Consider the following 55,832-nt stretch of genomic DNA (forward strand, 5'->3'; position numbering starts at 1 on the left):
GCGTGCTGGTAGACCATCATTGCGGCTGGCGAAGCGTGGCCTGCTCGGCGCATGAGCTCTGCCGTCGTGGCACCTGCGCGCGCAGCCAGGGTGAGGCCCGTGTGCCGCAAGTGGTGAAACTTCAAGTCCGGGCGTCCTGCAGCCTCACGCGCGGGATGCCAGTAGCGGTACCAAGTCTTGTACGGCATTTGGCGGTTGTCGTTCCCCGGGAAGAGGAGTGCATCGCGTCCCGGGCCCACATGGTCTGCCATGTGCTCAGCAAGTTCAGGCAGAACGTGTGGAGGCAGTGCGACGGCACGGCGACCGGCTGACGTCTTGGGAGGTCCGACTTCCGGGCTGCCGTTCGGCCACCCGACCGCGCGCTCGACCCGAACCGTGCCCGCGCCGAGATCGACGTCCCGGCGCCGCAGTTCGGCGAGTTCGCCGTACCGAAGGGCCCCCCATGCTGCGAGGGTCACCATGGCGCCCAGCCGATCGGGGAGGGCAGCGCGTATCGCGTCAAGCTCGGCCAAGGTGGCGATGGTCGGTTCGGGAGCACGCCGCCTCGTCCCTGCGTCGGTGACCTCGCACGGATTCGCATGGAGCTTCCGCTCGTGAACCGCGGAGCCGAGGATCGTGCGAAGTAGGGCGTACGCGTGAGCTCGTCGAGTAGGAGCGTCGGGCTTGAGGGAGTAGTACCAGTCCTCGACGTCCTCGGGGCTGACCTCGGCTAGGTAGAGCTCACCGAAGGTCGGGTACACGAGCCCGTTCAGCAGGCGTCGGTAGAGCGCCAGAGTCGACGGTCGGAGTGGTGCGCCCTTCACCGTGCGCCGAGTGAGCCAGCGTTCGCTGTACTCGCGGACCGTTTCTGGTCGTTGCGCAGGTCGCCCGCGCGACCATTCGCCGCGTTCAATGCGGATGCGTTGCGCCGAGAGCCATGCCTCGGCGTCGAGCTTAGAGGTGTACGTGGTGTCGGCCGTGTGGCGAGCCCCGTCTGGGCCGGCGTAGGACGCTTGCCAGCGGCCGGAGGGGAGCTTGCGAACAGCGCCCCAGCTCCTGCGTTCGCGTCGCGTGACCATGGCTTCTCCGTCGTGCAACTTCCGTGCAATAACATTGTACGCTTCTGGCTCCTGTTGTCCGCTGCTGACCTGTGACCATTCGCGCAATATCGTCAGCTGAACAGGTAAAACGGCTCGTTAACCTGAGATTCGGGCGCTGCGCGTGCGAGAGGTTCGAATCCTCTGGGCGGAGCCGCGCGTCCCGGGACGATGCGCGCAATTGAGCACTCCTCCACATTGACAATAAGCGGCCCGACGATGCTTCCTTAAGACGGGGCTCGGACGAGTGCCGCCCCGGGTGGAGCAACCCCATGACCTCAGACGTCGGAGAGCCGATCTATGGCAACACCTCGCGTCTTGCCCGATACGGGATCACGGTCGAGGAGTACAGAGGCCTGTGGTTCCGTCAAGGGGGCCGCTGTGGGGTCTGTCGACGTCAGTTCACGAAGCCCCCGTCAGTGGATCATGACCACCTCACTGGGCGCGTCCGAGGGCTTCTTTGCAAGTCGTGCAATGGAGCGATCGCCAATTTCGGTCGCTACGACTTCGGAGGGCGATTTGCAGCGGCGGCGGCACGCGTCCGTGCCAACGCGGACCTGGAGCAACGGTCGAGCGACGGAGACCCGACGCGCGCTCCCGGTGGTTCTAGCGGCACGCGGAACACGCAAGGTTCTACTTGAGTCTCGATGCGCCAACGACAGGTCCGACGACGCCAGCGGTCAGCGCGCGTCCCGGGACGATGCGCGCGCATCAGGGCGTTCACCGAACGCTAGACTTGGCGAGTCCAGCCTTCATGCCCCCTGACCGGGGTGCGCCACGTGTGAGGAGATCCGGTGACCCCGACCCCACCCGCAGCCGTGATGATCCTGGCCGCAGGGGCGGGTACCCGTATGAGGTCCGCCACGCCCAAGGTGCTGCACCAGATCGCCGGCCGCTCGCTCGTCGCGCACGCGCTGGCCGCCGCCGCCGAGCTCGACCCGGGACGCACCGTCGTGGTCGTCCGCCACGAGCGCGAGGCCGTCGCGTCCCACATCACCGACGTCGCGCCGCACGCGCTGATCGCCGACCAGGACGCCGTGCCGGGCACCGGCAGCGCCGTCCGCTGCGGGCTGTCGACCCTCGACGCCACCACCGTCGCCGCGGCCGTGGCCGCCGGCGCGATCGGCGACCGCGCGGTCCTCGACAACCAGGTCCAGGGCTCGGTCGTGGTCACCAGCGGCGACGTGCCGCTGGTCGACGGCGCGCTGCTCGGCTCGCTCGTCGCGGCGCACGAGGAGCAGGGCAACGCCGTCACCGTGCTCACCGCGGAGGTGCCCGACGCGACCGGCTACGGGCGCATCGTCCGCGACACCGACGGCGCCGTGCTGCGCATCGTCGAGCACAAGGACGCCCCCGCCGAGGTCCGCGCCATCCGCGAGATCAACGCCGGCATCTACGTCTTCGACGCCGCGGGCCTGCGCGACGCGCTCGCGCACCTCACCACCGACAACGCCCAGGGCGAGCTGTACCTCACCGACGTGCTCGCGCTCGCCCGCGAGGCCGGCGGCCGCGTGGGCGCGCTCGTCGCCCCGGACGCCTCCGCCGTCGAGGGCGTCAACGACCGCGTCCAGCTCGCCGCGGCCGGCGCGGCCCTCAACCGCCGCATCGTCGACGGCTGGATGCGCGCGGGCGTGACCGTCGTCGACCCGGCCACCACGTGGATCGACGCGGATGTCGAGCTCGAGGCGGACGCGACCGTCCTGCCCGGCACCCAGCTCCACGGCGCGACCTACGTCGCCGCCGGCGCCACCGTCGGCCCCGACACCACGCTCACCGACGTCGAGGTGGGCGAGGGCGCCACCGTCACGCGCGTGCACGGCTCGCTGGCGAAGATCGGCCCCGGCGCGACCGTGGGCCCGTTCACCTTCCTCCGTCCCGGCACGGTGCTCGGCAAGAAGGGCAAGATCGGCGCCTTCGTCGAGACCAAGAACGCGACCATCGGCGCGCACTCGAAGGTGCCGCACCTCAGCTACGTGGGGGACGCCACCGTCGGCGAGCACTCCAACGTGGGCGCGGGCTCCATCTTCGTGAACTACGACGGCGTGACGAAGTCGACCTCGCACGTGGGCGACCACGTGCGCATCGGCTCGGACAACACGCTGATCGCGCCGGTCGAGATCGGCGACGGTGCCTACACGGGCGCCGGCGCGATCATCCGTCACGATGTCCCCGCGGGAGCGCTCGCGCTCAACGCGGTCTCGCAGCAGGTCGTGGAGGGGTGGGTCGAGCGTCGTCGCCCGGGCACGCCGTCCGCCGCCGCCGCACGCGCTGCACAGGACGCAGACGACTCCCGCGGACTATCGTCGGGGGCACAGGAGGAGCGAGCGGCCGCGGCCGCCGACCACAAGGGAGAAGCATGAATGCCGTGATCTCGAACCCGAGCGAGCGCCGCCTGGTCCTCGCGGGCGGCCGGGCGCACCCGGAGCTCGCGGAGGCGGTCGCGAAGAACCTCGGGATCGACCTCCTGCCGACCACCGCGTACACCTTCGCCAACGGCGAGCTGTACGTGCGCTTCGGGGAGTCGGTGCGCGGCGCCGACGCGTTCGTCCTCCAGTCGCACGCGGCGCCCATCAACGAGGCGATCATGGAGCAGCTCATCATGGTCGACGCGATGAAGCGCGCCTCGGCCAAGCGCATCACCGTGATCATCCCCAGCTACGGCTACGCCCGTCAGGACAAGAAGCACAAGGGCCGCGAGCCGATCTCGGCGCGCCTCATGGCTGACCTGTTCAAGACCGCCGGCGCGGACCGCGTCATGTCGGTGGACCTGCACACGGCGCAGATCCAGGGCTTCTTCGACGGCCCCGTCGACCACCTGTGGGCGATGCCGATGCTCGCGGACTACGTCAAGAGCCGCACCTCGCCGGGCAACCTCACCATCGTGTCGCCGGACGCCGGCCGCGTGCGCCTCGCCGACCAGTGGTCCGACCACCTCGGCGCCCCGCTCGCGATCATCCACAAGCGCCGCGACCCCTCGGTCCCCAACCAGGTCAAGGTCCACGAGCTCGTCGGTGAGGTCCAGGGCCGCACCTGTGTGCTCGTCGACGACATGATCGACACCGGCGGCACCATCGTGCAGGCCGCCGAGGCGTTGTTCGAGAACGGCGCGAAGGACGTCATCGTCGCCTCGACGCACGGCCTGCTCTCGGGCCCGGCCGTCGACCGCCTCTCGAAGTCGGGCGTCTCCGAGGTCGTCATCACGGACACGCTGCCCATCTCCGAGGAGAAGCAGTTCGACAAGCTCACGATCCTCTCGATCGCTCCGCTCATCGCGCGCGCGGTCCGCGAGGTCTTCGACGACGGCTCGGTGACGTCGCTCTTCGACGGCGCCGTCTGAGCCTTCACGCTTCACGCGGACGGGGCCCGCGCATCATGACGATGCGCGGGCCCCGTCTCGCGTGTCAGCAGGCCACGCGCACCGAGGCGCGGCCGTCGACGACCACCCACCACCCGTAGCCGTCCGCGGCCGGGGTGCCGAGCATCATGCGCTGCTCGCGATAGTCCTCGAAGGAGTGCACCCCAGCATCCGCGAGCCATCCCAGCGTGTTGGTGGCGGCGAAGTCGTAGAACGCGTGCGCGAGGTCGTTGTCCGACGTCGGCGTGTACCAGGGGAGGCCATGCGAGCCCTCGACCGGGATCCACTCGGCGGGGTCTGCCCGGGTGTCGAGCGAGGCGTACTCCATGACGTTCGCGCACCCCTGGTCCAACATGTCGCGATAGACGCGCCCGTCCGCCGCCGGCTCGTCGGTGCCGAGCGGATCGAGCACGATCTCGACGCCGAAGCCGAACGGGTACTCGAGGAAGTAGTTCACGTTCTCGACGCGGTCCGCCACGACGAGACCGAGCTCGAGGCCGGCCACCACGCGCGGGTCCGCCGGATGCGCTGCAGCGTCCTGCGCGTAGTAGGTGCCGTGGGAATCGTCCCATCGGCTGGCTCGGCGGACGACGCTGATCGCGCCGTAGGTCGCGACGGGCGTGTACTCGGGACCCTCGAAGCCGTCGGCGAGACCGGCGACCGACGTACCGCGCTCCCTCGGGTCGATCGTGAGTCCATCGGGTCCGGTCAAGGTCGCGGGAAGCGACAACGAGTCGTAGTAGCGCTCCGATGCGGGAAGCCCCGTGGCGGTGTCCCCGCTGGGTGCGGGGTCGCTGGGCAGCGGCGAGCTCAGCTCCCTCGCCGCCCCGTCGGGAGCGACCTCGACGATCGACAGCGGGGTCAGGAAGCCGCTGGGCACCAGGATCCGAGAACCGTCGCGGTCGCCGACATGCCACCACTGGTCGACGGGGAAGTACGGGTCGACGCCTGTCGGCGCCTCGACCTCGACGGGCTCGTCGAGCCACACCTCGCCGGTGGCGGGGTGCTCGGCGCGGTACAGCGCCTCCTCGTCGCTCATGCCCGGGTTGCGACCCTCGTAGCTGACGGGCTCGGGCGAGGGGGTGAACGATGCGCTGGGTGTCGGTGTCGGTGACGGCGTCGCGCTGGCGCTCGGGCTCGCCGAGGCCGACGGCGTCGCCGCCGGCGCGGGCGAGCCCGACGTGATCGCCCACGCGGTCACGCCCAGCGCGACGACGGCCGCTGCAGCCGCCGCCGCGATGAGCACGGCTCGCTTGCGCGAACCGCCCGGCTCGGGTCCGGTCGCCGTCGTCTCGTCCGTCGCCTCGTCATTCATCGGTTCCCCCATCTCCGGCGCAGTGCCGTCCGTCTCAGCAACCCTGGCGGATCGAGCCCTCGGACCGGATCGTCACCCACCACCCGTAGCCGTCGGCGGCCGGGGTGCCGAGCATCACGCGCTCGGCCAGGTAGTCATCGAAGCTCCGCACGCCGATCTCGTCGAGGCGCGCGCCGCCCTCGGCCTCGGCGAGGTCGTAGAAGGCGCGCGCGAGCTCGTTCCCACGAGTCGGAACGTACCAGGGAGTTCCGTCCGAACCGCCGACCTCGACCCAGTCGGCGGGATCGGCCTGCGTGTCCAACGCGCCGTACTCGTGCACCGTGCTGCACGCGAGGTCGTGCAGGTCCACGTAGCGGTAGTCCTCGCTCCGCAGCCGGTCGGTGTCGAGCGGGTCGAGCGAGATCTCGGTGCCGACGCCGAACGGGTACTCGAGGAAGTAGTTGACGTTCTCGGTGCGGTCGATGGCGACCTCGTCGACCGTGCGAGCCGCGACCACCGCGGGGCTCTGCGCGTCGTAGTCGTCGAACTGGGAGAAGAACGATGCGTACGAGTACTCCCACGTCTCGCTCCTGCGCACCACGCGGCTGCCTCCGAAGGCCGTGACCTGCTCGTACCCGGGCCCCTCGAAGCCGCCGTCGAACGCCAGGACGAACGAGCCGCGGTCGCGCGGATCCATGGCGAGGCCGTCGGGACCGGTGAACGTCGCCGGCAACGCCATCGAGTCGTAGTAGACGTTCGACGCGGGCAGCCCCGTCCGGGTGGCGCCGCTGGGAGCGGGATCGCTCGGCAGCGGGGCCGCCACCTCGGTCACGGTGCCGTCGTAGGCGACCTCCACGATCGCGAGGTCCAGGTAGGCGCCGGTAGGCACGAGGATGGCGGCGTCCTCACGGTCGCCGACGTGCCACCACTGATCGGCGCCGTACCCGGAGACCCCGGCCGGCGCCTTGACCTCGATCGGCTCGGGGAGCCAGACCTCGCCGGTGGCCGGGTGCTCCGCGCGGTAGAAGGCCTCGCCGTCGGTCATGTCGGGGTTGCGGCCCTCGTACGAGATCGGCGCGGGCTCCGCGGTGACGGACGCGGACGGCGTGGGCGTGGGCGAGGGCGAGACGGACATGGACGGCGAGGGCGCGACAGCGGGTGCGATGTCGGGCTCGCTGGGGGTGAGGAGGAGCCACGCGCCGGCGGCGAGCACGGTCGCGGTCGCGAGCGAGCTGGAGCCCATGACGATGGCGCGCCCGCGTCGGTGGACCTTGACGGAGCGCACGGCGGCGGTCTCGTCGAACTCGTCGGCGTGGCGCAGGGAGGCGGCCAGCTCGTGGTGACGCTGGTGGAGGATGTCGCGCAGCTCGGTCATCGTGCGCTCCTCTCGGTCATGGGGCTGGTCTCGGTCTCGACGTCCTTGAGGTCGGTGCCGAGGTAGGCGTTCATCGTCTTGAGGCCGTCGGACACGTACCGCTTCACGGCACCTTCGGACAGGCCCAGGGTGTGGGCCGTCTCGCGTACCGAGAGGTCCTCGAGGTGTCGCAGCACCACGCAGGCCCGCACCCGGGGCGGCAGCTGGGCCAGCGCATCGTCCACCGTGTGGGAGGCGACGATGCGGTCGGCGGGGTCGGGCAGGATCTCGCCGGCGGCGTAGCGGCGCATCCGCTCGCGGTCGGCCTTGTCCTTGCGCAGCGAGTCGATGTACTTGGTGGCGATCGCGCGGCGGACGTACTGCTCGGCCTGGGCGAGGCTGTCGAAGCGGCGGTTCTTGGAGAACACGGCGACGACGGCGTCCTGAACGAGGTCGTCCGCGAGCGAGGGGCCGGCGAGCATCGTGGCGAACGCGAGCAGCCGGCCCATGCGCTGGCTCGCGAGGTCGTGGAGCATCGGCTCCCACGTGACGGTCATCGTCCTGTACCCCCAGTCATGACCCCAGAACGGAGCCACGCCCCGATCGGTTGGGCGCGAGTCTGCCAGGGGCGCGCCGCATCGGCCCTATCCAGGCACGATGGTGTGCGCGAAGTCACACGCGCGGGGCGCGGGGACGATGCGTCAGCGGGCTGCGGGGACCTCGTCCGTGGGGGCGTCGGCGGGCGCCGGCTCGCGCGCGGGCATCCACGTCCACGCGATGAGCGCGCACGTCGCGCCGACCACGAGGCCGGCGAGCACGTCCGTCGGGTGGTGCATGCCGCGGTAGACGCGGCTGAGCGCGACCGCGACCGGCATGGCCGCGCAGATGACGATCACCGTCACGCGCAGGACGCCGTTGCGGATGCGCGTCGCCAGCAGCGCGAACGACAGGTAGACGCTCGTCGAGGCGCCGGTGTGGCCGCTCGGGAAGCTCGCGGTCGGGGGAGCGTGGTCGAGCTGGTCGACGTCGGGACGGTCGCGCCCCACCACCATCGAGCTGGTGAGGAACACGATCGCCTCGAGCGACAGCGCGACCAGCGGCACGATCGCGAGCCACCACTGGCGCGAGGTCCACCAGACGATGGCCGAGACCACGATCGCGGTGGCGATCACGACCATGGTCGAGGCGGCGCCCGACACATAGGTCGTCACGGTGTCGAGCGCGGGGACGCGCAGCTCGACGAAGCGCTCGTTGATCCCGTTCTCCGGGATCTCGGCGAGGAGGAGGCCGATCCCGACCACGGCGACCCACAGGATCGCGGCCGGAAGCAGCACGCGGCGCGCGAGCGCGCCGGGGACGTCTCGAGGTGCGGGCGGCGTCGCGCCCGGTCCGCTGACCACGTCACATCCTCGCGTAACGGGCGCGGGCGAACGAGTACAGGCCGTACGCGGCGAAGCCGAGGCCCACCAGCACCACGACCACGGGCCCGCCCGGCGCGCCGAGCAGCCACTCGACGGCGCCGTCGACGCCCTTGGCCTTGTCGGGGTTCGCGGCGACCGCCGCGGACACGAACAGGAGTCCCACGACGCCGAGCGCGACGCCCTTCGCGATGTAGCCCACGGTGCCGAGGCCCTTCACGCCCGTGCCGAGGTGCTCATGGCCGGGCAGGGCCCGCAGGTCCTCGAGGAACTTCTGACGCGCGCCCTTGACCACGTGATAGACGGCTCCGGCGATGATGCCGAGGCCCACGGCGCCCACGAGCAGCCGTCCGGCGGGCGCCTGCATGAGCGTGCCGGCGAAGCCCTGCGCCTGCTGGTCCCCGTTCTTGCCCGACGAGCCCATCGCCACGGACGCGGCGGTGAAGGCCAGCGCGGCGTACATCACCGCCTTGCCTCCCGCCTTGGCGCGGTCCTTCGCGTCCTCGCTCGAGCGGAGCGCGTCGGCGGCCTGCCACAGGCCGAGCGCGAGGAACGCTGCGGCGGCGGCCCACAGGATCACCGCGCCGAGCGGGTTGTGGCCGAGGCTCGCGAGCGCGTGGCTCTGGTCGGCCTCCGCGTTCGCCCCGAACCCGATCTTGACGATCAGGAAGCCGAGGACGATGTGGAGGACGCCGGAGACGGCGTAGCCGGCACGGGCCGCCTTCTCCCAGATGTCGCCTGAGGTGCCGGAGCGGGGACTGCTCGTCGCGGAGGTAGACATGCCAGGCACAACCGCGCCCGACCTGTCCGCATTCCTCGGCTGGCGCATCGTCCCCCCGGCCAGGTATAGTTGTCCGGTTCCTCGGCGAGGGAGGCCCTCGGGCTCTCCGTGATCGACGCGGCAGATGCGAGATGCCCTGCCTTGCCGTGGCCCCATCTGACGTCAGAGGAGAATCGAATGTCCGACCAGCTCACGCTCGCCGCCGAGAAGCGCACCGAGTTCGGCAAGGGCTACGCCCGCCGCGCCCGTGCCGCCGGCAAGATCCCCGCCGTGCTCTACGGCCACGGCACCGACCCGGTCCACGTGCTGCTCCCGGGCCACGAGACCATGATGGCGCTCAAGCACTCGAACGCCCTCCTCACGATCGAGCTCGACGGCTCGTCGGAGCTCGCGATCGCCAAGGACGTGCAGGTCGAGCCCGTGCGCCGCCTCATCGAGCACGTCGACCTCCTCCTCGTGAAGAAGGGCGAGAAGATCACCGTGGACGTGCCCGTGCACGTCACCGGCGAGTCCTTCGCGGGCACCATCCACGTCGTCGAGCACGCGTCGCTGCAGCTCGAGGCGGAGGCCACCCACCTCCCCGAGTCGGTCGAGGTCTCGATCGAGGGTCTCGAGGAGGGCGCGGTCGTCCACGCCAAGGACGTCGTCCTCCCCAAGGGCGCCTCGCTCGTGACCGACGGTGACGCCACCGTCGTCACGATCTCGGTGCCGCGTGGCGCCGGTGCCGAGGAGGAGGCGGCCGAGGAGGCCCCCGCCGCCGAGGCCACCGAGACCGCCGCGGAGTAATCTCACACCGATGCTCGCCCGGCTCGCCCGACTGTGGGCGGGCCGGGCGTCGTCGTCTTACGAGCACACGGAGGAGGAGCTGGTGACGAGCCTGGTCATCGGCCTGGGCAACCCGGGCCCCGAGTACGCGGAGACGCGCCACAACGTCGGCCAGATGGTGATCGACGAGCTCGCGCGCCGCGGCGCATCGTCCCTCTCCGTCTCCAAGAAGACCCACACCCGCAACGCGACGGTGCGGCTCGCGGGCGGTCCCGTGGTCATCGGCTGCCCGATGTCCTACATGAACGTCTCCGGCGGGCCCACGTCGTCGCTCGCGAAGTACCACTCGGTGTCGCCCACCGACGTGATCGTGATCCACGACGAGCTCGACATCCCCTTCGGCACCGTGAAGATCAAGCGCGGCGGCGGCTCCGCGGGCCACAACGGCCTCAAGGACGTCACGAAGGCGCTCGGCACGCCCGACTACGTGCGGGTGCGCGTCGGCATCGGCCGCCCGCCGGGCCGCATGGAGGCGGCGACGTTCGTGCTCAAGCCGTTCTCCGCGGCCGAGCGCAAGGAGCTGCCGTTCCTCGTGGACGATGCGGCGGACGCCGTCGAGGCGATCCTCGAGCACGGCGTCGAGGCCGCCCAGATGAGGTTCCACACGAAGGGCTGAGCCCGTCGGGCTCCTCAGTCGACGAGGTGCGCGCCCAGATGGTGGGCCAGGTCCGGCCCGAGCTCCATGGCCTGCTGCATCGACAGGGTCACGCCGCGTAGGCCCGCGGCCTCGACCACCCGGCCCAGCGACGTGCGCGACACGTCGAAGCCGTCGACCTCGGCGCGCGACGGCACCAGCTCCTCGATCGAGCCGCCCACGATCGAGACCTCCTTGAGGCGGCTCCCGGCGAGGTCGAGCAGGCCGATCTGCGAGTCCACGATCTCGAGGCGGCGCACCTTGGCGTCGCGCAGCGACAGCACGTCGATCCGTGAGGCCGCGATGCGGTGCACCGAGACGTCGGCGCCGTCCATGAGCAGCGCGCCGATGCGCACCCCCTCGACGCGGCCGGAGAACACCCGCGCGCCCGGCAGCGCGAGCGTCGCGAACGAGGATCCCAGCAGCGTGGTGCCGGTGACGCGCAGGTTCGGCAGCCTGCACTCGCCGCCCTGACAGTCGCTGAACATGCACTCGAGCAGCTCCACCGAATGCGCCTCGAGGTCGCCCAGGAGCCCGCCGTCGAGGTGCCGCTGCTCGAGCACGGCGCCCGACACGATCTCCTCGGCCTGCATCGGCTCCAGCGCCTGCGTGTCCACGTTCCCCACTCTACGGAAAGTCCAGGTCCGTGCATCGTCCCCGGTGGCGACGGGACTTCCTCGACAGCCCTGCCGGGCGGGTGGCTACTATCGAGGTGACGCGGCCGTCCCCCCTCATGAAACATCCAGCGGGGCGAACGCGTTCGACCGGGTGCACGGCATCCGACCGAACCCGAGCTGGAGGGAGACCCCGTGACCCCCGAGACCGCCCCCTGGCGCCTGCCCCAGGTGCCCGACGCGAGCTTCGCCGCCGCACTGTTCGACCTGGACGGCGTGCTGACGCCCACCGCGGACGTGCACATGGACGCGTGGAGGCGGATGTTCACGGACTACTTCGAGGCGCACGGGATCACCCCGGCGTACACGGACGCCGACTACTTCCAGCACGTCGACGGCAAGCCCCGCTACGACGGCGTGCGGTCCTGTCTCGCGTCGCGCGGCGTGACCCTCCCCGAGGGCACGCCGGACGATGCGCCGGGCACCGAGACGATCTGCGGCGTGGGCAACACCAAGAACGAGGCCTTCGCGGCGATCCTGCGCGACGAGGGTGTGACGCCGTACCCGGGCTCGGTCGCGCTGATGGACCACCTCGAGAGCATCGGGTGCGCGATGGCGGTCGTGTCGAGCTCGCGCAACGCGCCGGCGGTGCTCGAGGCCGCCGGGCTGGCCCACCGCTTCGAGATCGTCGTGAGCGGCCAGGTGGCCGCCGACCACGGCATCGCGGGCAAGCCCGCGCCCGACACCTACCTCTATGCCGCGGAGCTGCTGGGCGTGCCGAAGGAGAGCGCGGTGGTCGTCGAGGACGCCATGTCGGGCGTCCAGGCCGGCAAGGCGGGGGAGTTCGGGCTCGTGGTCGGGGTCGACCGCGGCGCCGGGGCCGACGAGCTGCTCGAGGGCGGCGCGGACATCGTGGTCGAGGACCTGAAGGAGCTGGTGCAGGCATGAAGGTGGCGCAGCGCGCGCTCGGCGACACGACCGCGCCCGACTATGTGGACCGGCTGAGGTTCCCCGCGGACCCGTGGCGGCTCGTCGAGACCGAGTTCGGCTCGGAGGACATGGGCACCACGGAGACGCTGTTCTCGCTCGGCAACGGCTACCTGGGCCTGCGCGGCAACATCGAGGAGGGGCACGATGCGTACGCGCACGGCGCCTTCATCAACGGCTTCCACGAGACGTGGCGCATCCGTCACGCCGAGGAGGCGTACGGCTTCGCGCGCACCGGCCAGACCATCGTCAACGTGCCGGACCCCAAGATCATCCGTCTCTACGTCGACGACGAGCCGCTGCTGCTGTCCGTCGCGGACCTGCCCGAGTACTCGCGCACCCTCGACATGCGCACCGGCGTGCTCACGCGCGACCTGCTGTGGCGGACGCCGGCCGGCAACCGCGTCCGCGTCCGCTCGCGCCGCATGGTGTCGTTCCAGCAGCGCCACCTCGCGATCATGCAGTTCGAGGTGACGCTGCTCGACAAGGAGGCGCCCATCGCGGTGTCGTCGCAGCTGCTCAACCGTCAGGCGGGCGCGGACGAGTACCGGTCGTCGCCGGGCGGCGGCGTGGGCTTCGACCCGCGCAAGTCGGAGGCCTTCAACGAGCGCGTCCTCGAGCCGCGGCTGCACCGCTCGCACGGCGACCACCTCATGCTCGGCTACCAGTGCGTGAACTCGGGCATGACGCTCGCGGTCGCGATGGAGCACACGTACGACTTCGACGGCGACGTGCAGACCGAGACCGAGATCCAGCCGGACTACGCGAAGCAGGTGTTCCGCTTCCACGCGCAGCCGGGGCGCACGTTCAGCCTCACCAAGGTCGTGACCTATCACACGTCCCGCGTGGTGCCCGCGCGCGAGCTCGGCGACCGCTGCCACCGCACGCTGTCGCGCGTGCGCAACGAGACCGTCGAGAAGCAGTTCGCGGACCAGGAGGAGTGGCTCGCGGACTTCTGGAGGCGCTCGGACGTCGAGGTCGACGGCGACGACCGCGTCCAGCAGGCGATCCGCTGGAACCTCTTCCAGCTGGCTCAGGCCGCCGCGCGCGGCGACGGCCAGGGCGTCGCGGCCAAGGGCGTGACGGGCTCCGGCTACAGCGGTCACTACTTCTGGGACACCGAGATCTACGTGGTGCCCTTCTTCGTCTACACGTCGCCGGGGATCGCGCGCAACGCGCTGCGGTACCGCTTCCGGATGCTGCCGAAGGCGATCGAGCGCGCGGGCGAGCTGGCTCAGCACGGGGCGCTGTTCCCGTGGCGCACCATCAACGGCGAGGAGGCCTCCGCGTACTACGCGGCCGGCACCGCGCAATATCACATCGACGCGGACATCTCCTTCGCGATCGACAAGTACGTCAAGGCCACGGGCGACGACGAGTTCCTCGCGCGCGAGGGCATCGACATCCTCGTGCAGACCGCGCGCATGTGGGCGGACCTGGGCTTCTGGCGCAACATCAAGGGCGACGGCTCGAGCTTCCGGATCCATGGCGTCACCGGCCCGGACGAGTACACGACCGTGGTGAACGACAACCTCTACACGAACGTCATGGCGCGCTTCAACCTGCGCGCCGCGGCGGCGGCGGTGCGCAAGCTCGCCTCGATGTGGCCCGACCAGTACCGCAAGATGGTCGCGCGACTCAACCTCGAGGACGCCGAGGTCATCGAGTGGGAGTCCGCCGCCGAGTCGATGGCGATCCTGTGGGACGAGGACCTGGGCATCCACCCGCAGGACGCGCTGTTCCACGAGCGCGAGCTGTGGGACCTCGAGAACACGCCGCCCGAGCAGCGCCCGCTGCTGCTCCACTTCCACCCGCTGGTGATCTACCGCTTCCAGGTGCTCAAGCAGGCCGACGTGGTGCTCGCGCTGTTCCTCCAGGGCGACCAGTTCTCCGCGGAGGAGAAGAAGGCCGACTTCGACTACTACGACCCCATCACGACCGGCGACTCGACGCTGTCGGGCGTGGTGCAGTCGATCATGGCGGCCGAGGTCGGGTACCACGAGCTCGCGCTGCGCTACTTCTGGGACGGCCTGTTCGTCGACATCGCGGACCTGCACTCGAACACCGCGGACGGCGTCCACGTCGCGTCCGCGGGCGGCGTCTGGTCGGCGCTCGTGCACGGCTTCGGCGGCATGCGCGACTACGGCGGCGTGCTGTCCTTCGACCCCCGCCTGCCGGCGTCGTGGCCCGAGATGCGCTTCCGCCTCACGCAGAAGGGCACCCGCCTGCTGGTGGCGCTGCGTCCCGACGAGATCGCCTTCACCGTCGAGGAGGGGCAGGGCCTCACCGTGATGGTGCGCGGCGAGCGCGTCAGCGTGCTGCGAGGCGAGGACGTCACGGTGCCGCTCGCCGACCAGGGACCGCGCATCGACGGCGCCCCCGACGCCTCGGCCTTCCACGGCACGATGCGCTCGGACGGCTCGGTCGTCACGGCGTCGCTGCCCGCGGTGGTCGACGGCGACAGCGAGATCGACTGACGGGTCCGCGCCGCCCTGTGGACAACTGTCCGGATTGTCCGGTTCGTTGTCTGAGGGCGGTGGTGGACTTGTCACATGGCCGAGACGACCGCCACCGATCCCCTCGAGGGGCTGCGTGCGCGGGCGGAGGCCGCCGCTGACCTGACGGACTGGGACGCGGTCGCGCTGATGCGGGACGCCGTGGCGCGCAGGCGTGAGCATGACCTGGTGATCGCGCAGGTCGCCGCGGACCTCGGTGCCCGGTCGCCCGCCGGTCCCGGCGGGATGGCGCGCCGGCGCGGGTTCAAGGGCGTCGACCAGCTGATCGCGGCCGAGACGGGCGGCACCGTCGCGGAGGCCGAGCGGCTGAGGATCCTCGGCACTGCGCTGTTCGGGCGGCCGGACGATGCGCCGGGTGGCGCGAGCGTCCTGCCGCACCTGGCGTGGGCGGCGCGGGAGCGCCGGCTGTCCGCGGACGCGTTCGTGCTGCTGCGCTCCGTGCTGATGACGCACCCGGACGCGCGTGATGCGGATGGCCTGCCGGTGTCGGACGCGGTCAGGGCGACGCCGTTGGGCCGGGTGCCGCTGGCGCGGGTCGAGCGGATGGCGGTGGACAAGGCGGTGACGGTGCCGCTGCGCTCGATCCGGTCGCTCGTGGCGCAGTTCGAGGCAGGGCTGACGCCGCCGGTGGTGGCGGAGGAGCGGTACGAGGAGCAGTTCCAGATGCGCCAGGCGTCCACGCGCGAGGAGGCCGACGGCATGATCCGCCTCACCGCGCTCCTGGACCCGATGACCGCCGCCCCGCTGCTGGCTGCGCTGGACGGGTATCTGAAGAAGGCGTTCAGGTCCGCGCGGGACGCGGACGAGGTGGACGCGCGCACGCCGTCGCAGTTGCGCGCCGACGCCCTGGGGTGGCTCGGCCGGCATGCCAATGGCTGCCGGAAGCCGCACGACGCCGTCAAGACCACGGTGTCGATCCGCATGACCCTGGCGGACCTGACGGGCGGCGACGGGTACGGGTCGGTGGACGGGCTGGACAAGCCCGTGCCCGTGGGCGTGCTGCGCCGGCACGCGGCGGACGCCCAGATCGTGCCTACGATCCTGGGCATGGGCTCGGAGATCCTCGACCACGGGCGTGCCCAGCGGCTGTTCACCGCGGCGCAGCGGCGCGCGATCGCCGAGCGGGACCGCGGCTGCGCGTACTGCGGCGCCCCGCCCAGCCATTGCGACGTCCACCACGTCACCGAGTTCCAGTACGGCGGGCTCACCGACGTCCGCGACGGGCTCATGTTGTGCGTCGCCTGTCACCACTGGTTCCACCGCGAGCGGTGGGGCCTGAGGTGGCGCGAGGACGGCCCCGAATTCGTCCCGTCGGCGTCCTACGGACCCGAAAGGAAGCCCCGGCCGGGCTACCGCCGCCAGGTCACCTTCACCGAGCAGGACATGGCCGCTCTCGGCCGGGACGGGCCCCCGTAGTCAGCGGTGGGTGATGCGCGCGAGGAACTCGCGCGTCTCGGGGTGCTGCGGGTCGCCGAAGATCTGCTCCGGCGTGCCCACCTCGAGGGGGCGGCCGCCGTGCATGAAGACGATGCGGTCGGCTACCGAGCGCGCGAACGACATCTCGTGCGTGGCCATGAGCATGGTCGAGCCCTGCGCCTTGAGGTCCCGGACCAGGTCGAGCACCTCGCCCACGAGCATGGGGTCGAGGGCCGAGGTGATCTCGTCGAGCAGGAGCAGCTCGGGATCGGTGAGGATCGCGCGCACGATCGCCACGCGCTGCTGCTGGCCGCCCGACAGGCGGTCGGGGTAGTCCTCGACCTTCTCGCCGAGGCCGAACTTCTCGAGCAGGCCCACCGCGCGGTCGCGCGCCACGTCCGCGGGGGTGCCGTGGACCTTCCGAGCCGCGAGCGTGACGTTGTCGATCACGCGCATGTGCGGGAACAGGTTGAAGTGCTGGAACACCACGCCGATGCGGGCGCGCACCTTGTCGACGTCCACCGCGGGGTCGGTGATGTCGTCGCCGCTGAGCAGGATGCGGCCGTCGTCGACCCGCTCGATGAGGTTGATCGTGCGCATGAGGGTGGACTTGCCGGACCCGGAGGCGCCGATGACCACGACGACCTCGTGCTCGTCGACGTCGAGGTCGACGCCCTTGAGGACGTGGTTGTCGCCGAACAGCTTGTGGACGCCGTGGAGCTCGAGGACGCTCACACCGTGCCTCCGATCTGCTCGCGCTTGGCCATGCGGGCCGAGACGTGGTCGGTGAGGCGGATCATCGGGAAGCTCATCGCCACGAAGAGCAGACCCGCCACCACGTAGGGGGTGAAGTTGTAGGTGCTCGCGGTGGCGATCTGCGCCGCGCGCACCGCGTCGACGGCGCCGAGGACGGAGATGAGGCCCACGTCCTTCTGCATCGACACGAAGTCGTTCATGAGGGCGGGCACCACCTTGCGCAGCGCCTGCGGGATCACCACGAGGCGCAGCGTCTTGGCGTGCGACAGGCCCAGCGAGCGCGCCGCGATGCGCTGCGACGGGTGCACGGCCTCCATGCCGGCGCGCAGCACCTCGGCCACGTAGGCGGAGTAGCACAGCGTGATGCCGATGGTGCCGAGCACCGCGACGGAGATGCGGTTCTCGGGGTTGAGGGCCGGGATGCCGAAGCCCACGAGGTACAGCACGATGAGCACCGGCAGGCCGCGGAACAGGTCCGTGTAGCCGGTGGCGAGGGCGCGCAACGGGAACCACACGGGACCGCGCAGCGACCGCATGACCGCGAGGAGGGTGGCGACCACCGCGACGGCGATGGTCGCGAAGAACAGCACCCGGATGTTGAGCCAGAGGCCCTCGAGGATCTTGGGGAACGAGTCCTTGGCGACCTCGGGGTTGAAGAACGCCTGCTGGACGTCCGCCCAGCCCGGCGAGCTGAGGACGAGCCAACCCGCGATGGCCGCGAAGGCGACCGTCGAGACCAGCGCGATGAGGACCGAGCGGCGGGAGGCGCGCTTGCGCGTGAGGCGACGCTCCAGCTCGAGAGCGCTGGGCTCCCAGGCCTCCGTCGCGTCCGCCGCGCCTGCCGCGTCCGCCGCTCGGTCCGTCATCGTCCGCTTATCTCAGGATCGGGTTACTTGAGGACCGGGACGTCGACCGCGTCCGACAGCCACTCGGTCTCGATCGCGGCGAGCGTGCCGTCCTCGGTGAGCGCGTCGACCGCCGCGGTCACGGCCTCGGTGAGCGCCGAGCCCTTGGGGAGCACGAAGCCGAACTCGTCGCCGCCGGTGGCGTCCTCGAACTGGCCGAGGATCTTGCCGCCGTCGAGCTCGACCGCGGCGAGGTAGAAGGCCGAGGGGAGGTCGATGACGAACGCGTCGATCTGGCCCGAGTTGAGCGCGAGGACGGTGTCCTCGGACGAGTTGAAGACCGCGAGGTTCTGGTCGCCGAGCACCTCGGCGGCCACCGTGTAGGAGGTGGTGCCGGAGGGCACGCCCACCTTGAGGTCCGCGAGGTCCGCGACCGAGGCGGCGTCGGCGGCGGCCGAGCCCTCGACCGTCACGACCGCCTGGGTGGTCGTGTAGTACGGCGACGAGAAGTCGACCGCGTTCTTGCGCTCCTCGGTGATGGAGAACTGCTGGATGTTCATGTCCCAGTCCTTCGCGCCGGGCGCGATGGCCGAGTCGAAGCTCGAGCGGACCCACACGACGTCCTCGGCCGCGAAGCCCATCTGCTCGGCGACCGCGTACGCGACGGCGGCCTCGAAGCCCTCGCCGGACTCCGGCGCGTCGCCCACGACCCACGGCTCGTAGGCGGGCTCGCCGGTCGCGATGGTGAGCTTGCCCTCGGTGAGGGTCTCGAGCGCGACGGCGGTCTCGCTGGCCTCGGGGGCGGTCGACGCGGACTCGCTCGCCTCGGGCTCCGTCGAGGAGGAGCAGCCCGCCATCATCAGCGCGGAGAGGGCGGTCGTCGCGATCAGGCCGGCGCGCACACGGGTGCTGGTCATGGGTGCTCCTTGGAAGAAGAAAAGGGGGTTTCAGAGAACGGCCGACGGTAGCCGTGAGGCCACAGTGTAGCGGCGGCCCTCAGACAGCCCGTCTCATCAGGCGAGACGCCAGTCCGCGAAGTCGAAACCGGGCGACACCATGCAGCTCACGAGCACCTCCTGGTCGCCGCCGAGCCGCGCCGCCTGCCACGTGCCGGCGGGCACCAGGCACTGCGCGACCTGGCCCGCGGTGAGGTCGGGACCCAGGGTCACGGCGACCGCCGCATCGTCCGGCGCCTCGCCCTCCCCGCCGAGCCGCAGCTCGAGCGTGCCGGGGCCGTGCCACAGCCACAGCTCGTCGGACGTGACCACGTGCCACGCGCTCTCCTCGCCGGGGGTGAGGAGGTAGTGGATGCAGGTGGCGGCGGGGCGCGCGCCGCCCGGGGTCTCGACCGGGGTCTGCGACGTGTACGTGCGGCGGAACCAGCCGCCCTCGGGGTGCGGCTCGAGGCGCAGCAGCCGGGCGGTCGCGGGCGTCGCGGGGGCGTCGTTCATGGGGTGACTCCGGTGTGCTCGGTGAAGGTCGGGTGGGCCACGCGGACCTGCCCGGAGACGACCGTCGCCGCGGCCCGGCCGGCGCCGGCGGTGACCAGCGTGGCGAGGGTCTCCGCGACGCCGGTCACGGGGAGGTCGAAGAACGCGAGGTCGGCCCGCGCGCCCACGGCCAGGTAGCCGGTGCGGTCCGGGCCCACGTCGAGGCCCATCGCGTGCGCGCCGCCGAGGGTCGCGGCGGACAGCAGCCGCTCCGCGAGGTCGTCCTTGGAATAGCCCTGCGCGCGGGCGATCCGGTGCAGCTCGGCGACGTCGTCCAGGAGGTCGAGGCTGGGCGCGCTCGACAGCGAGTCGGTGCCGACCGCGATCGGGCTGCCCTCCTCGAGGTACGCGGCGACGGGCGGCTCGCCGAGGCCGATCACCGCGTTCGAGCGCGGGCACAGCGCCACCGACGTGCCGCGGGCGCGCAGGATCGCGCGGTCCTTCTCCGTCATGTAGACGCCGTGCGCGATGTGGCAGTCCGGCCCGAGCACGCCCAGGTGGTCCACGTAGTCCGTCGCGGACGTCCCGTAGCCCGCCTGCCGCAGCTCGTGGAGCGAGGCGAGGCCGCGCAGCTGCCACGGCTCGGTCGAGGCGTGCGCGAACTCGCGCTCGATCGCGGACTCGCCCAGGTGGATGTGGATGCGGCTGCCGCGCTCGCGGACGATGTCCGGGATCTCCAGCAGCGGCGCGATCTCGAGCGAGTACGGCGCGTGCGGCGACAGCCCGGTGCCGGGCGGGGAGGGGAGCGCGTCGAGCGCCGCCTCGACCTGGGCGCGGCCCCGCTCGACCCACTCCTCGTTGGTCCAGTCGATGACCTCCCAGTACGTGATGCCGTGCAGGCCCGCATCGTGGAGGGCGCGCATCGCCTCGAGGTCGGTGACGATGTCGGCGACCGCCGTGGTGCCGGCCTCGAGCATCATGCGGGCGCCGGCGGCGGAGTCCAGCGCCCAGTCGTGGGGTCGCGCGTAGACCGGGTTGAAGGCCGCGACCCAGTCGCGGAAGCCCTGGTAGCGGCCGCGCCCGACCTCGGCCATGCCGGTGTACTGCAGGTGCGTGTGCGCGTTGACGAGCCCCGGCGTGAGGACGCCCGGCCAGTGCACGTGGTGCGCGTCGAGGCCGCGCTCGGCGAGCGAGCCCGCCACCCAGCGGCGCTCGCCCACGTGGAGGATGCGCCCGTTCTGGACGGCGATCGCGCCGTCGACGATGGGCGGCGCCGTCACCGGGACGACGAGCGCGGCCGAGTACAGCGTGACGCCGGTCATCGCGCCCCCCGGTAGCGACGCGAGCGCCAGTCCGCGTCCGCGGGGGACGATGCGGCGGCGGAGTCGAGCGCGAGGCCCCGGGCGGTCGCGGCGACCTCCGCGACATGGGCCACGGCCTCGTCGGCGAGCGGGTGGACGCCGATGCCGGGGCGGGTCTCGACCAGGTGGCGGACCGCCGCGAGCTGGGTCGCGAAGGAGAGGTCCATGATCTCGATCGGGTTGCCCTCGGCGGCGGTCACGTTGATGCAGCCGCCGCGGTCGAGGATCAGCGTGCCGCGCTCGGTGTCGACGTCGAGGTGGGGGATCGGCGCCCCCGCGACCACCACGGGCGCGAGCGCGGCCTCGTCGAGGTCCACCTCGCCGGGCACGCCGCCGGCGACGGCGACGATCGTGCCGAGTGCGAGCAGCTCGCGCGTGACGGTGCCGGCGACCCCGGTGCACGAGATGACGAGCGCCCCCTGCGCGAGGTCCTCGGCGCGCCCCACCTCGTAGCCGTCGTGGACGGCGAGCAGCGCGCGCAGCGGGTCGAGCTCCGCGACGGTGACGTGCGCGCCGAGCGCGCGCAGGTGCGCCGCGACGCCCACGCCCACCGGGCCGTAGCCGATAGCCAGCACCGGCAGGTCGCGCACCGTCGCGTCGGCGTGCTCGATGAGGTCCGCGATCGCGAACACGCAGCTCTGGCCGGTGCCGTAGCGGTTGTCGAAGCCGGTCTTCGTGGCGGCGTCGTTGACGGCGACGACCGGGGTGCGGAGCGTGCCCTGCGCCGCCATGAGCCGCAGCGGCGTGAGGCCCGAGGTCGTCTCCTCGGTGACGCCGATCCACCGCTCGATCAGGTGCGGCGCCGCCTCGTGGGCGAGGCGCACCAGGTGCGAGCCGTCGTCCACGACCACGTCGAAGCCGCGCTCGAGCCACGCGAGGGCCGCCTCGCGCTCCGCGTCCCCGGACAGCGTCGGGTCCGCGTCGACCGGCACGCCGCGCGCGCGCAGCGCCGCCGCGACCTCGGGGTCGGTCTCGTCGGGGTGCGCGTAGACCGCGACCTCGGCGCCGGCGTCCTTGAGGAGCAGCGCGAGGTTCGCGGTCTTGGGCTCGAGCGTCATCGAGACGCCGATGCGGAGGCCGCGCACGGTGCCCGCCTCCGCGAGCTCCCCGGCGAGCGCCGTCGAGACGGGCATGTGGGTGCGCGCGAAGTCCAGGCGGCCGGCGGCGTCGCCGCGCGAGCCCAGCGGGCGTCCGCCCAGGGCCAGCGCCGCATCGTCCCCGCGGACGTCGATGTCGAGCACGTCGGGGCCGGTCGCGTCGTCCTCGACGAGGATCGCGCCGAGCGCGCGGGCCATGCCGGCGACGGCGATCGCGGTGTCGGTGTCCTCGGCCTCGGCGCTGACGCGCACCGGCCGTCCGGCGATGAGGAGGTTGGTCTCGCGGGCGAAGCGGCGGAGGATGCGCTCCGCGGTCGCGCGGGGGTCGATCATGGGGCAAAGTCTAGGAGTGCCGGCGCGGTCCCTCGCGGCACCATGGAGGCATCGCCGGGCGTCCGGGGGGTGACGATGCAGCATCACGGTGGTCCGTCGCACGACATGGTGCGCCTCGAGGCGGCCCGATTCCGCATGGGCAGCGACCGCTTCTACCCCGACGAGGGCCCCGCCCATGTCCGCGAGGTCGAGGCGTTCTGGATCGATCGGTACGCGGTGACGAACGGGCAGTTCGCGCGCTTCGTGGACGACACCGGGTACATCACCGTGGCGGAGCGCGAGCTCGATCCCGCGGAGTTCCCGGGAGCGGACCCCGACGACCTCGTGCCCGGCGCGATGGTCTTCACCCCGACGGCGGGCCCGGTCGACCTCCGGGACTGGCGGCAGTGGTGGCGCTGGGTTCCCGGCGCGCACTGGCGACAACCGGGAGGGGCGGGATCGTCCGTCGCGGCACGGCCCAGGCATCCGGTGGTGCACGTGGCCTACGCGGACGCCGCGGCCTATGCGGCATGGGCGGGGCTGCGGCTGCCGACCGAGGCGGAGCACGAGTACGCCGCGCGCGGCGGGATCGACGGCGCGGACTTCGCGTGGGGAGACGAGCCGTACCCGGGCGGGGTCCCGCAGGCGAACACCTGGATCGGTCGGTTCCCCTACGACAACCGCGGCGTGGGCGATGCCGCCCCGGTCGGCTCGTATCCGCCCAACCCCTACGGGCTGTACGACATGATCGGCAACGTCTGGGAGTGGACCTCGAGCGCCTACGCGCCGCGCCACAGCCTTCCCGAGGGTGGCGGCGTCGAGAGGGAGGGGCGGCGCGACCTGCTCGCGACGGCCCCCGGCGGCCCGGGACCGACGGGTCCGCTGCGGCGGGTGATCAAGGGCGGCTCCTACCTGTGCTCGCCCGACTACTGCCTGCGGTTCCGGCCCGCGGCGCGATCCCCGCAGGCGGAGGACGCCGGCATGTCCCACCTCGGTTTCAGGTGCGCGCGGACCGCCGCGGGCTGACTACTGCCGCGAGATCGCGACCCGCAGGCGCTCCTCGGGCGAGATGAAGTGGTCGTGGTCGTCGGTGCCGAGGTCGATCTGCACCCACACGACCTTCCCCCGGAACCGGCTGGTCTCGGCCGTGTAGTCGGGCGACACCGTGGTCCCGGACTCGTAGCCGACGTCGGTCGTCTCGTCGGCCGAGAAGATGATGGCCTGCGTCGCCTCGACACGGCCTGAGCCCACCGCCTCGCCGTCGTAGTAGAGCGTGACCGTGCCGCCCTTGCCGAGCCCACCCCCGTCGTAGGCGAACTCCATGCGCACCTGATGCGTGCCAGTCGGGATCGGATGCTCCGCGGCGGTCGTGAAGTGGTGGATGCCCAGCACGTTGTAGACGAACGTCGCGCGGCCGTCGTGGGCATAGAGCGTCCAGCCCCCGAAGCGGCCGCCCTGCGCGATGATCACGCCGGCGGCCCCGTCCTCGGGGACCTCCACCTCCGCGGTGACGGCGAAGGACTTGTTCTTGATGCTGACGACGCTGTTCTCCGAGAGGCGGCCCATGCCGGCGTACAGCAGCTGCGAGCTGCCATGCACGAGCGTCGGCCGACCCGCGAGCTCCGCGTTGAGCCGCTCGCCCGTCCGGTCGTCGATCGGGATCGCGTTGTACTTGGTCGCCTCGATCAGCCAGAGCCGCTGGAGCTCGCGCAGCTTGTCGGGATGCTCGGAGGCGAGGTTGTTCGCCTGGCTCCAGTCCGCTGAGCCGTTGTAGAGCTCCCAGACGTCGTCGTCGAGCTCGGGGACGTTCCCTCCCACCAGCTCCCACGGCGTGCGGTGCTTCGTGACCGCGCTCCACCCCTTGAAGTAGATCCCGCGGTTGCCGAACATCTCGAAGTACTGCAGGTCGTGCCTCTCGGCGGCGTCGGGGCCGTCGAAGGTGTAGACCATGCTCGTCCCCTCCATCGGCGACTGCAGCACGCCGTTGACCGAGGTCGGCTCGGGCAGCCCGGCGACCTCCAGGATCGTCGGTGCGATATCGATGCAGTGCGTGAACTGGGTCCGCAGGCCGCCCTTGTCGTGGATCCGAGCGGGCCAGTGCACGACCGCGCCGTTCCGGGTGCCGCCCCAGTGCGACGCGACCTGCTTGGTCCACTGCAGCGGCGAGTTCATCGCCCACGCCCACCCGACCGCGTAGTGGTTGTACGAGCTCGGTGAGCCGAACTCGTCCATCTTCGACCGCATGAACTCCGGGGTCTCGAGTCCCGCCATGCCGTTGAAGTTCGCCATCTCGTTGAACGCGCCGTTGAGGGTGCCCTCCGCGGAGGCTCCGTTGTCGCCGAGGATGTAGTAGATCAGCGTGTCGTCGAGGATGCCGAGGTCGGCGATGGCGTCGACGACGCGGCCCACGTGGAAGTCGGTGTGCTCCAGGAATCCCGCGTACACCTCCATCTCGCGCTCGAGCACGGGCTTGAGCTCCTCCGGCATGTCGTCCCAGGCCGGGATCTCGTCGTGGCGCGGGGTCAGCTGCGCGTCCGCCGGCACCACCCCGAGCTCCTTCTGGCGCGCGAACGTGCGCTCGCGCTGCACGTCCCAGCCGTCGGCGAACCGCCCGCGGTACCGGTCCGCCCACTCCTGCGGCACGTGGTGCGGCGCGTGGGTCGCACCGGGAGCGAGGTACGCGAAGAACGGGCGATCGGGCATGAGCGACTTCTGTGCGCGGATCCAGGCGATGGCCCGGTCGGCGAGGTCCTCGGTGAGGTGGTAGCCCTCCTCGGCGGTCGCCGGGGGGTCGACCGGCGTCGTGCCGTTGTAGAGCGCGGGGTCCCACTGGTTGTTCTCGCCGCCGATGAAGCCGTAGAAGGTCTCGAACCCGCCGCCTCCGGAGGGCCACCCGTCGAAGGGGCCCATCGGCGAGGACTGCCAGACCGGCACCTCGTGACACTTGCCGAACTGCGCGGTCGAGTACCCGTTCAGCTTGAGCGTCATCGGGAGGGGTGCCTTGGTGTTGGGGCGCAGCGAGCTCTGGCCCGGCGCCGACGTGGCGGTCTCGGTGATGCTGCCCATGCCGACCGAGTGGTGGTTGCGCCCGGTCAGCAGTGCTTGTCGTGTCGGCGCGCACAGCGCGGTGGTGTGGAACCGGTTGTAGCGGAGGCCACCGGCGGCGAGCCGTTCCGCGACCGGGGTCTCGCACGGCCCGCCGAACGCGCTCGCGGCACCGAACCCGACGTCGTCGAGGAGGACGATCAGCACGTTGGGCGCGCCCTCCGGTGGCAACAACGGGGCGATGGGTGGATACGCCGTGTCCGGGTCCTTGGCGTCGAATGTGGTGAGACCGTGTGCGGGACGGTCCGGGATCGGCAGCACTGCACGCGTGTGACGGTCGGCGCTCATGGCTCCCCCTCGAGGCGATGTCAACCTCTGTACCTTATCGGCAGAATGTCCGATCTCGCGCGCGATGATGGGAGGTCGCACCCCGTGCCTAGGATGGTTCCGCCGGATTTCCCGGTCGTTCGTCATGCCCTGGAGGCCCCCTCGTGAGCACCGTCCCTCCGCTGTCCACCGTCCTCGACGCGTGGGCCGATGCGCGCGTCGGGGAGGCCGCGCACGTGCATGCGCCGTCGGTGGCCGCCCCGCCGCTGCTGGCCCGCGCGGCGTCCCAGGACGGCGGCCCGGTCCTCGCGATCACCGCGACCGGCGGCGACGCCGAGAAGCTCGAGGCCGCCCTCTCCGCGTACCTCGACCCGCGCACCGTGGGCGTGTTCCCCAGCTGGGAGACCCTCCCGCACGAGCGCCTCAGCCCGCGCTCCGACACCGTGGCCCGCCGCCTCGCGACCCTGCGCCGCCTGGTCCACCCGGAGCGTGCCGCCGACGAGAGCGGCCTGCCGCCGCTGCGGATCGTGGTCGCCCCGCTGCGCGCGTTGCTGCAGCCGCTCGTGCCCGGCATCGCGGACCTCGAGCCCGTGCTGCTGCGGGTGGGGGACATGCGCGACCTCACCGACCTCACCGACGCGCTCGCGGCCGCCGCGTACACGCGCGTCGACATGGTCGAGCGGCGCGGCGAGTTCGCCGTCCGCGGCGGCATCGTCGACGTCTTCCCGCCCACCGAGCCGCACCCCGTCCGCGTCGAGTTCTTCGGCGACGAGGTCGAGTCGCTGCGCTCGTTCTCGGTCGCCGACCAGCGCTCGCTGCAGGCCGTCGACCGGCTGTGGGCGCCGCCGTGCCGCGAGCTGCTCCTCACCGAGGACGTGCGGACCCGCGCCGCGAGCCTCGTCGACCAGATCCCGTCCGCGTCCGACATGCTCACGCGCATCGCGGACGGCCACGCGGTCGAGGGCATGGAGTCCCTCATCCCCGCGCTGTGCACGCGACTCCAGCCCGTGACGGACGTGCTGCCCTCAGGCACGCGCATCGTCGCCCTCGAGCCCGAGCGCCTCGCGCGCCGCGCCGAGGACCTCCAGCGCACCGTCCAGGAGTTCCTCGCCGCCGCGTGGGTGAGCGCCGCCGCCGGCGCCGACTCGCCCCTCGAGGCCCAGGGCGCCTTCCTCTCCCTCGACGACGTCGAGGAGTCCGCCGCCGAGCGCGGCCTCGGCTGGACCAGCGTGGGCCCGTTCGGCGCGCACGATGCGGTCGAGCCGGGCATCGGCGAGGTCGAGGACCACCGCGGTCGCCTCCCCGCCGCGCTCGACGCGGTGCGCGCCCGCCTCGCCGACGGCTGGCGCGTCGTCATCGCCGCGGCCGGCATCGGCAGCGCCCACCGCATCGTCGAGCAGTGCGGCGAGCACGAGCTCGCCGCCCGCGTCGCCGCGCACGCGGACGATGCGGACGCCGGGGTGGTCGCCGTCCTCGCCGGCGTCGACGGCGGCGGCTTCCAGGTGCCCGAGGCGCGCCTCATGGTGCTGCACGAGAGCGACCTCACCGGCCGCTCCGTGTCCGCAGCCGGGCCCAAGGTCAAGGTGCCGAGCCGGCGCCGCACCGCGGTCGACCCGCTGCAGCTGCGCCCCGGCGACTTCGTGGTGCACTCGGCGCACGGCGTCGGGCGCTTCGTCGAGCTCACCAAGCGCACCGTGCGCGGCGTCGAGCGCGAGTACCTGGTCATCGAGTACGCGCCCTCGAAGCGCGGCGGACCGGGCGACCGCCTCTCCGTGCCCACCGACCAGCTCGACCTCATCACCAAGTACGTGGGCGGCGAGACGCCGTCGGTCAACAAGATGGGCGGCGCCGACTGGTCCAAGACCAAGGGCAAGGCGCGCAAGGCGGTCAAGGAGATCGCCGCCGAGCTCATCCGCCTCTACAGCGCGCGCATGGCGACCAAGGGACGCGAGTTCGGCCCGGACACCCCGTGGCAGCGCGAGCTCGAGGAGTCCTTCGCGTTCGTCGAGACGCCCGACCAGCTCAGCACCATCGACGAGGTCAAGGAGGACATGGAGAAGGGCGTGCCGATGGACCGCCTGGTGTGCGGCGACGTGGGCTTCGGCAAGACCGAGATCGCCGTCCGCGCCGCCTTCAAGGCCATCCAGGACGGCACCCAGGTCGCGGTGCTGTGCCCCACGACGCTGCTGGTCAAGCAGCACGTCGACACGTTCTCCGAGCGCTTCGCGCAGTTCCCGGTCAAGGTCGCGGCGCTGTCCCGCTTCCAGACGGACAAGGAGGCCAAGGAGATCATCCAGGGCCTGTCCGAGGGCACGATCGACCTCGTGGTCGGCACCCACCGCCTCATCACCGGCCAGGTGCGCTTCAAGAACCTCGGGCTTATCGTGATCGACGAGGAGCAGCGCTTCGGCGTCGAGCACAAGGAGACCCTCAAGGCGCTGCGCACCGACGTCGACGTGCTCGCGATGTCCGCGACGCCGATCCCGCGCACGCTCGAGATGGCCGTGACCGGGATCCGCGAGATGTCGACGCTCGCGACCCCGCCCGAGGAGCGCCACCCGATCCTCACCTACGTCGGTCCGCACGAGGACGCCCAGGTGACCGCCGCGATCCGCCGCGAGCTGCTGCGCGACGGCCAGGTCTTCTACATCCACAACTCGGTCAAGACGATCACGCGCGCAGCGCTCAAGCTCGGCGAGCTGGTGCCCGAGGCGCGCATCGCCGTCGCGCACGGCCAGATGAGCGAGAAGCAGCTCGAGCAGGTGATCGTCGACTACTACGACAAGAAGTACGACGTGCTCGTGTGCACGACGATCGTCGAGACCGGCCTGGACATCTCCAACGCCAACACCCTCATCGTCGAGCGCGCCGACATGTTCGGCCTGTCGCAGCTCCACCAGCTGCGCGGGCGCGTGGGCCGCGGCCGCGAGCGGGCGTACGCGTACTTCCTCTACCCGCCGGACCGCACGCTCACCGAGACCGCGCACGACCGCCTCCAGACCATCGCGGCCAACACGGACCTCGGCTCGGGCATGGCCGTCGCGATGAAGGACCTCGAGATCCGCGGCGCCGGCAACCTGCTGGGAGCCGAGCAGTCGGGCCACATCGAGGGCGTCGGCTTCGACCTCTACATCCGCATGGTCGGCGAGGCCGTCGCGGGCTTCCGCGGCGAGGAGGTCGAGGAGCGCGCCCCCATGACCGTCGACCTGCCGATCGACGCGCACATCCCCACCACCTACATCGAGCACGAGCGCCTGCGCCTCGAGGCGTACCGGAAGATCGCCGACGCGGACGCCGAGGAGCAGCTCGCCGCGATCGAGGAGGAGCTGGACGACCGCTACGGCACGATGCCCGAGCCGGTCGCGAACCTCCTCGCCGTTGCGCGGCTCCGGCTCGAGCTGCGCGCCGCGGGCATCCACGACGTGGTCGCGCAGGGCAGGCTCATCCGCTTCAGCCCGCTCGAGCTGCCCGACTCCGCCGCGATGCGCGTCACCCGCCTGTTCCCGGGCACGCTGATCAAGCCCGCGGTGCGCCAGGTGCTCGTGCCCGCGCCCATGACGGCGCGGATCGGCGGCCGGCCGGTCGAGGGGCTCGAGGTGCTCGACTGGGTGCGGACCGTCCTCCAGGCGACCCGCGCACCGGTGGCGGGTTGAGCGACATTAGGATGACGGGCATGACGTTCCGCCGACGCCTCGCCGTCCTCGCCGCATCGTCCCTTCTCCTCGCCGGCTGCGCCGTCCCCGGCCAGCCCGCCGCCCCGGGCGTCGCGCTCGAGCACGGCGACGAGACGGTGACGACGGCCGACCTCGACGCGCTCGCCGCGGCATGGGAGGACGACAGCGACGGCGCGATCCAGCCGAACCGCCAGGCGCTCGCCACCTCGACGCTGCTGGGCCCCGACCTCATCCAGCTCGCCGCGGACAACGACGCGGTGATCAACGAGGGCGTCGCGCGCACCTTCGCGACCGCGTGGCTCGAGTTCGCGGGGGTCGCGGACCCCGAGCCGAGCGACGCCGTGGTCGCGTCCGTCGAGAACGTGCTCGCGCTGTACGTCGCGGCCTACGCGGACACCAACGGCACGCTCCTGCGCGACGCCGTCGACGCGCTCCCCGACGACGTCGCGATCTCGCCGCGCCTGGGCGAGCTGTCCGCCGACGCGCTGGTCGCCTCCGCGCAGGCCGCGGTCGGCAACGCCGAGGTCCAGGGTCTGGGCAACTACTCGTTCACGGCCTTCCTCGACGTGTCCGGCTTCGAGGGCACCACCGCCTCCTGGGCGGCGCGTGACTGACGGCATCGTCCGCCTGGTGGAGGTGATGGATCGCCTCCGCTCCCCCGGGGGATGCGCCTGGGACGCCGAGCAGACCCACGAGTCGCTCGCGCCCTACGCCCTCGAGGAGGCCCACGAGCTCGTCGAGGCCATCGAGTCCGGCTCGCGCGCCCACCTGCGCGAGGAGCTCGGCGACGTGCTGCTCCAGGTCGTCTTCCACGCGCGCGTCGCGCAGGAGGACCCCGACGAGCCCTTCGACCTCGACGACGTCGCGGACGCGTGCGCCGACAAGCTGGTCGCGCGCCACCCGCACGTCTTCGGCGACGAGGACGCGGGCACCATGGACGAGCACCTGCGCCGGTGGGACCGCATCAAGGCGGAGACCTCCGGTCGCGAGTCCGTCATGGACGGCATCCCCGCGTCGCTCGGCGCGCTCGCCCGCGCCCAGAAGGTCCTCGGCCGCGCCGAGCGCGCCGGCCTGGCGGACGATGCGCCGGTCGCCGACGGCGTGGGCGACGCGCTGCTCGCGCTCGTGCGGCGCGCCCGTGCCGAGGGCGTCGACGCCGAGGCCGAGCTGCGCGCCGCGACGAGGCGCCTCGAGCAGGCCGCGCGCGCCGAGGAGCAGGCGGGACGTCCCGACACCGAAGGTTCACCGGGCTAGGACGAACGTCGCTCAGCGCACCACCGTGCGCATCGTTAGACTCCCAAGAGGTTCATCCATCCAAGCGAAGGAGCATCATGGCCAGCATTGAGGCCGTCGGCGCCCGCGAGATCCTTGACTCGCGCGGCAACCCCACCGTCGAGGTCGAGGTCGCACTCGAGGACGGCACGTTCGCGCGTGCCGCCGTCCCGTCCGGCGCATCGACCGGCGCGTTCGAGGCTGTCGAGCGCCGCGACGGCGACAAGGGCCGTTACCTGGGCAAGGGCGTCGAGCAGGCCGTGGACGCGGTCATCGACGAGATCGCGCCCGAGATCGTGGGCCTGGACGCCACCGAGCAGCGCATCATCGACCAGATCATGATCGACCTGGACGGCACCGACAACAAGGGCAAGCTGGGCGCGAACGCGATCCTCGGCGTGTCCCTCGCGGTCGCCAAGGCGGCGGCCGACTCGGCCGACATCGCCCTGTTCCGCTACGTGGGCGGCCCGAACGCGCACGTCCTGCCCGTCCCGATGATGAACATCCTCAACGGCGGCTCGCACGCGGACTCGAACGTCGACATCCAGGAGTTCATGATCGCCCCCGTGGGCGCCCCCACGTTCCGTGAGGCGCTGCGCACCGGCGCGGAGGTCTACCACTCGCTGAAGTCGGTGCTCAAGGAGCGCGGCCTCGCCACCGGTCTGGGCGACGAGGGCGGCTTCGCGCCGAACCTCCCGTCGAACCGTGACGCGCTCGACCTCATCCTCGTCGCGATCGAGAAGGCCGGCTTCAAGCCGGGCGAGGACGTCGCGCTCGCGCTCGACGTCGCCGCCACCGAGTTCTTCAAGGACGGCGGCTACCAGTGGGAGGGCGGCGTGAAGACGCCCGACGAGATGATCGCCTTCTACGAGGGCCTCGTCGCGGACTACCCGCTGGTCTCCATCGAGGACCCGCTGTCCGAGGACGAGTGGGCGTCGTGGACCGGCCTCGTCGAGAAGGTCGGCGACAAGACCCAGATCGTCGGCGACGACCTGTTCGTCACCAACCCGGTCCGCCTCAAGCGCGGCATCGACGAGAAGGCCGCGAACGCCCTCCTGGTGAAGCTCAACCAGATCGGCTCGCTGTCCGAGACCTCGGACGCCGTGCAGATGGCCCAGCGCGCCGGCTTCGCCGCGATGGTGTCGCACCGCTCGGGCGAGACCGAGGACGTCACGATCGCCGACCTGTCCGTCGCGTACAACGCCGGCCAGATCAAGACCGGTGCGCCCGCCCGCGGCGAGCGCATCAACAAGTACAACCAGCTGCTCCGCATCGAGGAGGAGCTGGACGACGCCGCCAAGTACGCCGGCAAGTCGGCCTTCCCGCGCAGCTTCAAGTAAGCCGCAGCGCAGGCTCAGGACGGGCGCGTCCCCCTCGGGGGGCGCGCCCGTCCCGCTTTCCTGGGGTGACGCGAATCCCGCGACTCGCGGCCCGCGACGTCCGGCATCGGGCGCCGCGCCGGGGACAATTGCCCCGTGACCGATCCGACGCGCCCGCAGCAGCGCCCCGCCGGCGCGCGCCGGCCGAGCGTGCCGGGGGCGTCGCGCCCGACCACCGCGGCGCCGCCCGCCGCCGCCCCCGCGAAGCCGGCCGCCGACCGGAAGCCGCTCACCCGGCTCCGCTCGGGCGCGACGGCGGCGGCCTCGTCCGCCGCCGCGGGAGCGAGCACCGTCCGGGCCCGCGCCACCGCGGCGCGTGCGGCGAAGCCCGCGGCATCGGCGCCCAAGCCGGCGCCCGCATCGTCCACGCCCGCCCCCCGGCCTCGCCGCCGCTCCACCCCGACCACGGGTGGCGCGCGCATCCCCAAGGGCCGCGCCGCGAGCCGCCCGGGCGGCCCGTCCGGGCCCGGACGCCAGACCCCGCAGCGCAACCGCATCGAGCCGGCCAAGGCGCGCGGCTCGTGGGTGAGCGCGATGTCGTGGCGCCTCGTCGTGATCATCGGCGTCGTGGTGCTCGCGGCGGCCGTCGTGCTGCCGTCGCTGCGCGCCTACTTCCGCCAGCAGGAGGAGCTCGCGTCGCTGCGGGCCGAGGCCGTCACGGCCCAGGAGTCCGTCGACGACCTCACCGCGCAGGTCAAGCGCTGGGACGACCCGGCCTACGTCGAGGCGCAGGCGCGCGAGCGGATCAAGTACGTGTACCCCGGCGAGACCCCGTACCAGGTGCTCGACCCCGAGACCGTCGAGGGCGCCGCCGAGGGCTCCCCGGCCGCCGAGGACCCGGACGAGATCGACGAGTCCGGCACCTGGTACACGCGCCTGTGGGACTCGGTCGAGACCGCGGGCGACGCGAAGGTGGGCGGCAAGAAGGCCAAGGCCGCCGCCGCATCGTCCGGCGCCGCCGACTAGACTCGCGGGGTGAACGACACCCCTGCCACCGAGCGCGACGTCGCCGTCCTCGCCGCCCAGCTGGGGCGCCCGCCCCGCGGCATCGTCGCGATCGCCGCGCGCTGCGTGTGCGGCAACCCGACCGTGGTCCACACCGCGCCGCGCCTGCCCGACGGCACCCCGTTCCCCACGCAGTACTACCTCACGCACCCCGATGCGGTCGCGGCGGTCTCGACGCTCGAGGCCAACGGCGTGATGAAGGAGATGCAGGCGCGCCTGGGCGAGGACGAGGAGCTGGCCGCGGCGTACCGCGCCGCGCACGAGCGCTACCTCGAGGAGCGCTACGCGCTGGGCGACGTGCCCGAGATCCACGGCATCTCCGCGGGCGGCATGCCCGACCGCGTGAAGTGCCTCCACGTGCTCGTGGGCCACGCGCTCGCGGCCGGCCCCGGCGTGAACCCGCTGGGCGACGAGGCGCTCGCGCTCATCGCGGACTCCTTCCGCCCCGACCGCTGCACGTGCGCGGTCGACGTCTGACTACGCTGAGCCCATGCGTGTAGCCGCCATCGACTGCGGGACGAACTCGATCCGCCTGCTCATCGCCGACGTCGACCTCGCGACCGGGTCGCTCACCGACGTGGTCCGCACCATGACCGTGGTGCGCCTGGGTCAGGGCGTGGACCGGACGGGGGAGTTCGCGGAGGAGGCGCTCGAGCGCACCTTCGCGGCCACCGACGCGTACGCCGAGCGGTGCCGCGAGCACGGTGTCGAGGCGATCCGCTTCGTCGCGACGTCCGCGACCCGCGACGCGCGCAACCGCGACGTGTTCCTCGACGGCGTCGAGGCGCGCCTGGGCGTGGTGCCCGAGGTCATCTCGGGGGCCGAGGAGGCGGCGCTGTCCTTCCGCGGCGCCACCGGGGCGCTCGACGCGGCGCACGACGCGCCGTTCCTCGTGGTCGACCTGGGCGGCGGCTCCACCGAGGTCGTGCTCGGGACCGAGCGGCCGGACGCCGCGCACTCGATGGACGTGGGCTGCGTGCGCATGACCGAGCGCCACCTCGAGGGCGACCCGCCGTCGGAGGCGCAGGTCGCCGCCGCGGAGGCCGACGTGCACGACGCGATCGACATGGCCTTCGCAGGCGTGCCGGTCGAGCGCACCCGGACCCTCGTGGGCCTCGCGGGCACCATCACGACCGTCACGGCGCACGCGCTGGGCCTGCCGGAGTACGACCGCGACGCGATCAACGGCGCGGTCGTCCCCATCGACGACGCGATCCGCGCGTGCGACGAGCTGCTCGCGTCCTCGCGCGCCGAGCGGTCCGCGCTCGGCTTCATGCACCCGGGCCGCGTCGACGTCATCGGCGCGGGCGCGCTCGTGTGGCGCACCGTGATGACGCGCGTGCGCACCGCGGTCGTCGAGGCGGGCGGGGAGTTACCGCACGTCGTGACGAGCGAGCACGACATCCTCGACGGCATCGCCTTCTCGGCGGCCGAGCGGTGCTGAGCCGCCGCATCGTCCCGCCCCCGTAGCCCAACTGGCAGAGGCAGCCGGCTTAAACCCGGCCCAGTGCGGGTTCGAACCCCGCCGGGGGCACCGAAGCCTCTACGCTGGTGCGCCATGGCTGCCGGCGCGACGATCCACACCTTCGACATCACGCTCGCGGATGTCGACCGCGGCGTCTACGAGGATGTGTCGCTGCGCGCCGCGCGCCACCCCTCCGAGACCGATGCGTTCCTCATGACCCGCGTGCTCGCGTACTGCCTCGAGCACGAGGAGGGGATCGCGTTCGGCGAGGGCATCTCCACCACCGACGAGCCGGCGGTGCTGGTGCGTTACCTCACCGGCCGCATCACGGCCTGGATCGAGGTCGGCGCTCCCGAGGCCGACCGCCTCCACCACGGCAGCCGCCTCGCCGACCGCACCGCGGTCTACACCCATCGCGACCCGGTCAAGGTGGCCGCGCGGTGGGACGGCAAGCGCATCCACCGACGCGAGGCGCTGGTGCTCCGCAGCTTCGACCCGGGCTTCGTGGACGATGCGGCGGCGCTGCTGGCGCGCCGCAACACCCTGACCGTGTCGGTCACCGAGGGGCACCTCTACCTCGAGCTCAACGGCACGTCGCTCGACACCGCGATCCACGACCACCCGCTCGGCTGAGCGGCCCGCGCCCTGGTGCGGCACCCCTCTTGCGCCCTCACTACTCAGTGTTACTATCTACTGGTAGTCAACAACACTGAGTAGCGGGAGGCCGCGGTGGGCAAGCAGGGCAAGCAGATGACCGAGATGCTCAAGGGCACCCTCGAGGGCATCGTCCTGGCGCTGCTCGCCGCCGGCCCGGCGTACGGCTACGAGATCACGGCCCGGCTGCGCGAGCAGGGCTTCGCCGACATCGCCGAGGGCACGGTCTACGCGCTCCTCGTGCGGGTCGAGCAGCGCGGCCTGGTCGACGTGGAGAAGGTGCCCTCCGAGAAGGGGCCGCCGCGCAAGGTCTTCACCCTCAACGCCCAGGGCCGGGAGGCGCTGGACGAGTTCTGGGCGAGCTGGAGCTTCCTCGCGGAGCGGCTCGCGCACCTCAAGGAAGGACAGCAGTCATGACCTGGATCGAGAAGCTCACGGGTTCGCTCGAGCAGAAGCGGCGCTACAAGCAGGACCGCCGTCGCATGGAGGCGCTGCCCGCGCCCTACGGCGCCGCCGCGATGGCGATGCACCGGTACTTCATGTACTACGGCGGGCTCACCGACGGGGACACGCTCCTCACGATGATGGGCGACCTCGCGGACCTGTGGGAGCGGGCGGCGGCGGACGGTACCCCCGTCCGCGACATCGTCGGCTCGGACCCGGTCGAGTTCGCGGAGACGTTCGCCGAGTCGTACACCGGCACCCGCTGGATCGACAAGGAGCGCGCCCGCCTGATCCGGGCGATGGACGAGGCGGCGGGCGGCGAGCCGTCATGACCGCCGCCGCGATCGAGGTCCGCGGCCTCGAGAAGTCCTACGGCGAGCTCGCCGTCCTGCGGGGCGTCGATCTCGAGGTCCCGCGCGGCCGCATCGTCGCCCTGCTCGGCGCGAACGGTGCGGGCAAGACCACGCTCGTGCGCGTCCTCGCGACCCTCCTGCGGGCCGATGCGGGGGCCGCCTCGGTCGCCGGCCACGACGTGGCCACGGCGGCTCCCGACGTGCGGGAGGCGCTCAGCCTCACCGGCCAGTTCGCCGCGGTCGACGAGATCCTCACGGGCCGCGAGAACCTCGTCATGGTGGCCCGGCTGCGGCGCCTCCCCGACGCGGGGGCGACCGCGGACGCGCTGCTCGCCCGCCTCGGGCTCGCGGAGGCCGCGCACCGCCGCGTGGGCACGTGGTCGGGCGGGATGCGGCGCCGTCTCGACATCGCGATGAGCCTGGTGGGCGAGCCGGAGGTCATCGTGCTCGACGAGCCCACCACCGGCCTCGACCCGCAGGCGCGCCTCGAGGTGTGGGCGGCGGTGCGGGAGCTCGCGGACGCGGGCACCACGGTGCTGCTCACCACGCAGCACCTCGAGGAGGCCGAGCGGCTCGCGGACCGGATCGCGATCCTCCACGAGGGCCGCATCCTCGTCGACGGCACGCTCGCCGAGCTCAAGGCGCTGCTGCCGCCCGCCACCGTCGAGTACGTCGAGAAGCAGCCGACCCTCGAGGAGGTCTTCCTCGCGGTCGTCGGCGGAGGGGAGCGGTCATGACCGCCATCGCCGACACCCGGATCCTCACGGGGCGCTCGCTGCGGCACATCGCGCGCAGCCCCGACACGATCATCACCACGGCCCTCATGCCGATCGCCTTCATGCTGCTGTTCGTGTACGTGCTCGGCGGCGCGATCGACGCCGGCGCCGGGCGGTACGTCGACTACCTGCTCCCGGGCATCCTGGTCATCACGATCGCCTCGGGCGTCTCGTACACGGCGTTCCGGCTGTTCCTCGACCTCCAGGGCGGCATGGTGGAGCGGTTCCGGTCCATGCCGATCGCGCGCGCGTCCGTGCTGTGGGCCCACGTCCTCACGTCCCTGGTGGCGACCCTGATCTCCGTGGCGGTGGTGGTCGCCGTCGCGCTCGCGATGGGCTTCCGCTCCGGGGCAGGGATTGGCGCGTGGCTCGCGGTCGCGGGAATCCTCGCGCTGCTCACCCTCGCGCTCACGTGGCTCGCCGTGATCCCGGGCCTCACGGCGAGCTCTCCGGACGGGGCGAGCGCGTTCGCGTACCCGCTCATCCTGCTGCCATTCATCAGCTCGGCGTTCGTGCCCACCGCCGGCATGCCGGGGCCCGTGCGCTGGTTCGCCGAGCACCAGCCGGTCACCGCGATCGCCGACGCGATCCGGGCGCTGCTCACGCAGGAGCCGGTGGGCGCGGACCTGTGGGTCGCGCTCGGGTGGTGCGTCGCGATCCTCGGCGTCGCGTACGGCGTCGCGACGGCGGTCTACCGCCGCCGGATGGCCTAGGGGCGCTCGACGGCGAGGGCCGCGGCGCGCGCCTCGCTCGCCCACGCGACGGTCGCGTCGAGCGTGCCGAAGGTGAAGAGGTGGAGGCGGACCTCGCCGTGGCGGTCGTCGAGGCGCGCGCCGAGCTCCGCCACGAAGCGGTCCGGACCCGCGGTGCCCACCAGCGAGGCGAGGGAGAAGCCGTACTTGCGCGCGATGCCCGCGCTGGTCGCGACGCCGCAGCGGCGGGCGAACGCGACGAGGCGGCGCACGCCGGCCGGGCCGGGCACGCCCACGCGGATCGGCAGGTCGATGCCGAGCTCGCGGACGCGCGCGATCCAGGCGACGACCGCGTCGACGTCGAACGAGAACTGCGTGGTGATCGACCCGGCGAGGCCCTGGTCGGTCAGCGCGGCGGCCTTGGTCCCGAGCGCGGCCCACAGCGCATTGTCCGCGATCGCGGGGTGGCCCTCGGGGTAGCCCGTGATGCCGACCTCGGCGGCGCCGGCCTCCGCGAGCACGCCCGAGCGGATGAGGTCGAGCGCGGACCCGTACGGTCCCGCGGGGGTGCGCGGGTCGCCGCCGACGACGAAGAGCCGCTCGTGCGCCTCGTGCGTGCGCAGCCCCGCGAGGGTCTCGCGCAGCTCGGACTCGGATGCGAAGCGACGGGCCGCGAGGTGGGGGACCGGGACGAGCTCGGCGCGGGCGGCCGCGGCGGCGGCCTCGCGGCGCTCGGCGGCCCCCTCGGTGCCGAGGTGCGTGACGCTCACCCGGGTGCCGGCGGGCAGGTCGGACGCGAGGGCGACGAGCGCGGGCGTGTCGCGGGCGGTGATCTCGACGGACAGGTCCTCGAGAAGCGTGGGGGTCCGGTGCAACGACGGGCCTCCTTCGGTCCGTTGAAGCAGGGAAGCGGTCCCATTGTACGGGGACAAGGCTCCGCCCCGGCGGGGAGGTCGCGCCGGGGCGGAGGGTCGGGGGCTCAGAGGATCGCCGTGAGCTCCTCGCTGGCCGCGGCGCGCACGGCCTCGCGCGCGTCCTCCGCGGTGCGCGCCGAGCGGGCGGCGTCGGCGAGGGCGCGGCACTCCTCGAGCGTGTGCAGCGACAGGGCCAGCCGCACGGCGGGCACCTTCTTGGGTGCCATCGACAGGCTCGACACGCCGAGCCCGGCCAGCACGAGCGCGAGCAGCGGGTCGCCCGCGGACTCGCCGCACACGCCCACGGGCTTGGCGTGCTCGGCGCCGCCGGCGCATGCCGCGGCGACCACGTCGAGGACCGCGGGCTGCCATGGGTCGAGGAGGTCGGAGAGCTCGCCCTCCATGCGGTCGGCGGCCATCGTGTACTGCGCGAGGTCGTTCGTGCCGAGCGAGCCGAAGTCGACCTCGGCCAGCACGTGGCGCGACCGCAGCGCGGCGGCGGGCACCTCGATCATCACGCCGGACTTCGGCAGGCCCGCCGCCTTCACGCGCGACGCGAACCAGGCGGCCTCGTCGGCGGTGGCGACCATGGGGGCCATCACGCGGACGTCGGCGCCCGTCTCCTTCGCGGCCATCGCGAGGGCCTCGAGCTGGGAGTCGATGAGCTCGGGCATGGCCTGGCACAGGCGGAGGCCGCGCCGCCCGAGCGCGGGATTCTCCTCCTCGCCGAGGTTCGCGAACGCGAGCGGCTTGTCCGCGCCCGCGTCGAGCGTGCGGACCACCACGCGGCGGTCGCCGAACGGTCGGAGCACGGCCGCGTAGATCGACGCCTGCTCGTCGACCGACGGCAGGGAGGACGCCGACAGGTAGAGGAACTCGGTGCGGAACAGCCCGACGCCCTCGACGTCCTGGGCGCCCGCGGCGATCGCATCGTCCACCCCGCCGATGTTGGCGAGCAGCGCGATCGCGTGGCCGTCACGCGTGGCGCCCGGCCCGGAGACGCCGGCGAGCGCGGCGGCCCGGCGCTCGCGGCGCTCGCGCTGCGCCTCGATGAGCGCCATGTCGGGGTCGAGCGTGACCTCGCCGGCGTCACCGTCGACCGCGACCGAGGTGCCCTCGGGGATCTCGGTGGCGCCGTGCAGCTGGACCACCGCGGGGATGCCCATCTGCGCGGCGAGGATCGCGGTGTGCGACGTGCGGCCACCGGCCGCGGTGACGATCGCGACCACGTGGTTGCGGTCGAGCGCGGCGGTCTGCGCGGGCGCGAGGTCGTGCGCGACGACGACGGAGGGCCCCTCGAGGGTGGGGACGCCCGGCGCGGGCACGCCGAGCACGTGCGCGACGGCACGGTCGCCCACGTCGCGCAGGTCGGTGACGCGCTCGGCGAAGTAGCCGCCCAGCGCCTCGAACTGCGCCGCGTACTCGTCGACCGCCGCGGCGATGGCGGTGGCGGGCCCCTTGCCGGAGCCGACCTGCTTGCCGGCCGCCTTCGCGAGGCCCTTGTCGCGGGCGATCATCGCGGTGGCCTTGATGATGGGCTGGGCGTGGGCGTCGGCCGCCTCCGCCCGGGCGTCGAGGTCGGCGGCGACCGCCGCGAGCGCCTCGAGCACCAGGTCGGTGGCGGCGCCCGCGTCCGTCGGGGCCGGCTCGTCGGCCGGGGGCCGGACCGGCGGTGCGACCTGCACCACCGGCCCGACCGCCGAGCCCGGGCTCACGCCGACGCCGTGACGGGTGTCGCCGGACATGTCAGCCCTCCTCGGCGTCCAGGTCGCGGGAGAGGAGCGCGACCAGGGACTCGAGGGCGGCATCCGCACCGTCGCCGTCGGCGGTGAGGACCACCTCCTCGCCGTGCTTGGCGCCCAGGGCCATGACGCCCAGGATGCTCGTGGCGTCGACGGCGTCCTCGCCGGCGCGGCCGATCTCGACGTCCAGGCCGGTGCCCTGGGCCGCCTCGACGAAGAGGGCGGCGGGGCGGGCGTGCAGGCCCACGGACGAGGCGATGGTGACGGTGCGCTGTGCCATTGCGGTACTCCTTCTTGGGATCAGGGGGTCAGACGGTGGCGACCGCGTCGACGGTCTCGAGCTTCTTGTCGCGGGACTTCAGCACGAGCACGATCGACGTCATCAGGGCGACGCCGGCCGCGAGGGCCACGAGGAACCAGAGGAACCCGCCCATGAGGGGGAGCACCCAGATGCCGCCGTGGGGGGCGCGCAGCGTGACGCCGAAGACCATGACGAGGCCGCCGGTGAGGGCGGAGCCGGCCACGGAGGACGCGATGACGCGCACCGGGTCGGCGGCCGCGAACGGGATCGCGCCCTCCGAGATGAACGAGGCGCCCAGCAGCCAGGCCGCCTTGCCGTTCTCGCGCTCGGGCTCCGAGAACAGCTTGGGGCGCAGCGTGGTGGCGAGTGCCATCGCGAGCGGGGCGACCATGCCCGCGGCCATGATGGCCGCCATGATCGTGAGCGCCGGGGCGTCGGTCGCGGTGCCGGCCGCCGCGAGGCCCGCGGTGCCGAAGAAGTACGCGACCTTGTTGACCGGTCCGCCGAGATCGAAGCCCATCATCGCGCCGAGCACGAGGCCGAGCACGAAGGCCGAGCCGCCCTGGAGGCTGGTGAGCCAGTCGTTGAGGCCGTCCGACAGCGCCTTGATCGGGCTGCCGAGCAGCGTGATGAACAGGCCCATCGTGATGAGGCTCGACAGCAGCGGGATCACGACCACCGGCATGACGCCGCGGACGCCCTTGTGGACCTTCCAGCTCGCGATCCACTTGGCGGTGAGGCCGCCGAGGACACCGGTGACGATGCCGCCGAGGAAGCCCGCGCCCATGGTCGCGGCGATCGAGCCGCCGACGATGCCGGGCACCAGTCCGGGCCGGTCGGCGATCGCGAAGGCGATGAAGCCGGACAGGATCGGCACGAGGAACCCGAAGGCCGCGCCGCCGATGACGAACAGCAGGGCCGCCCAGCTCGTGAGCGACAGCACGTCGAAGTTCTGCGCGATGTTGTAGGCGTCGTCCGACGTGAGGTTGTAGTTCACGATCTCGATCGCGCCGTTCTCGCCCAGCGCGATCTGCGCGAGCATGAAGGACAGCGCGATCAGGATGCCGCCCGCCGCGACGAACGGGATCATGTAGCTCACGCCCGTCATCAGCCACTGGCGGATCTGGGTGCCGATGCCCGCCTTCTCGTCCACCTTGCTGGCGAGGCCGGACGATGCGGCGGCGGGGGCGGCGGCGACGGCCGCGTCGGGGTTGGTGCGCCACTCGGAGGCCTTGGCGACCGCCTGCGAGACGAGCGCCGGGCCGTCGGAGATCGCCTTCTTCACGCCGACGTCGACGATCGGCTTGCCGGCGAAGCGCTCGGCGTTCCTCACCTCGACGTCGTGGGCGAAGATCACCGCGTCGGCGGCGGCGATCTGGGCGGCGGACAGCGGCGTCGCGCCGGCCGAGCCCTGGGTCTCCACCACCATCGTGTGGCCCGCCTCCTTGGCGGCCCGCTCGAGGGCCTCGGCGGCCATGTAGGTGTGCGCGATGCCGGTGGGGCAGCTGGTGACGCCCACGAGCGTCAGGCCGGACGATGCGGCGGGGGCCTCGGGCACGGCCTCCGGCTCCGGGGCGGGTGCGGCCGCGGCGGCGGGGGCGGGCGTCGGCGCGGGGGCGACGGCGATGTCACCGACCTCCGCCTCGACGATCGCGACGACCTCGGCCTCGGTGGTGGCCTCGCGCAGCGCGCCGGTGAACTCCTTCTTCATCAGCGCCTTGGCGAGCTTGGGGAGGACCTTCATGTGCGCCTCGGACGCGCCCTCGGGGGCCGCGATGAGGAACACGATGTCGGCCGGGCCGTCCTTGGCGCCCCAGTCGATGCCGTCGGCGCTGCGGCCGAAGGCGAGGGTCGGCTCGGCGATGCCGGCGCTGCGCGCGTGCGGGATCGCGATGCCGCCGGGCAGGCCGGTCGCCATCGTCTCCTCGCGCTTGCGCACGTCGCCGAGGAACACCTCGAGGTCCGTGCAGCGTCCGGTCGCGACCAGGGTCTCCGCCAACGCCCGGGTGGCGTCGTGGCGGTCGGTCGCGCCCAGCGCGAGCACGACCTGCTGCTCGTTGATCAGTGACATGGGGGTGTTCCTTTCGGGGGTCAGCGCTGACCCAGTGCCAGGGCGGCGGGCGGGTTGTGCGAGAGGTCCACGGGGATGCCGTGGAGATCCGCGCGGGAGGGGACGCGGCTGCCGGGGAGGGTGACGGCCGCGGCGCCCCAGGCGACGCCCTCGGCGAGGGCGTCGGAGGCGGGGAGCGAGCGGGACAGCCCGTGCAGGAGTCCCGCGAGCATGCAGTCGCCGGCCCCGACGGTGGAGACGGCGGCGGTGATGGTGGCGCGTGCGTGCAGCGCCTCGTCGGCGGTGACGAGCAGGGCTCCGTCGCCGCCGAGGCTCACGGCGACGGTCGGGATGCCGCCCGCGACCAGCTCGGTCGCGGCGGCACGCACGTCGCCCAGGGTGGGGAGGTCGTGGCCGACGAGCTCGGCGAGCTCCTCGTGGTTGGGCTTGATGAGGTCGGGGGAGGCGGCGACGGCGGCGGCGAGCGGGGCGCCGGAGCTGTCGATCGCGACGCGCGCGCCGGCGGCCCGGGCGCGTGCCACGAGCTGCGCGTAGAGGTCCTCGGGGGCGCCCGGGGGGAGGCTGCCGCAGCCGACGACCCACGAGGCGTCGGCGGCGCTCGCGGTCGTCGTGGCGAGCAGGGCCTCGACCTCGTCGGCGGTCAGCGTGGGGCCGGGCTCGTTGAGCTTGGTGGTGGTGCCGTCCGGCTCGAGCACGGAGATGTTCATCCGCGCGGCGCCGGCGATCGGGACCGAGCGGCGCGCCACGCCGGCCGCGTCGAGCAGCTCCTCGAGCAGGCGTCCCTCGGGGCCGCCGACGGGGAGGACCGCGACGGCGTCGCCGCCCTGCGCGGTCAGCGCGCGGGCGACGTTGACGCCCTTGCCGCCGGCGTCGACGCGCACGTCCGAGGCGCGGTGCACCTCGCCGCGCAGGAGCGCGTCGACGGTGATGGCGCGGTCGACGCTCGGGTTGGGGGTCAGCGTGACGATCATGCGGTCACCACCTCGGGTCCGGCGGCGCGCAGCTCCTCGGCCACGTCGTCCGCGAGGTCGACGTCGGTCACCACCAGGTCGACCTCCTCGAGGTCGGCGAAGCGGTGCAGGTGGTCGTCGCCGGCCTTGGACGAGTCCGTGGCGACCACGACGCGGCGCGCGGCGTTCACCATCGCGCGCTTGGCCTCCGCCTCCGCCTGGTCGGGCGTGGTGAGGCCGCGGGTGGCGGAGATGCCGTTGGTGCCGATCACGGCGACGTCGACGACGACGCCGGCGAGCGCCGCCGCCGCCCACTCGCCGACGGCCGCGGCGGTGACGCCGCGGACCCGGCCGCCCAGCACGTAGAGGGTGATGCCCGGGCGTCCCGCGAGCGACGCGGCGGCCGGGATCGAGTTGGTGATGACGGTGAGGTCGATGTCGACCGGGAGCATCTCGACGAGCGCCTGGGTGGTCGAGCCGGCGTCGAGCAGCACGGTGCCGCCGGCCGGGATCTCCTCGAGGACCCGGGTGGCGATGCGGCGCTTGACGTCCATGCGGGTCGCGGAGCGCGAGGCGAGGGTGGGCTCGGCCTCGAGGCGCTCGACGGGGATCGCGCCGCCGTGGACCCGGCGCAGGGAGCCGCGCTGCTCGAGCGCGGTGAGGTCGCGGCGGATGGTCTCGGGGGTGACCGCCAGGGCCTCGGCGAGCGAGGCGACCTCGACACGGCCCGCGGTGCGCGCCTCCGCCAGGATGCGCTGCTGACGCTCCGTCGCGTACATGTGACTCCCTTGTCTGGGTCCGGTGGCCGGATTCCCACATCAAAACACAGAACCAAAAACAAAGCAACAGAAAACAACAGAACCGGACTCGCGCATCGTCCCCCCGACCGGCCCGCGGGGCCGGCCGGGGGCGGGTGCAACACGGGGCGAGCCTGGGACGTTGGGTGAGCGACCCCTCTGGTCGGCGCCGCCCGGGCCCCGTCTAGACTGGAGCGGTCGCCCACCAAGGAGGAAACGTGGCAAGTCCGGTGTTCAGCAACGCCAAGGAGTTCAAGGCCGACCCCCTGCTCGCGCAGCCGACGGCAGCCGACCTCGAGCGCCAGTACCAGGCGCCGGCCGGCACCCCGGGCTACGTGGTCGAGGAGCGGATGTCCTACTCGGGCGTCATCAGCAAGACCACGATCCTGGGCCTCATCACCATCGCCACCGGCGCGGTCGGCTACGTCGTCGCCGGCCAGTCCGCCATCGCCTACATGATGGCGCTCGGCGCGGGCCTCGTCGCCTTCGTGCTCGCGATGGTCGCGACCTTCCAGCGCAAGGGTGCGAACCCGGTCGTCGTGGGCCTCTACGGCGTCGCCGAGGGCTTCTTCCTCGGCGCCATCACGGTCGGCATCGAGCAGAGCTTCGACGTCCCCGGCGCCGGCCTCCAGGCCCTGGTCGCCACGGCGATCACGTTCCTCGTGTGCCTCGCGCTGTTCCGCTCGGGCAAGGTCCGCTACACGAGCAAGCTGCGCAAGATCTTCATGGTCGGCGCGGTGTCGTACCTGGTCTTCGGCCTGGTCAACATCGGCTACGTGATCTTCAGCGACAACGCTCAGGGCTTCGGCCTCTACAGCAACGAGATCACCATCGGCAGCTTCACGTTCCCGCTGGGCCTCGCGATCGGCGCGATCGCGATCCTGCTCGCCTGCATCTCGCTGATCGGCGACTTCGACTTCATCGAGAACGGCGTCAAGAGCGGCCAGCCCAAGGCCCTCGAGTGGACCGCGGCCTTCGGCCTCATCGTGACGCTCGTGTGGCTCTACATCGAGTTCCTGCGGATCATCGCGATCTTCGCCTCGAGCCGCGACTAGCGCACAGCACGAAGGCCCCCTCCTCGGAGGGGGCCTTCGTCATGTCCGGGGTCGCGCTACGCCGCCGGTCGCGCACGCAACCGGCGTACGTGCGCAGTCACACCTTGCCGGACCAGGCACGATGCGGTCCGAGCCGCGCGTGATACGCCGGTTGGCGACACGGGCGAGCGGCGGGACCGCTACGCGTAGCTGACCTGGCAGAAGCCGTGGTTGCAGTAGCCGCCGGGGTTCTTGTGCAGGTAGCCCTGGTGGTAGTCCTCGGCGTAGTAGAACGTGCCGTCGCCGGCGTCCGCCGCGCGCGCGACCTGCGTGGTGATCGCGCCGAAGCCCTGCTCGGTGAGCCGCTCCTGGTAGCGCGCGACCGAGGCCTGCGCGGCCTCGAGCTGCGCGTCCGTGGTCGCGAAGATCGCGCTGCGGTACTGCGTGCCGATGTCGCCGCCCTGGCGGTTCGCCGTGGTGGGGTCGTGGTTCTCCCAGAACGCCGCGAGCAGCTCCTCCACGGACACCTGCGCGGGGTCGAACACCACCTGCACGGTCTCCGTGTGGCCCGTGAGCGACGTGCACGTCTCCTGGTAGTTCGGGTTGCGCGTCCAGCCGCCCATGTAGCCGACGGCGGTCGAGTACACGCCGGGCATCTGCCAGAAGATGCGCTCCGCGCCCCAGAAGCAGCCCATCGCCACGTACAGCACCTCGTGGCCCTCGGGCCACGGGCCCTTGAGGGGCGTGCCGAGCACCACGTGCCGGTCCGCGATCTGCATCTCCGCGTCGCGCCCCGTCAGCGCCTCGTCCCGCGTGATCATGGTCGTCTTGTCGAGTCCGAGCATCACCGCTCCCTTCCCCGTTGGCCAACGTGCCCCGCCCCGGTTCTGTTCCGGCCGGGACGACCCGCCATCGTAGACCGCGCGGCCGCCTCCCGGGACCGGACGATGCGCGCGCTAGGCTCGCGTCATGCCTCCTTCGGCGCCTGAGGGCACCTCCGAGCACGACGTTCCCACGGACGTCGTCGCCGAGAACGTGCCCGTGTGGCTGCGGGTGTCGGCCGCGTGGTCGTGGCGGCTCATCGTGGTCGGCATCGTCATCTACGTCTTCTTCACGGGCTTCACCACGCTCGCCTCGGTGGTGCTGCCGATCATCATCGCGCTGCTCATCGCCGCGCCGCTCGAGCAGCTCGTCGGCAGGCTCGAGAAGTGGGGCGTGCCGCGCACCGCGGGCGCCGCGCTCGCGATCCTCGCGCTCGTCACCGTGGTGCTCGGCCTGTCCTTCGCCGCGGGGTCCTCCATCGTCGCGGGCTTCGACGACCTGCAGCAGGCCGCGGTCAAGGGCTTCAACCAGTTCCTCGACTGGCTGGTCGACGGGCCCATCCACCTGTCGCGCGCGCAGATCGACGACGGCCTCAACAACGTCACCAAGACCGTGCAGGACAACGCATGGGGCGTCGCCACGGGCGCGTTCTCGGTCACCGGCGCCATCGGCTCGCTGTTCGCCGGCTCGATCGTCGCGCTGTTCTCGCTGTTCTTCTTCATGAAGGACGGCCGCAAGCTGTGGCTGTGGCTGGTCAACCTCCAGCCCACGCGTCGCGGCGAGCGCATGGACCGCGCGGGCATGAGCGCGTGGCTCACGCTCAGGCGCTACACCGAGACGAGCGTCTTCGTCGCGTTCATCGACGCGGTCGGCATCGGCCTGGGTGCCTGGATCCTGGGGCTGCCGCTCGCGCTGCCCATCGCGATCTTCGTGTTCCTGCTGTCGTTCATCCCGCTCTTCGGCGCGACCATCTCGGGCGCGATCGCCGTCGCCGTGGCGCTCGTCGACGGCGGCGCGACCAAGGCGCTCATCATGCTCGCGATCGTGCTCGCGGTGCAGCAGATCGAGGGCAACGTCCTCTACCCGTGGCTGTTCGGCAAGGCGGCGTCGCTGCACCCGCTGGTGATCCTGCTGTCGGTGGCCACCGGCACGCTGCTCCTGGGTCTCGTGGGCGCGGTCATCGCGGTCCCGATCGTGTCGTTCTTCTATGCCTTCGCGCGCTCGCTGCACAGCCAGCTGAGCGAGGAGGAGCCGCCCGACACGGGGCAGATCCTCACCGAGCATCCACGCGAGGCGATCAAGACGCTGATGGCCAAGACCGGCGAGATCCGCATCCGCCGCCGCCCGCACGACGACGACCACACCGACGAGCACCCCTCGGCCTAGACTCCTTGGCGTGCAGTGCGCCTACTACGACTCGGACACGTGCCGGTCGTGCACCCTCATCCCGGTGCCGCACGCCACCCAGGTCGCGCGCAAGCAGGCCGAGCTCGAGGGGCTGATCCGCGACGCGATCGGCGACCGCGCCGACGGGATCGCGTGGGAGCCCGCGCTGCTGAGCACCGAGCAGGGCTTCCGCACCAAGGCGAAGATGGTCGTCGGCGGCACGATGGACGAGCCCACCATCGGCATCCTCGACGCCCAGGGCCGCGGCGTCGACCTGCGCGAGTGCCCGCTCTACCCCGAGCCGCTCTCCGCATCGTTCCCCGTGCTCGCCCGCTTCGTGCACGTCGCGCGGCTCGAGCCGTACGACGTGCCCGCCCGCAGCGGCGAGCTCAAGCACGTCATCGTGACGCTCGCGCCGAACGGCGAGCTCATGGCGCGCCTCGTGATGCGCTCCACCGAGGCGCTCGCGCGCATCCGCAAGCACCTGCCGTGGCTGCTCGAGGAGCTGCCGGGACTCGCGGTCCTCACCGTCAACGTGCTCCCCGAGCACAAGGCCGTGCTCGAGGGCGAGCGCGAGATCGTGCTGACGGAGCGCGAGTCGCTCGCGATGGGGATGGGCGACGTGGTCCTCCACCTGCGCCCGCAGAGCTTCTTCCAGACCAACACCGCGATCGCCCGCGAGCTGTACGTGCAGGTGGCCGGATGGGTGGACGATGCGGCGCCCGCCACGGTCTGGGACCTCTACTGCGGCGTGGGCGGCTTCGCGCTGCACTGCATCGCGCCCGGCCGTGCGGTCGTCGGCGTGGAGTCGAGCGAGCAGGCCGTCGAGAGCGCCCGGACCAGCGCCGAGGAGCTCGCGCGCGCCGGACGGCCCGGAGCCGACGAGGCGATCTTCGTCGCCGCGGACGCGACGGTGTGGGCGCGCGAGCAGGAGCTCGTGCCCGACGCCGTGATCGTGAACCCGCCGCGGCGGGGGATCGGCCCGGAGCTGGCCGGCTGGCTCGAGGAGTCGGGAGTGGGAACCGTCGTCTACTCGAGCTGCAACGCGGTGACGCTCGCGCGCGACCTCGAAGCGATGCCGTCGCTCACGCCCGTGCGCGGGCGGCTGCTCGACATGTTCCCGCACACCGCCCACTATGAGGCGGTCGTGCTGCTCGAGCGGGCCTAGCCGCCGAAGGGCTCCGCGTGGAGCACCTTGACGGTGATCTCCTTGCCGTTGGGCGCGACGTACGAGGTCTCGTCGCCGGCCGTGCGGCCGATCAGCGCGGCGCCGAGCGGCGACTGCGCGCTGAACACGTCGAGGTCGGTGCCCTCGGCGATCTCGCGGGAGCCCACGAGGAACTTCATCTCGCGGCCCATGACCTCCGCGGTGACGACGGTGCCGTCGTCGATGGTGCCGGAGAACTCGATCTCGCCGACGTGCGCGTTCGCGAGCTTGTGGCGCAGCTCCTCGATGCGGGCCTCCATCTTGGCCTGCTCGTCGCGGGCCGCGTGGTAGCCGCCGTTCTCCTTGAGGTCGCCCTCCTGGCGGCGCTCGTCGATCTCCTTGACGATCTCGGCGCGCTTGACGTTGACGAGCTCGTCGTACTCCGCCTGCAGGCGGTCGTACGCCTCCTGGGTCAGCCAGGTCCCGGTGGTCTCGGTCACGTTGGTTGCCTCCTCGTATGACAAGGTGAGCCACGATACCAAGGGCCCTGCGACGGGCCCAAGTCGCATGGACCGCGTCACACCGTCACTCGACCGGCACGCAGTACTGCACCTGCGCGGTCGTGGCCTCCTCGGTGGTGACGATCGCGGTCGTGAGCCGCTGCTGCGCGCCGTCCGCGTAGGACACGCGCTGGGTCGCGACGCCCACCTCGGTGAAGCGGGGGTTGAGCGCGCGCACCGCGCAGTCCACGTCGACCTCGTCGTAGAGGTAGACGTCGTAGGTCACGGTCACCTCGGTGGGCGAGGCGACGGAGAAGCCCACGTCCTTCCACCGCACCGGCTCGTGGGCCGCGACGAGCGCGTACCAGGCGACCGCGCCGATCAGCGCGGCGAGCCCCGCGGCGACCAGGATCCACTGGCGCGGGCTCAGGCGCGGCAGCGCTCCGGACGCGTGCTCGTCCTGCTCGGACTCGGGGGTGCTCATGATGAGGCAGGATAGACCGGTCAGAGAGGTGGACATGGCTTCAGACTTCACCGGCGGCCCGGGCTTCCTCGCCTTCGTCGTCACCTTCGGGCTCGTCGTCGCCGGCGTGCTCCTGTTCCTGTCGCTGAGCAAGCACCTGCGCAAGGTGCGTGCCCAGGCCGCGCGCGAGGCGGCCGAGCGCGAGCAGGGCGCCGCCGCATCGTCCCCGGATACCCCGGACGATGCGGGGTCAGGCGACGGCGAAGGCCGCGATGGAGGCGGCGATGAAGTGACAGGTGAACCCGGCGATCGTTAGCGCGTGGAAGATCTCGTGGAACCCGAAGTACTTCTGGGATCCACGGGGCCACTTCGTGCCGTAGATGATCGCGCCCACGGTGTAGCAGAGGCCGCCGACGATCACGAGCGTGACGACGGCCGCGCCGCCCGCCTCGTAGAACGGGCCGATGAAGCCGATCGCGACCCATCCCAGGGCGACGTAGATCGGCACGTACATCCACCGCGGCGCGCCCAGCCAGATCACGCGGAACAGCAGGCCCAGCAGCGCGCCGCCCCACACGACGGCGAGCACCCACACGCTGGTGGGCGGCTCGAGCAGCAGCACCGTGAGCGGCGTGTACGTCCCCGCGATGATGAGGAAGATGTTCGCGTGATCCATGCGGCGCAGCACACCCCGGGTCGTGTCGGACCAGTCGCCGCGGTGGTAGACCGCCGACGTCCCGAACAGCATCACCGCCGTGAGCGTGAAGATCGCGAACGAGATGCGTCCGGCGAGCGTGGGGGCGATGGCGGTGAGGATGAGCCCGGCGACCAGGGCGAGCGGGGCGGCGCCCAGGTGGAGCCATCCGCGCAGGAGCGGCTTACCAGGCACGGGGAGGTTCTCAGCCATGAACCTACGATACCGTAGGTTATGCGGCGGGAGTACGGTTGACGCACCGCCCGCACGCAAGTCGGGCACGACCAGGAACGGACGTCGATGGGCCTGAGCTCGCTGCTGTACGGGACGTACGAGAAGCGGCTGGCGCGCACCCTCAAGCGGACCGCGAAGCCGCCCCGGCACATCGGCGTGATCCTCGACGGCAACCGCCGCTGGGCCAAGCAGACGGGCGCATCGGCCTCGCACGGCCACCAGCGCGGTGCCGACAAGATCACCGAGGTGCTCGAGTGGTCGCAGGACGCCGGGGTCGAGGTCGTGACCCTGTGGATGCTGTCGACGGACAACCTCCTGCGCGACCCGAAGGAGCTCGCGCCGCTGCTCGAGATCATCGCCACGGCGATCGAGCGGCTGGCCGACGACGGCCGCTGGCGGCTGCGCCACGTGGGCGACGCCTCGCTGCTGCCGGAGGAGACGGCCGCGCGGATCTCCGCGGCGGTCGCGCGCACACTCGACGCTCCGGGACTGCACGTCAACGTGGCGGTCGGCTATGGCGGCCGGCACGAGATCGCGGAGGCGGTCCGCAGCTTCCTGCGCGCCGGCGTGGACGCGGGGCACTCGCTCGAGGAGGTCGCCGAGGACTTCTCCGTCGAGCACATCGCCGAGCACCTCTACACGAAGGGTCAGCCGGACCCCGACCTGGTGATCCGCACGTCGGGGGAGCAGCGGCTCGGCGGCTTCCTGCTGTGGCAGAGCGCGCACTCGGAGTTCTACTTCTGCGAGGCGTACTGGCCCGACTTCCGGCGCATCGACTTCCTGCGCGCGCTGCGCGACTTCTCGCAGCGCGAGCGTCGGCTCGGGCGCTAGCGGCGCCGATCCGCCGGCGCCTCTCCACACGGGCGACCCCTCGATCGAGCGTGCTCCCGGCGTGTCGCGCGCGACACGCCGAGCCGTGTGTGGAGCAGCGGTCGAGCCGTGTGGAGAGGTGCTCGCGCGGGGTGGGGGCCGTCCCCGCAGGCAGATCAAGCACCCCCTCACGAATCGGACACGCCCGAGCGCGGGGTGCAAGTTACATCTATGTGAACACTTCGCGGCGTGTCTCCCGGCGGGGGTGGATATCGGCGTAGCGTCGGCCTCGTGGTAACGCAACACCGACGCATCGCTGGGATGCGAACGTAGACAATCGCCGACAGGGCGGTTGGCGCCCTGCGGCCTGAACGCTGGGAGCCCTGTTGACCACCTCGCCTAGCACCGTCCCTGCCACCGAGACCGACGCCGCCGCCGAGACGGCAGTCCGCACGTTCGTGCTGGACACGTCGGTGCTCCTCTCCGATCCGCGTGCGTTGAAGCGGTTCGCGGAGCACGCGGTGGTCCTGCCCGTGGTCGTCATCACGGAGCTCGAGGCGAAACGGCATCACCCGGAGCTGGGCTACTTCGCACGGTCGGCGCTGCGCATGCTGGACGAGCTGCGCGTGAGCCACGGCAAGCTGGACGAGCCGGTCGCGGTCAACGCGACGGGCGGCACCCTGCGGGTCGAGCTCAACCACACGGACCCCGAGGTGCTGCCGTCGGGCTTCCGCCTGGGCGACAACGACACGCGCATCCTCGCGGTCGCGGCGAACCTCGCGGCCGAGGGGCACGCCGTCACGGTGGTCTCCAAGGACCTGCCGATGCGCGTCAAGGCCTCGGCCCTGGGCATCGAGGCGGAGGAGTACCGCGCGGAGCTCGCCGTCGAGTCCGGCTGGACCGGCATGCGGGAGATCCAGATCTCGGACGAGCAGATGGCCGCCCTGTGGGAGCACGAGGCGCTGCCCACGCCGGACCCGGCGCTGTGCGGCGAGGACCTCAGCTCGCTTCCGGTGCACACCGGCCTCGTCATCCACGCGGGCCGCGGCAGCGCGCTCGGCCGGGTGACCGAGGACGGCGCGGTCCGCCTGGTCCGCGGCGACCAGGAGGTGTTCGGGGTGCACGGCCGCTCGGCCGAGCAGCGCATCGCGATCGACCTGCTGCTCGACGAGTCCGTGGGCATCGTGTCGATGGGCGGCCGCGCCGGCACCGGCAAGAGCGCCCTCGCCCTGTGCGCGGGCCTCGAGGCGGTGATGGAGCGCCGGCTGCACAAGAAGATCATGGTGTTCCGCCCGCTGTACGCGGTGGGCGGCCAGGACCTGGGCTACCTGCCCGGCGACGCCGCCGAGAAGATGAACCCGTGGGCGCAGGCCGTGTTCGACACGCTCGGCGCGATGGTCTCCAGCGAGGTGCTCGAGGAGGTGATGGCGCGCGGCATGCTCGAGGTGCTGCCGCTCACGCACATCCGCGGCCGCTCGCTGCACGACGCGTTCGTGATCGTGGACGAGGCGCAGTCGCTCGAGCGCAACGTGCTCCTCACGATGCTGTCCCGCATCGGCCAGCAGTCGCGCGTGGTCCTCACGCATGATGTCGCGCAGCGCGACAACCTGCGCGTGGGCCGTCACGACGGCATCGCGGCGGTCATCGAGGCGCTCAAGGGCCACCCGCTGTTCGCGCACGTGACGCTCGAGCGTTCCGAGCGCTCGGCGGTGGCGGCGCTCGTCACCGACATGCTCGAGCGGCTCGACCTCTAGGCCCAGCCGCGACGATGCCCGCCCCCGTCCGCGGAGGCGGGCATCGTCGCGTCCGGGCCACACTGGGAGGGTGAGCGAGGGCACGATGCGGGGGCTCGCGACCGTCGGGGCGGTGGTGCCGCCGGCGTTCGTCGCGCTGACGCTCGCGCTGGGCGTGGCGTGGGACGGCTACGACCCGGTCCGGGACACCCAGAGCGAGCTCGGAGCGGTCGGCTCGCCCGTGCGCTGGGCCATGAACTTGGGTGGCTTCGCGGTGCTCGGGCTCGGGATCCTCGCGTTCGCGGCGGCGTACGGCAAGGCCTTCGCCGGTGCGGCGGCGACCGTCGCGGTCGTGCTGCTCGCGGCGGCGGGGGTCGGCATGGTCGTCGTCGCGTTCCTGCCGTGCGACGCGGGGTGCGTCGACGTGACCGCCACGGGCCGCCTGCACGGCTGGTTCAGCGCGCCGGGGGCGATCGGCCTGCCCGCGGCGGCGATGCTGACGGCGCGTGTGGTCGCGGTCGACGGGCGGCTGGGGCCGCGGTGGCCCGGGTGGTCGTTCGGGATCGGGCTGGCGAGCCTCGCCTCGGGTCCGGTGATCGCGGCGGACCTGCTGCCGGAGGCGGGCGGCGCGCTCCAGCGCCTGGGCATGTGGCTCGCGCTCGGCTGGATGAGCGCGTTCGCGTGGACGATGCGGGGGCTGGCGCCGCGGGCGGACGCGACGAGGCCCCGCCCACCTGCGCGGTGAGCGGGGCCTCGTGCGGCGTGCGGGCGATCAGCCCTCCGAGGAGAACTCCACGACCTCGGTGGCGGGGTCGCCGTCCAGCGCCTGCTCGAGCATCGGCACGAACGCGTCGAGCGCGTACGCGATCGACGACGGCGAGTTCGCGAAGAACGCGCCCTCGAGGACCGGGTCGGACAGCCAGATGCTGCCGCCCTTCTCGGTGAGGCCGAGCGAGTCGAACAGCGGCAGCGCCTGGAGCTCGGTGCGCGCGTCGGGGGTGGTCGCCACCTGCCACACGATCGAGTCGAGGTCGGTCAGCACGTCGAGCTTCTCCGCGCTGATCTGCATCCAGGCGGCGTCGGTGCCCTCGATCGACGCGACGTCGAGGCCGACGTTCGCGAGGAACTGGTTGCGGGTGTCCGAGGCGGCGTAGACGAAGGCCTGGCCCTCGTAGAAGCCGCCGACCTGCGAGGTCTTGCCCGCCCACTCGGGGTGCGCCTCGCGGACCTCGGCGTAGGCCGCGTCGATGTCCTCGATGATGGTCTCGGCCTCGTCGGTGGTGCCGGTGGCCTCGGCGAGCAGCGTGAGCTCGTCGGCGAGGGTGACGCCCCACTCGACGGTCTCGACGCCGTCCGAGCCGGTGGCCGGGCGGGTCACCACGGGCGCGATGCCCGAGAGGAGGTCGTACTCCTCCTGCGTCATGGTGTGGTTGGGGTAGGTCGCGACGATGAGGTCGGGCTCGAACGAGGCGATGAGCTCCGCGTCGTACGTGGTGGTGCCGGGCTCGAAGAGCTCGGGCTCCGCGCCGGCCGCGATGCGGTCCTCCTCGGCCCACGGGCCGGTGCCGTTGTCGTAGCCCTGCCAGCTGACGGGCACGGCGACCGGCGCGACGCCGAGCGCGTACAGGTACTCGTGCTCGTGCGAGCCGAGCGTGACGACGCGCTGGGGCTCGGACTCGACGACGACCTCGCCCATGGCGGTGTCGAGCGTGACCGGGAAGGCCGACGAGGTCTCCTCGGCGGCGGGCGCCGCGGAGGTGCTCGCCTCGGTCTCCTCGGAGGTGCCCGACGCGCACGCCGTGAGCGCGAGGGCCGCGGCGGCGGCCATGCCGATCGCGCCGGCGCGGCGCTTCGTGGTGGTGGTGAGCATGGTGGTCCTTTCGGGGGATCGGTAGGTGGGACGGTTGGGGTGGGAGGGCGTCGCGGCTACCGCGCGCCTCCGGGCCCGTGCGCGGGCACCACGAGCGGGGTGCCGGTGACGGGGTCGGTGAGCACGCGCGCCTCGAGCGAGAACACGTCGCGGATGAGCTCCTCGGTGAGGACGTCGCCCGGCGCGCCGGCGGCGGCGACCACGCCGTCGCGCATCGCGATGACGTGGTGCGCGTAGCGGGCGGCCTGGTGGAGGTCGTGGACGACCATCACGATGGTCCGCTCCTGCCGGGTGTTGAGCCGGTGCAGCAGGTCCATGACGTCGTACTGGTGCGCGATGTCCAGGTACGTGGTGGGCTCGTCGAGGATCATCAGCGGCGTGTCCTGCGCGAGGGTCATCGCGATCCACGCGCGCTGGCGCTGGCCGCCCGACAGCTCGTCGACCACGACGTCCTGGATGTCGGTGAGCGCGGTGGAGTGCAGCGCGGACATGACCGCGGTCTCGTCCTGCGCGCTCCACGGGCGCAGCACCTTCTGGTGCGGGGTGCGCCCGCGCGCGACGAGCTCCTTGACCGTGATGCCGGCCGGCGCGATCGGCGACTGCGGGAGCAGGCCCACGCGGCGGGCGACCTCGCGGGTGGGCACGCGGTGGATGTCCTCGCCGTCGAGCAGCACGGTGCCGGAACTGGGGGACAGCAGGCGGACGAGGGCGCGCAGCAGGGTGGACTTGCCGCACCCGTTCGGGCCGACGATCGCCGTGATCCGGCCGTCGGGGATGTCGACGTCGACGCCGCGGACGATGGGCGCGCCGCCGTAGCCGATGACGGCCTCGCGGGTCTGGAGCCTGGTCATGACGGACCTCCTCGGGACGCGCGCCACACGAGCCACAGCAGGTACGGCGCGCCCACGACGGCGGTGAAGACGCCGACGGGGAACTGAAGGGTGGCGGGCATCAGCTGCGAGAGCTGGTCCGCCGCGAGCAGGAGCAGTGCGCCCATGAGCGCGGACGGCAGCAGCGTGACGCCGGCGCTGCGGGTGGCGCGCAGCGCGAGCGCCGGCGCGACGAGGGCGATGAAGCCGATGGGGCCGGTGACGGCGACGGCGCCCGCGGCGAGCAGCACCGAGCACACGGCGAGGACCGCGCGCGACGAGCCCACGGGGATGCCCAGGGCGCGTGCCGCATCGTCCCCCATCTCCATGGTCCGCAG

55 protein-coding genes and 1 tRNA gene (2 of these 56 running past the window's edge) are annotated in these 55,832 nt (G+C 72.3%); 29 read left to right on the top strand and 27 right to left on the bottom strand.

The features are described 5' to 3' along the window. Positions 1–1,058: the 5' portion of a tyrosine-type recombinase/integrase gene (locus tag AOM02_RS14035; protein WP_082104841.1), read on the bottom strand. Its footprint begins 64 nt before the window's first position; only the first 1,058 of its 1,122 coding nucleotides appear in the window; the start codon lies at positions 1,056–1,058; its stop codon lies beyond the left edge, outside the window. Between the two features lie 290 nt (positions 1,059–1,348). Between AOM02_RS14035 and AOM02_RS14725 the strand changes: the two genes are divergently transcribed. The 3 genes from AOM02_RS14725 (at position 1,349) to AOM02_RS03030 (ending at position 4,413) form a co-directional block, all read left to right on the top strand. Further along, a complete protein-coding gene (locus AOM02_RS14725) occupies positions 1,349–1,717 on the top strand; it encodes an endonuclease domain-containing protein (RefSeq protein ID WP_082104842.1) in 369 nt (122 codons plus the stop codon). Between the two features lie 153 nt (positions 1,718–1,870). Continuing rightward, the gene (glmU, locus tag AOM02_RS03025) at positions 1,871–3,436 is read left to right on the top strand and encodes a bifunctional UDP-N-acetylglucosamine diphosphorylase/glucosamine-1-phosphate N-acetyltransferase GlmU (protein ID WP_082104843.1); all 1,566 of its coding nucleotides are present in this window, start codon (positions 1,871–1,873) and stop codon (positions 3,434–3,436) included. After that, the gene (locus AOM02_RS03030; protein WP_062296507.1) at positions 3,433–4,413 is read left to right on the top strand and encodes a ribose-phosphate diphosphokinase; all 981 of its coding nucleotides are present in this window, start codon (positions 3,433–3,435) and stop codon (positions 4,411–4,413) included. Before glmU ends, AOM02_RS03030 begins: the two co-directional genes overlap by 4 nt. 64 nt (positions 4,414–4,477) lie before the next feature. On the opposite strand, the gene AOM02_RS03035 is transcribed toward AOM02_RS03030, so the two are convergent. The 5 genes from AOM02_RS03035 to AOM02_RS03055 form a co-directional block, all read right to left on the bottom strand. After that, entirely contained in the window at positions 4,478–5,746 is a 1,269-nt protein-coding gene (locus tag AOM02_RS03035; protein WP_062296509.1) for a hypothetical protein, read from the bottom strand. Between the two features lie 34 nt (positions 5,747–5,780). Continuing rightward, on the bottom strand, positions 5,781–7,100 hold the full coding sequence (locus AOM02_RS03040) for a hypothetical protein (protein ID WP_062296512.1): 1,320 nt from the start codon (positions 7,098–7,100) through the stop codon (positions 5,781–5,783). Then, entirely contained in the window at positions 7,097–7,636 is a 540-nt protein-coding gene (locus AOM02_RS03045; protein ID WP_062296514.1) for a sigma-70 family RNA polymerase sigma factor, read from the bottom strand. Before AOM02_RS03045 ends, AOM02_RS03040 begins: the two co-directional genes overlap by 4 nt. A gap of 144 nt (positions 7,637–7,780) precedes the next feature. Beyond that, entirely contained in the window at positions 7,781–8,479 is a 699-nt protein-coding gene (locus AOM02_RS03050) for a phosphatase PAP2 family protein (protein WP_062296517.1), read from the bottom strand. Between the two features lies 1 nt (position 8,480). Further along, positions 8,481–9,278 (bottom strand): DUF1206 domain-containing protein, encoded by a 798-nt coding sequence (locus AOM02_RS03055; RefSeq protein ID WP_062296519.1) that lies wholly within the window; start codon positions 9,276–9,278, stop codon positions 8,481–8,483. Positions 9,279–9,455: 177 nt separating this feature from the next. Here AOM02_RS03055 and AOM02_RS03060 point away from each other — a divergent pair, with 177 nt between their 5' ends. Then, complete coding sequence (locus tag AOM02_RS03060) at positions 9,456–10,064, top strand: 50S ribosomal protein L25/general stress protein Ctc (protein ID WP_062296521.1); 609 nt, start codon at positions 9,456–9,458, stop codon at positions 10,062–10,064. 10 nt (positions 10,065–10,074) lie between these two features. Then, the gene (pth, locus tag AOM02_RS03065; protein WP_082104844.1) at positions 10,075–10,719 is read left to right on the top strand and encodes an aminoacyl-tRNA hydrolase; all 645 of its coding nucleotides are present in this window, start codon (positions 10,075–10,077) and stop codon (positions 10,717–10,719) included. Positions 10,720–10,733: 14 nt separating this feature from the next. Here pth and AOM02_RS03070 read toward each other — a convergent pair whose 3' ends face one another. Then, entirely contained in the window at positions 10,734–11,354 is a 621-nt protein-coding gene (locus tag AOM02_RS03070) for a hypothetical protein (RefSeq protein ID WP_062296523.1), read from the bottom strand. Between the two features lie 192 nt (positions 11,355–11,546). Between AOM02_RS03070 and AOM02_RS03075 the strand changes: the two genes are divergently transcribed. From AOM02_RS03075 to AOM02_RS03085, 3 genes are all read left to right on the top strand, one after another. Then, on the top strand, positions 11,547–12,299 hold the full coding sequence (locus AOM02_RS03075) for an HAD family hydrolase (RefSeq protein WP_228373079.1): 753 nt from the start codon (positions 11,547–11,549) through the stop codon (positions 12,297–12,299). After that, complete coding sequence (locus tag AOM02_RS03080; RefSeq protein WP_062296525.1) at positions 12,296–14,815, top strand: glycoside hydrolase family 65 protein; 2,520 nt, start codon at positions 12,296–12,298, stop codon at positions 14,813–14,815. Before AOM02_RS03075 ends, AOM02_RS03080 begins: the two co-directional genes overlap by 4 nt. A gap of 75 nt (positions 14,816–14,890) precedes the next feature. Beyond that, on the top strand, positions 14,891–16,270 hold the full coding sequence (locus tag AOM02_RS03085) for an HNH endonuclease (protein WP_062296527.1): 1,380 nt from the start codon (positions 14,891–14,893) through the stop codon (positions 16,268–16,270). Here AOM02_RS03085 and AOM02_RS03090 read toward each other — a convergent pair whose 3' ends face one another. The 6 genes from AOM02_RS03090 to AOM02_RS03115 all read right to left on the bottom strand — a co-directional run bounded on the left by AOM02_RS03090 (position 16,271) and on the right by AOM02_RS03115 (position 22,092). Next, positions 16,271–17,005: an amino acid ABC transporter ATP-binding protein gene (locus tag AOM02_RS03090; protein WP_062296529.1), complete on the bottom strand. Its 735-nt coding sequence runs from the start codon at positions 17,003–17,005 to the stop codon at positions 16,271–16,273. Next, positions 17,002–17,892, bottom strand: coding sequence for an amino acid ABC transporter permease (locus AOM02_RS03095; RefSeq protein WP_062296531.1), 891 nt, complete (start codon positions 17,890–17,892; stop codon positions 17,002–17,004). The genes AOM02_RS03090 and AOM02_RS03095 overlap by 4 nt, the downstream gene beginning before the upstream one ends. A 23-nt stretch (positions 17,893–17,915) precedes the next feature. After that, a complete protein-coding gene (locus AOM02_RS03100; protein ID WP_062296533.1) occupies positions 17,916–18,788 on the bottom strand; it encodes an ABC transporter substrate-binding protein in 873 nt (290 codons plus the stop codon). 96 nt (positions 18,789–18,884) lie between these two features. After that, positions 18,885–19,322 carry a cupin domain-containing protein gene (locus AOM02_RS03105; RefSeq protein ID WP_062296535.1) on the bottom strand — a complete coding sequence of 146 codons (438 nt, stop codon included), beginning with the start codon at positions 19,320–19,322 and terminating at the stop codon, positions 18,885–18,887. Next, positions 19,319–20,623, bottom strand: coding sequence for an amidohydrolase family protein (locus tag AOM02_RS03110; RefSeq protein WP_062296537.1), 1,305 nt, complete (start codon positions 20,621–20,623; stop codon positions 19,319–19,321). The genes AOM02_RS03105 and AOM02_RS03110 overlap by 4 nt, the downstream gene beginning before the upstream one ends. Beyond that, complete coding sequence (locus tag AOM02_RS03115) at positions 20,620–22,092, bottom strand: adenosylhomocysteinase (RefSeq protein WP_062296538.1); 1,473 nt, start codon at positions 22,090–22,092, stop codon at positions 20,620–20,622. The genes AOM02_RS03110 and AOM02_RS03115 overlap by 4 nt, the downstream gene beginning before the upstream one ends. A gap of 75 nt (positions 22,093–22,167) precedes the next feature. Here AOM02_RS03115 and AOM02_RS03120 point away from each other — a divergent pair, with 75 nt between their 5' ends. Continuing rightward, positions 22,168–23,097 (top strand): formylglycine-generating enzyme family protein, encoded by a 930-nt coding sequence (locus AOM02_RS03120; protein ID WP_062296900.1) that lies wholly within the window; start codon positions 22,168–22,170, stop codon positions 23,095–23,097. Here the strand turns inward: AOM02_RS03120 and AOM02_RS03125 are convergent, their stop codons facing one another. After that, complete coding sequence (locus tag AOM02_RS03125; protein WP_062296547.1) at positions 23,098–25,464, bottom strand: arylsulfatase; 2,367 nt, start codon at positions 25,462–25,464, stop codon at positions 23,098–23,100. 143 nt (positions 25,465–25,607) lie between these two features. On the opposite strand from AOM02_RS03125, the gene mfd reads away from it, so the two are divergent. The 13 genes from mfd (at position 25,608) to AOM02_RS03190 (ending at position 37,178) form a co-directional block, all read left to right on the top strand. After that, positions 25,608–29,096 carry a transcription-repair coupling factor gene (gene mfd / locus AOM02_RS03130; RefSeq protein ID WP_062296550.1) on the top strand — a complete coding sequence of 1,163 codons (3,489 nt, stop codon included), beginning with the start codon at positions 25,608–25,610 and terminating at the stop codon, positions 29,094–29,096. Between the two features lie 20 nt (positions 29,097–29,116). Further along, entirely contained in the window at positions 29,117–29,731 is a 615-nt protein-coding gene (locus tag AOM02_RS03135; RefSeq protein ID WP_062296552.1) for a hypothetical protein, read from the top strand. After that, complete coding sequence (locus tag AOM02_RS03140) at positions 29,724–30,371, top strand: nucleoside triphosphate pyrophosphohydrolase (RefSeq protein WP_228373080.1); 648 nt, start codon at positions 29,724–29,726, stop codon at positions 30,369–30,371. Before AOM02_RS03135 ends, AOM02_RS03140 begins: the two co-directional genes overlap by 8 nt. Positions 30,372–30,448: 77 nt before the next feature. Next, a complete protein-coding gene (gene eno / locus AOM02_RS03145; protein ID WP_062296556.1) occupies positions 30,449–31,729 on the top strand; it encodes a phosphopyruvate hydratase in 1,281 nt (426 codons plus the stop codon). 135 nt (positions 31,730–31,864) lie between these two features. After that, positions 31,865–32,734, top strand: coding sequence for an FtsB family cell division protein (locus AOM02_RS14210; RefSeq protein WP_156156056.1), 870 nt, complete (start codon positions 31,865–31,867; stop codon positions 32,732–32,734). A 9-nt stretch (positions 32,735–32,743) separates the two neighbouring features. Continuing rightward, positions 32,744–33,250 carry a DUF501 domain-containing protein gene (locus AOM02_RS03155; protein WP_062296558.1) on the top strand — a complete coding sequence of 169 codons (507 nt, stop codon included), beginning with the start codon at positions 32,744–32,746 and terminating at the stop codon, positions 33,248–33,250. Positions 33,251–33,263: 13 nt separating this feature from the next. After that, positions 33,264–34,217 (top strand): Ppx/GppA phosphatase family protein, encoded by a 954-nt coding sequence (locus AOM02_RS03160; protein ID WP_062296560.1) that lies wholly within the window; start codon positions 33,264–33,266, stop codon positions 34,215–34,217. 16 nt (positions 34,218–34,233) lie between these two features. Beyond that, positions 34,234–34,307, top strand: a tRNA-Leu gene (locus AOM02_RS03165). Positions 34,308–34,331: 24 nt separating this feature from the next. Continuing rightward, positions 34,332–34,871: a YaeQ family protein gene (locus AOM02_RS03170; protein WP_062296562.1), complete on the top strand. Its 540-nt coding sequence runs from the start codon at positions 34,332–34,334 to the stop codon at positions 34,869–34,871. Positions 34,872–34,988: 117 nt separating this feature from the next. Next, positions 34,989–35,309: a PadR family transcriptional regulator gene (locus tag AOM02_RS03175; RefSeq protein ID WP_062296904.1), complete on the top strand. Its 321-nt coding sequence runs from the start codon at positions 34,989–34,991 to the stop codon at positions 35,307–35,309. Next, on the top strand, positions 35,306–35,668 hold the full coding sequence (locus tag AOM02_RS03180; protein WP_062296564.1) for a DUF1048 domain-containing protein: 363 nt from the start codon (positions 35,306–35,308) through the stop codon (positions 35,666–35,668). The genes AOM02_RS03175 and AOM02_RS03180 overlap by 4 nt, the downstream gene beginning before the upstream one ends. Then, the gene (locus AOM02_RS03185) at positions 35,665–36,426 is read left to right on the top strand and encodes an ABC transporter ATP-binding protein (protein ID WP_062296567.1); all 762 of its coding nucleotides are present in this window, start codon (positions 35,665–35,667) and stop codon (positions 36,424–36,426) included. Before AOM02_RS03180 ends, AOM02_RS03185 begins: the two co-directional genes overlap by 4 nt. Next, entirely contained in the window at positions 36,423–37,178 is a 756-nt protein-coding gene (locus tag AOM02_RS03190; RefSeq protein WP_062296569.1) for an ABC transporter permease, read from the top strand. Before AOM02_RS03185 ends, AOM02_RS03190 begins: the two co-directional genes overlap by 4 nt. Here AOM02_RS03190 and AOM02_RS03195 read toward each other — a convergent pair. The 6 genes from AOM02_RS03195 to AOM02_RS03220 all read right to left on the bottom strand — a co-directional run bounded on the left by AOM02_RS03195 (position 37,175) and on the right by AOM02_RS03220 (position 43,914). Beyond that, positions 37,175–38,032: a methylenetetrahydrofolate reductase gene (locus AOM02_RS03195; RefSeq protein WP_062296571.1), complete on the bottom strand. Its 858-nt coding sequence runs from the start codon at positions 38,030–38,032 to the stop codon at positions 37,175–37,177. The two genes, AOM02_RS03190 and AOM02_RS03195, sit on opposite strands and share 4 nt — an antisense overlap. A 104-nt stretch (positions 38,033–38,136) precedes the next feature. Then, on the bottom strand, positions 38,137–39,816 hold the full coding sequence (gene ptsP / locus AOM02_RS03200; RefSeq protein WP_062296573.1) for a phosphoenolpyruvate--protein phosphotransferase: 1,680 nt from the start codon (positions 39,814–39,816) through the stop codon (positions 38,137–38,139). Between the two features lies 1 nt (position 39,817). Further along, positions 39,818–40,093: an HPr family phosphocarrier protein gene (locus AOM02_RS03205; protein ID WP_062296575.1), complete on the bottom strand. Its 276-nt coding sequence runs from the start codon at positions 40,091–40,093 to the stop codon at positions 39,818–39,820. Between the two features lie 28 nt (positions 40,094–40,121). Further along, positions 40,122–42,185: a PTS fructose transporter subunit IIABC gene (locus AOM02_RS03210; RefSeq protein ID WP_062296577.1), complete on the bottom strand. Its 2,064-nt coding sequence runs from the start codon at positions 42,183–42,185 to the stop codon at positions 40,122–40,124. Between the two features lie 20 nt (positions 42,186–42,205). Then, on the bottom strand, positions 42,206–43,156 hold the full coding sequence (pfkB, locus tag AOM02_RS03215) for a 1-phosphofructokinase (protein WP_062296580.1): 951 nt from the start codon (positions 43,154–43,156) through the stop codon (positions 42,206–42,208). Next, the gene (locus tag AOM02_RS03220) at positions 43,153–43,914 is read right to left on the bottom strand and encodes a DeoR/GlpR family DNA-binding transcription regulator (RefSeq protein ID WP_062296581.1); all 762 of its coding nucleotides are present in this window, start codon (positions 43,912–43,914) and stop codon (positions 43,153–43,155) included. The genes pfkB and AOM02_RS03220 overlap by 4 nt, the downstream gene beginning before the upstream one ends. A gap of 236 nt (positions 43,915–44,150) precedes the next feature. Here AOM02_RS03220 and AOM02_RS03225 point away from each other — a divergent pair, with 236 nt between their 5' ends. After that, complete coding sequence (locus AOM02_RS03225; protein WP_082099589.1) at positions 44,151–44,987, top strand: Bax inhibitor-1/YccA family protein; 837 nt, start codon at positions 44,151–44,153, stop codon at positions 44,985–44,987. 179 nt (positions 44,988–45,166) lie between these two features. On the opposite strand, the gene msrA is transcribed toward AOM02_RS03225, so the two are convergent. Further along, positions 45,167–45,811, bottom strand: a complete 645-nt coding sequence (msrA, locus tag AOM02_RS03230; RefSeq protein ID WP_062296586.1) for a peptide-methionine (S)-S-oxide reductase MsrA — start codon at positions 45,809–45,811, stop codon at positions 45,167–45,169. A 124-nt stretch (positions 45,812–45,935) separates the two neighbouring features. On the opposite strand from msrA, the gene AOM02_RS03235 reads away from it, so the two are divergent. Next, positions 45,936–47,174: an AI-2E family transporter gene (locus tag AOM02_RS03235; RefSeq protein WP_062296588.1), complete on the top strand. Its 1,239-nt coding sequence runs from the start codon at positions 45,936–45,938 to the stop codon at positions 47,172–47,174. Positions 47,175–47,184: 10 nt separating this feature from the next. After that, the gene (gene rlmC / locus AOM02_RS03240; protein ID WP_062296590.1) at positions 47,185–48,342 is read left to right on the top strand and encodes a 23S rRNA (uracil(747)-C(5))-methyltransferase RlmC; all 1,158 of its coding nucleotides are present in this window, start codon (positions 47,185–47,187) and stop codon (positions 48,340–48,342) included. Here rlmC and greA read toward each other — a convergent pair. Both greA and AOM02_RS03250 read right to left on the bottom strand, forming a co-directional pair. Continuing rightward, positions 48,339–48,821 (bottom strand): transcription elongation factor GreA, encoded by a 483-nt coding sequence (greA, locus tag AOM02_RS03245; RefSeq protein WP_062296592.1) that lies wholly within the window; start codon positions 48,819–48,821, stop codon positions 48,339–48,341. The two genes, rlmC and greA, sit on opposite strands and share 4 nt — an antisense overlap. 85 nt (positions 48,822–48,906) lie before the next feature. After that, a complete protein-coding gene (locus AOM02_RS03250; RefSeq protein ID WP_062296594.1) occupies positions 48,907–49,305 on the bottom strand; it encodes a DUF4307 domain-containing protein in 399 nt (132 codons plus the stop codon). Positions 49,306–49,339: 34 nt separating this feature from the next. On the opposite strand from AOM02_RS03250, the gene AOM02_RS14215 reads away from it, so the two are divergent. Further along, the gene (locus AOM02_RS14215; protein ID WP_156156057.1) at positions 49,340–49,600 is read left to right on the top strand and encodes a hypothetical protein; all 261 of its coding nucleotides are present in this window, start codon (positions 49,340–49,342) and stop codon (positions 49,598–49,600) included. On the opposite strand, the gene trhA is transcribed toward AOM02_RS14215, so the two are convergent. Continuing rightward, positions 49,535–50,191 (bottom strand): PAQR family membrane homeostasis protein TrhA, encoded by a 657-nt coding sequence (gene trhA, locus AOM02_RS03260; protein WP_062296597.1) that lies wholly within the window; start codon positions 50,189–50,191, stop codon positions 49,535–49,537. The genes AOM02_RS14215 and trhA overlap by 66 nt on opposite strands. Positions 50,192–50,278: 87 nt before the next feature. On the opposite strand from trhA, the gene AOM02_RS03265 reads away from it, so the two are divergent. The 3 genes from AOM02_RS03265 to AOM02_RS03275 all read left to right on the top strand — a co-directional run bounded on the left by AOM02_RS03265 (position 50,279) and on the right by AOM02_RS03275 (position 53,500). Further along, positions 50,279–51,043 carry an isoprenyl transferase gene (locus tag AOM02_RS03265; RefSeq protein WP_062296599.1) on the top strand — a complete coding sequence of 255 codons (765 nt, stop codon included), beginning with the start codon at positions 50,279–50,281 and terminating at the stop codon, positions 51,041–51,043. Between the two features lie 437 nt (positions 51,044–51,480). Further along, the gene (gene phoH2, locus AOM02_RS03270; protein WP_228372671.1) at positions 51,481–52,776 is read left to right on the top strand and encodes an RNA 5'-3' helicase PhoH2; all 1,296 of its coding nucleotides are present in this window, start codon (positions 51,481–51,483) and stop codon (positions 52,774–52,776) included. Between the two features lie 70 nt (positions 52,777–52,846). Continuing rightward, entirely contained in the window at positions 52,847–53,500 is a 654-nt protein-coding gene (locus AOM02_RS03275; RefSeq protein WP_156156059.1) for a DUF998 domain-containing protein, read from the top strand. Positions 53,501–53,527: 27 nt separating this feature from the next. Here the strand turns inward: AOM02_RS03275 and AOM02_RS03280 are convergent, their stop codons facing one another. The 3 genes in view from AOM02_RS03280 to AOM02_RS03290 are tightly spaced (at most 56 nt apart) and all read right to left on the bottom strand, a layout consistent with a single transcriptional unit that may run on beyond the window. Further along, a complete protein-coding gene (locus AOM02_RS03280; protein ID WP_062296604.1) occupies positions 53,528–54,625 on the bottom strand; it encodes an ABC transporter substrate-binding protein in 1,098 nt (365 codons plus the stop codon). A 56-nt stretch (positions 54,626–54,681) separates the two neighbouring features. Further along, entirely contained in the window at positions 54,682–55,476 is a 795-nt protein-coding gene (locus AOM02_RS03285; RefSeq protein ID WP_062296606.1) for an ABC transporter ATP-binding protein, read from the bottom strand. Next, a protein-coding gene (locus tag AOM02_RS03290) for a FecCD family ABC transporter permease (RefSeq protein ID WP_062296608.1) crosses the window boundary here: on the bottom strand, positions 55,473–55,832 show its end. 672 nt of this gene lie beyond the right edge of the window; only the last 360 of its 1,032 coding nucleotides appear in the window; the start codon falls outside the window, past its right edge — the gene reads right to left on this strand; the stop codon is at positions 55,473–55,475. The genes AOM02_RS03285 and AOM02_RS03290 overlap by 4 nt, the downstream gene beginning before the upstream one ends.

Source organism: Demequina maris, from assembly GCF_000971155.1.
Taxonomy (GTDB): Bacteria; Actinomycetota; Actinomycetes; order Actinomycetales; family Demequinaceae; genus Demequina; species Demequina maris.

Coding starts and splice junctions, on each gene's coding strand:
- AOM02_RS03045 (WP_062296514.1), bottom strand. CDS start 7,636: ATGACCGTCACGTGGGAGCCGATGCTCCACGACCTCGCGAGCCAGCGC.
- AOM02_RS03040 (WP_062296512.1), bottom strand. CDS start 7,100: ATGACCGAGCTGCGCGACATCCTCCACCAGCGTCACCACGAGCTGGCC.
- AOM02_RS03285 (WP_062296606.1), bottom strand. CDS start 55,476: ATGACCAGGCTCCAGACCCGCGAGGCCGTCATCGGCTACGGCGGCGCG.
- AOM02_RS03180 (WP_062296564.1), top strand. CDS start 35,306: ATGACCTGGATCGAGAAGCTCACGGGTTCGCTCGAGCAGAAGCGGCGC.
- pfkB (WP_062296580.1), bottom strand. CDS start 43,156: ATGATCGTCACGCTGACCCCCAACCCGAGCGTCGACCGCGCCATCACC.
- ptsP (WP_062296573.1), bottom strand. CDS start 39,816: ATGTCCGGCGACACCCGTCACGGCGTCGGCGTGAGCCCGGGCTCGGCG.
- AOM02_RS03120 (WP_062296900.1), top strand. CDS start 22,168: ATGCAGCATCACGGTGGTCCGTCGCACGACATGGTGCGCCTCGAGGCG.
- pth (WP_082104844.1), top strand. CDS start 10,075: ATGCTCGCCCGGCTCGCCCGACTGTGGGCGGGCCGGGCGTCGTCGTCT.
- AOM02_RS14725 (WP_082104842.1), top strand. CDS start 1,349: ATGACCTCAGACGTCGGAGAGCCGATCTATGGCAACACCTCGCGTCTT.
- AOM02_RS03115 (WP_062296538.1), bottom strand. CDS start 22,092: ATGATCGACCCCCGCGCGACCGCGGAGCGCATCCTCCGCCGCTTCGCC.
- AOM02_RS03235 (WP_062296588.1), top strand. CDS start 45,936: ATGCCTCCTTCGGCGCCTGAGGGCACCTCCGAGCACGACGTTCCCACG.
- AOM02_RS03185 (WP_062296567.1), top strand. CDS start 35,665: ATGACCGCCGCCGCGATCGAGGTCCGCGGCCTCGAGAAGTCCTACGGC.
- AOM02_RS03135 (WP_062296552.1), top strand. CDS start 29,117: ATGACGTTCCGCCGACGCCTCGCCGTCCTCGCCGCATCGTCCCTTCTC.
- AOM02_RS03170 (WP_062296562.1), top strand. CDS start 34,332: ATGGCTGCCGGCGCGACGATCCACACCTTCGACATCACGCTCGCGGAT.
- AOM02_RS03160 (WP_062296560.1), top strand. CDS start 33,264: ATGCGTGTAGCCGCCATCGACTGCGGGACGAACTCGATCCGCCTGCTC.
- AOM02_RS14215 (WP_156156057.1), top strand. CDS start 49,340: ATGGCTTCAGACTTCACCGGCGGCCCGGGCTTCCTCGCCTTCGTCGTC.
- AOM02_RS03190 (WP_062296569.1), top strand. CDS start 36,423: ATGACCGCCATCGCCGACACCCGGATCCTCACGGGGCGCTCGCTGCGG.
- AOM02_RS03175 (WP_062296904.1), top strand. CDS start 34,989: ATGACCGAGATGCTCAAGGGCACCCTCGAGGGCATCGTCCTGGCGCTG.
- AOM02_RS03205 (WP_062296575.1), bottom strand. CDS start 40,093: ATGGCACAGCGCACCGTCACCATCGCCTCGTCCGTGGGCCTGCACGCC.
- trhA (WP_062296597.1), bottom strand. CDS start 50,191: ATGGCTGAGAACCTCCCCGTGCCTGGTAAGCCGCTCCTGCGCGGATGG.
- msrA (WP_062296586.1), bottom strand. CDS start 45,811: ATGCTCGGACTCGACAAGACGACCATGATCACGCGGGACGAGGCGCTG.
- AOM02_RS03220 (WP_062296581.1), bottom strand. CDS start 43,914: ATGTACGCGACGGAGCGTCAGCAGCGCATCCTGGCGGAGGCGCGCACC.
- AOM02_RS03080 (WP_062296525.1), top strand. CDS start 12,296: ATGAAGGTGGCGCAGCGCGCGCTCGGCGACACGACCGCGCCCGACTAT.
- AOM02_RS03030 (WP_062296507.1), top strand. CDS start 3,433: ATGAATGCCGTGATCTCGAACCCGAGCGAGCGCCGCCTGGTCCTCGCG.
- AOM02_RS03110 (WP_062296537.1), bottom strand. CDS start 20,623: ATGACCGGCGTCACGCTGTACTCGGCCGCGCTCGTCGTCCCGGTGACG.
- AOM02_RS03125 (WP_062296547.1), bottom strand. CDS start 25,464: ATGAGCGCCGACCGTCACACGCGTGCAGTGCTGCCGATCCCGGACCGT.
- AOM02_RS03250 (WP_062296594.1), bottom strand. CDS start 49,305: ATGAGCACCCCCGAGTCCGAGCAGGACGAGCACGCGTCCGGAGCGCTG.
- AOM02_RS03100 (WP_062296533.1), bottom strand. CDS start 18,788: ATGACCAGCACCCGTGTGCGCGCCGGCCTGATCGCGACGACCGCCCTC.
- AOM02_RS03035 (WP_062296509.1), bottom strand. CDS start 5,746: ATGAATGACGAGGCGACGGACGAGACGACGGCGACCGGACCCGAGCCG.
- AOM02_RS03280 (WP_062296604.1), bottom strand. CDS start 54,625: ATGCTCACCACCACCACGAAGCGCCGCGCCGGCGCGATCGGCATGGCC.
- AOM02_RS03210 (WP_062296577.1), bottom strand. CDS start 42,185: ATGTCACTGATCAACGAGCAGCAGGTCGTGCTCGCGCTGGGCGCGACC.
- AOM02_RS03060 (WP_062296521.1), top strand. CDS start 9,456: ATGTCCGACCAGCTCACGCTCGCCGCCGAGAAGCGCACCGAGTTCGGC.
- AOM02_RS03105 (WP_062296535.1), bottom strand. CDS start 19,322: ATGAACGACGCCCCCGCGACGCCCGCGACCGCCCGGCTGCTGCGCCTC.
- AOM02_RS03265 (WP_062296599.1), top strand. CDS start 50,279: ATGGGCCTGAGCTCGCTGCTGTACGGGACGTACGAGAAGCGGCTGGCG.
- AOM02_RS03055 (WP_062296519.1), bottom strand. CDS start 9,278: ATGTCTACCTCCGCGACGAGCAGTCCCCGCTCCGGCACCTCAGGCGAC.
- AOM02_RS03095 (WP_062296531.1), bottom strand. CDS start 17,892: ATGACGGACCGAGCGGCGGACGCGGCAGGCGCGGCGGACGCGACGGAG.
- AOM02_RS03085 (WP_062296527.1), top strand. CDS start 14,891: ATGGCCGAGACGACCGCCACCGATCCCCTCGAGGGGCTGCGTGCGCGG.
- eno (WP_062296556.1), top strand. CDS start 30,449: ATGGCCAGCATTGAGGCCGTCGGCGCCCGCGAGATCCTTGACTCGCGC.